The organism is Amycolatopsis sp. NPDC104819, from assembly GCF_055583145.1.
The window spans coordinates 443,404-498,331 of record NZ_JBVJON010000004.1 but is presented as its reverse complement, the minus strand read 5'-3'; the positions used below and the strand labels follow the sequence as shown (position 1 = coordinate 498,331).

58 protein-coding genes (1 of these 58 cut by a window edge) are annotated in these 54,928 nt (G+C 71.3%); 27 read left to right on the top strand and 31 right to left on the bottom strand.

Annotated elements, in window-relative coordinates:
- The 3 genes from ACZ63E_RS15235 to ACZ63E_RS15225 form a co-directional block, all read right to left on the bottom strand.
- A protein-coding gene (locus ACZ63E_RS15235; protein WP_465336516.1) for a CHAT domain-containing protein crosses the window boundary here: on the bottom strand, nt 1–950 show its start. The gene continues 1,666 nt to the left of window position 1, outside the view; only the first 950 of its 2,616 coding nucleotides appear in the window; its start codon is at nt 948–950; its stop codon lies off the left edge, out of view.
- A gap of 84 nt (nt 951–1,034) precedes the next feature.
- Nucleotides 1,035–1,193, bottom strand: a complete 159-nt coding sequence (locus ACZ63E_RS15230) for a hypothetical protein (protein WP_465336515.1) — start codon at nt 1,191–1,193, stop codon at nt 1,035–1,037.
- A 251-nt stretch (nt 1,194–1,444) separates the two neighbouring features.
- On the bottom strand, nt 1,445–2,584 hold the full coding sequence (locus ACZ63E_RS15225) for a serine hydrolase domain-containing protein (RefSeq protein WP_465336514.1): 1,140 nt from the start codon (nt 2,582–2,584) through the stop codon (nt 1,445–1,447).
- A 343-nt stretch (nt 2,585–2,927) separates the two neighbouring features.
- On the opposite strand from ACZ63E_RS15225, the gene ACZ63E_RS15220 reads away from it, so the two are divergent.
- From ACZ63E_RS15220 to ACZ63E_RS15205, 4 genes are all read left to right on the top strand, one after another.
- Nucleotides 2,928–3,350 (top strand): hypothetical protein, encoded by a 423-nt coding sequence (locus tag ACZ63E_RS15220; RefSeq protein WP_465336513.1) that lies wholly within the window; start codon nt 2,928–2,930, stop codon nt 3,348–3,350.
- A gap of 31 nt (nt 3,351–3,381) precedes the next feature.
- A complete protein-coding gene (locus tag ACZ63E_RS15215; RefSeq protein WP_465336512.1) occupies nt 3,382–3,744 on the top strand; it encodes a VOC family protein in 363 nt (120 codons plus the stop codon).
- A gap of 81 nt (nt 3,745–3,825) precedes the next feature.
- Entirely contained in the window at nt 3,826–5,493 is a 1,668-nt protein-coding gene (locus tag ACZ63E_RS15210) for a hypothetical protein (protein ID WP_465336511.1), read from the top strand.
- Between the two features lie 15 nt (nt 5,494–5,508).
- Complete coding sequence (locus ACZ63E_RS15205; protein WP_465336510.1) at nt 5,509–5,910, top strand: NUDIX domain-containing protein; 402 nt, start codon at nt 5,509–5,511, stop codon at nt 5,908–5,910.
- Nucleotides 5,911–6,242: 332 nt separating this feature from the next.
- On the opposite strand, the gene ACZ63E_RS15200 is transcribed toward ACZ63E_RS15205, so the two are convergent.
- Entirely contained in the window at nt 6,243–6,542 is a 300-nt protein-coding gene (locus tag ACZ63E_RS15200) for a YciI family protein (RefSeq protein ID WP_465336509.1), read from the bottom strand.
- A 211-nt stretch (nt 6,543–6,753) separates the two neighbouring features.
- Here ACZ63E_RS15200 and ACZ63E_RS15195 point away from each other — a divergent pair, with 211 nt between their 5' ends.
- The 5 genes from ACZ63E_RS15195 to ACZ63E_RS15175 are packed head-to-tail and all read left to right on the top strand — an operon-like array spanning nt 6,754 to nt 11,433.
- A complete protein-coding gene (locus ACZ63E_RS15195) occupies nt 6,754–7,662 on the top strand; it encodes a hypothetical protein (RefSeq protein ID WP_465336508.1) in 909 nt (302 codons plus the stop codon).
- A 21-nt stretch (nt 7,663–7,683) separates the two neighbouring features.
- Nucleotides 7,684–8,877 (top strand): pyridoxal phosphate-dependent aminotransferase, encoded by a 1,194-nt coding sequence (locus tag ACZ63E_RS15190; protein WP_465336507.1) that lies wholly within the window; start codon nt 7,684–7,686, stop codon nt 8,875–8,877.
- A gap of 11 nt (nt 8,878–8,888) precedes the next feature.
- On the top strand, nt 8,889–9,815 hold the full coding sequence (locus tag ACZ63E_RS15185; RefSeq protein WP_465336506.1) for a phosphotransferase enzyme family protein: 927 nt from the start codon (nt 8,889–8,891) through the stop codon (nt 9,813–9,815).
- Between the two features lie 28 nt (nt 9,816–9,843).
- Entirely contained in the window at nt 9,844–10,533 is a 690-nt protein-coding gene (locus ACZ63E_RS15180; RefSeq protein WP_465336505.1) for a TetR/AcrR family transcriptional regulator, read from the top strand.
- Nucleotides 10,534–10,590: 57 nt separating this feature from the next.
- On the top strand, nt 10,591–11,433 hold the full coding sequence (locus ACZ63E_RS15175) for a TIGR03620 family F420-dependent LLM class oxidoreductase (protein WP_465336504.1): 843 nt from the start codon (nt 10,591–10,593) through the stop codon (nt 11,431–11,433).
- On the opposite strand, the gene ACZ63E_RS15170 is transcribed toward ACZ63E_RS15175, so the two are convergent.
- Both ACZ63E_RS15170 and ACZ63E_RS15165 read right to left on the bottom strand, forming a co-directional pair.
- On the bottom strand, nt 11,434–12,162 hold the full coding sequence (locus ACZ63E_RS15170; protein ID WP_465336503.1) for a nitroreductase/quinone reductase family protein: 729 nt from the start codon (nt 12,160–12,162) through the stop codon (nt 11,434–11,436).
- 196 nt (nt 12,163–12,358) lie between these two features.
- Entirely contained in the window at nt 12,359–13,216 is an 858-nt protein-coding gene (locus ACZ63E_RS15165) for a hypothetical protein (RefSeq protein WP_465336502.1), read from the bottom strand.
- 82 nt (nt 13,217–13,298) lie between these two features.
- Here ACZ63E_RS15165 and ACZ63E_RS15160 point away from each other — a divergent pair, with 82 nt between their 5' ends.
- A complete protein-coding gene (locus tag ACZ63E_RS15160) occupies nt 13,299–14,822 on the top strand; it encodes an AMP-binding protein (RefSeq protein WP_465336501.1) in 1,524 nt (507 codons plus the stop codon).
- Here the strand turns inward: ACZ63E_RS15160 and ACZ63E_RS15155 are convergent.
- The 7 genes from ACZ63E_RS15155 to ACZ63E_RS15125 form a co-directional block, all read right to left on the bottom strand.
- Complete coding sequence (locus tag ACZ63E_RS15155; protein ID WP_465336500.1) at nt 14,810–15,682, bottom strand: epoxide hydrolase family protein; 873 nt, start codon at nt 15,680–15,682, stop codon at nt 14,810–14,812. The genes ACZ63E_RS15160 and ACZ63E_RS15155 overlap by 13 nt on opposite strands.
- 21 nt (nt 15,683–15,703) lie before the next feature.
- Nucleotides 15,704–16,249 (bottom strand): dihydrofolate reductase family protein, encoded by a 546-nt coding sequence (locus tag ACZ63E_RS15150; RefSeq protein WP_465336499.1) that lies wholly within the window; start codon nt 16,247–16,249, stop codon nt 15,704–15,706.
- A 51-nt stretch (nt 16,250–16,300) separates the two neighbouring features.
- On the bottom strand, nt 16,301–17,326 hold the full coding sequence (locus tag ACZ63E_RS15145) for an LLM class flavin-dependent oxidoreductase (protein ID WP_465336498.1): 1,026 nt from the start codon (nt 17,324–17,326) through the stop codon (nt 16,301–16,303).
- On the bottom strand, nt 17,323–17,814 hold the full coding sequence (locus tag ACZ63E_RS15140; protein ID WP_465303183.1) for an SRPBCC family protein: 492 nt from the start codon (nt 17,812–17,814) through the stop codon (nt 17,323–17,325). The genes ACZ63E_RS15145 and ACZ63E_RS15140 overlap by 4 nt, the downstream gene beginning before the upstream one ends.
- Before the next feature lie 68 nt (nt 17,815–17,882).
- Nucleotides 17,883–18,386 carry a winged helix-turn-helix transcriptional regulator gene (locus ACZ63E_RS15135; protein ID WP_465336496.1) on the bottom strand — a complete coding sequence of 168 codons (504 nt, stop codon included), beginning with the start codon at nt 18,384–18,386 and terminating at the stop codon, nt 17,883–17,885.
- Nucleotides 18,387–18,418: 32 nt separating this feature from the next.
- Complete coding sequence (locus tag ACZ63E_RS15130) at nt 18,419–18,994, bottom strand: GNAT family N-acetyltransferase (RefSeq protein WP_465336495.1); 576 nt, start codon at nt 18,992–18,994, stop codon at nt 18,419–18,421.
- A gap of 9 nt (nt 18,995–19,003) precedes the next feature.
- A complete protein-coding gene (locus tag ACZ63E_RS15125) occupies nt 19,004–19,393 on the bottom strand; it encodes a cupin domain-containing protein (RefSeq protein WP_465336494.1) in 390 nt (129 codons plus the stop codon).
- Nucleotides 19,394–19,436: 43 nt separating this feature from the next.
- Between ACZ63E_RS15125 and ACZ63E_RS15120 the strand changes: the two genes are divergently transcribed.
- Nucleotides 19,437–20,402: a helix-turn-helix domain-containing protein gene (locus ACZ63E_RS15120; RefSeq protein ID WP_465336493.1), complete on the top strand. Its 966-nt coding sequence runs from the start codon at nt 19,437–19,439 to the stop codon at nt 20,400–20,402.
- On the opposite strand, the gene ACZ63E_RS15115 is transcribed toward ACZ63E_RS15120, so the two are convergent.
- Nucleotides 20,372–20,992: a TetR/AcrR family transcriptional regulator gene (locus ACZ63E_RS15115; RefSeq protein ID WP_465336492.1), complete on the bottom strand. Its 621-nt coding sequence runs from the start codon at nt 20,990–20,992 to the stop codon at nt 20,372–20,374. The genes ACZ63E_RS15120 and ACZ63E_RS15115 overlap by 31 nt on opposite strands.
- 69 nt (nt 20,993–21,061) lie before the next feature.
- Between ACZ63E_RS15115 and ACZ63E_RS15110 the strand changes: the two genes are divergently transcribed.
- A complete protein-coding gene (locus ACZ63E_RS15110) occupies nt 21,062–21,526 on the top strand; it encodes a GNAT family N-acetyltransferase (protein WP_465336491.1) in 465 nt (154 codons plus the stop codon).
- A gap of 991 nt (nt 21,527–22,517) precedes the next feature.
- Here ACZ63E_RS15110 and ACZ63E_RS15105 read toward each other — a convergent pair.
- Nucleotides 22,518–25,643, bottom strand: coding sequence for a glycoside hydrolase family 31 protein (locus ACZ63E_RS15105; protein ID WP_465336490.1), 3,126 nt, complete (start codon nt 25,641–25,643; stop codon nt 22,518–22,520).
- Nucleotides 25,644–26,139: 496 nt separating this feature from the next.
- Here ACZ63E_RS15105 and ACZ63E_RS15100 point away from each other — a divergent pair, with 496 nt between their 5' ends.
- Nucleotides 26,140–26,475 carry a hypothetical protein gene (locus tag ACZ63E_RS15100; protein ID WP_465336489.1) on the top strand — a complete coding sequence of 112 codons (336 nt, stop codon included), beginning with the start codon at nt 26,140–26,142 and terminating at the stop codon, nt 26,473–26,475.
- A gap of 24 nt (nt 26,476–26,499) precedes the next feature.
- Here ACZ63E_RS15100 and ACZ63E_RS15095 read toward each other — a convergent pair whose 3' ends face one another.
- Nucleotides 26,500–27,990 (bottom strand): FGGY-family carbohydrate kinase, encoded by a 1,491-nt coding sequence (locus tag ACZ63E_RS15095; protein WP_465336488.1) that lies wholly within the window; start codon nt 27,988–27,990, stop codon nt 26,500–26,502.
- Nucleotides 27,991–28,085: 95 nt separating this feature from the next.
- Here ACZ63E_RS15095 and ACZ63E_RS15090 point away from each other — a divergent pair, with 95 nt between their 5' ends.
- From ACZ63E_RS15090 to ACZ63E_RS15055, 8 genes are all read left to right on the top strand, one after another.
- Entirely contained in the window at nt 28,086–29,081 is a 996-nt protein-coding gene (locus ACZ63E_RS15090) for a LacI family DNA-binding transcriptional regulator (RefSeq protein ID WP_465336487.1), read from the top strand.
- Between the two features lie 134 nt (nt 29,082–29,215).
- The gene (locus tag ACZ63E_RS15085) at nt 29,216–30,745 is read left to right on the top strand and encodes a sugar ABC transporter ATP-binding protein (protein WP_465336486.1); all 1,530 of its coding nucleotides are present in this window, start codon (nt 29,216–29,218) and stop codon (nt 30,743–30,745) included.
- Nucleotides 30,742–31,752 (top strand): ABC transporter permease, encoded by a 1,011-nt coding sequence (locus tag ACZ63E_RS15080; RefSeq protein WP_465336485.1) that lies wholly within the window; start codon nt 30,742–30,744, stop codon nt 31,750–31,752. The genes ACZ63E_RS15085 and ACZ63E_RS15080 overlap by 4 nt, the downstream gene beginning before the upstream one ends.
- Before the next feature lie 25 nt (nt 31,753–31,777).
- Nucleotides 31,778–32,770, top strand: coding sequence for a substrate-binding domain-containing protein (locus ACZ63E_RS15075; protein WP_465336484.1), 993 nt, complete (start codon nt 31,778–31,780; stop codon nt 32,768–32,770).
- 11 nt (nt 32,771–32,781) lie between these two features.
- Nucleotides 32,782–34,194 (top strand): L-fucose/L-arabinose isomerase family protein, encoded by a 1,413-nt coding sequence (locus tag ACZ63E_RS15070; RefSeq protein WP_465336483.1) that lies wholly within the window; start codon nt 32,782–32,784, stop codon nt 34,192–34,194.
- A 356-nt stretch (nt 34,195–34,550) separates the two neighbouring features.
- Complete coding sequence (locus tag ACZ63E_RS15065) at nt 34,551–35,102, top strand: MFS transporter (protein WP_465336482.1); 552 nt, start codon at nt 34,551–34,553, stop codon at nt 35,100–35,102.
- Nucleotides 35,103–35,209: 107 nt separating this feature from the next.
- Nucleotides 35,210–36,682 (top strand): alpha/beta hydrolase, encoded by a 1,473-nt coding sequence (locus ACZ63E_RS15060; RefSeq protein WP_465336481.1) that lies wholly within the window; start codon nt 35,210–35,212, stop codon nt 36,680–36,682.
- A gap of 106 nt (nt 36,683–36,788) precedes the next feature.
- On the top strand, nt 36,789–36,929 hold the full coding sequence (locus ACZ63E_RS15055; RefSeq protein WP_465336480.1) for a hypothetical protein: 141 nt from the start codon (nt 36,789–36,791) through the stop codon (nt 36,927–36,929).
- On the opposite strand, the gene ACZ63E_RS15050 is transcribed toward ACZ63E_RS15055, so the two are convergent.
- From ACZ63E_RS15050 to ACZ63E_RS15005, 10 genes are all read right to left on the bottom strand, one after another.
- Entirely contained in the window at nt 36,916–37,701 is a 786-nt protein-coding gene (locus ACZ63E_RS15050; RefSeq protein WP_465336479.1) for a DeoR/GlpR family DNA-binding transcription regulator, read from the bottom strand. The two genes, ACZ63E_RS15055 and ACZ63E_RS15050, sit on opposite strands and share 14 nt — an antisense overlap.
- A gap of 115 nt (nt 37,702–37,816) precedes the next feature.
- Nucleotides 37,817–39,655, bottom strand: a complete 1,839-nt coding sequence (locus tag ACZ63E_RS15045; RefSeq protein WP_465336478.1) for a DUF5107 domain-containing protein — start codon at nt 39,653–39,655, stop codon at nt 37,817–37,819.
- A complete protein-coding gene (locus ACZ63E_RS15040; protein WP_465336477.1) occupies nt 39,652–40,692 on the bottom strand; it encodes an ABC transporter ATP-binding protein in 1,041 nt (346 codons plus the stop codon). The genes ACZ63E_RS15045 and ACZ63E_RS15040 overlap by 4 nt, the downstream gene beginning before the upstream one ends.
- A 6-nt stretch (nt 40,693–40,698) precedes the next feature.
- Complete coding sequence (locus tag ACZ63E_RS15035; protein WP_465336476.1) at nt 40,699–41,571, bottom strand: carbohydrate ABC transporter permease; 873 nt, start codon at nt 41,569–41,571, stop codon at nt 40,699–40,701.
- A 16-nt stretch (nt 41,572–41,587) separates the two neighbouring features.
- Complete coding sequence (locus ACZ63E_RS15030; RefSeq protein WP_465336475.1) at nt 41,588–42,544, bottom strand: carbohydrate ABC transporter permease; 957 nt, start codon at nt 42,542–42,544, stop codon at nt 41,588–41,590.
- Complete coding sequence (locus tag ACZ63E_RS15025; protein ID WP_465336474.1) at nt 42,544–43,938, bottom strand: ABC transporter substrate-binding protein; 1,395 nt, start codon at nt 43,936–43,938, stop codon at nt 42,544–42,546. Before ACZ63E_RS15025 ends, ACZ63E_RS15030 begins: the two co-directional genes overlap by 1 nt.
- A 69-nt stretch (nt 43,939–44,007) precedes the next feature.
- The gene (locus tag ACZ63E_RS15020; protein WP_465336473.1) at nt 44,008–44,850 is read right to left on the bottom strand and encodes a class II fructose-bisphosphate aldolase; all 843 of its coding nucleotides are present in this window, start codon (nt 44,848–44,850) and stop codon (nt 44,008–44,010) included.
- Nucleotides 44,850–45,758 (bottom strand): 1-phosphofructokinase family hexose kinase, encoded by a 909-nt coding sequence (locus ACZ63E_RS15015; protein WP_465336472.1) that lies wholly within the window; start codon nt 45,756–45,758, stop codon nt 44,850–44,852. The genes ACZ63E_RS15020 and ACZ63E_RS15015 overlap by 1 nt, the downstream gene beginning before the upstream one ends.
- Nucleotides 45,755–46,636 (bottom strand): SIS domain-containing protein, encoded by an 882-nt coding sequence (locus tag ACZ63E_RS15010; protein ID WP_465336471.1) that lies wholly within the window; start codon nt 46,634–46,636, stop codon nt 45,755–45,757. Before ACZ63E_RS15010 ends, ACZ63E_RS15015 begins: the two co-directional genes overlap by 4 nt.
- 169 nt (nt 46,637–46,805) lie before the next feature.
- Nucleotides 46,806–47,054, bottom strand: coding sequence for a hypothetical protein (locus ACZ63E_RS15005; protein WP_465336470.1), 249 nt, complete (start codon nt 47,052–47,054; stop codon nt 46,806–46,808).
- Between the two features lie 64 nt (nt 47,055–47,118).
- Here ACZ63E_RS15005 and ACZ63E_RS15000 point away from each other — a divergent pair, with 64 nt between their 5' ends.
- Nucleotides 47,119–47,334, top strand: coding sequence for a GNAT family N-acetyltransferase (locus tag ACZ63E_RS15000; protein WP_465336469.1), 216 nt, complete (start codon nt 47,119–47,121; stop codon nt 47,332–47,334).
- 11 nt (nt 47,335–47,345) lie between these two features.
- Here the strand turns inward: ACZ63E_RS15000 and ACZ63E_RS14995 are convergent, their stop codons facing one another.
- Nucleotides 47,346–47,933 (bottom strand): hypothetical protein, encoded by a 588-nt coding sequence (locus tag ACZ63E_RS14995; RefSeq protein WP_465336468.1) that lies wholly within the window; start codon nt 47,931–47,933, stop codon nt 47,346–47,348.
- Nucleotides 47,934–48,034: 101 nt separating this feature from the next.
- A complete protein-coding gene (locus tag ACZ63E_RS14990) occupies nt 48,035–48,730 on the bottom strand; it encodes an SDR family oxidoreductase (protein WP_465336467.1) in 696 nt (231 codons plus the stop codon).
- Nucleotides 48,731–48,833: 103 nt separating this feature from the next.
- On the opposite strand from ACZ63E_RS14990, the gene ACZ63E_RS14985 reads away from it, so the two are divergent.
- The 3 genes from ACZ63E_RS14985 (at nt 48,834) to ACZ63E_RS14975 (ending at nt 51,357) form a co-directional block, all read left to right on the top strand.
- Complete coding sequence (locus tag ACZ63E_RS14985; protein ID WP_465336466.1) at nt 48,834–49,748, top strand: LysR family transcriptional regulator; 915 nt, start codon at nt 48,834–48,836, stop codon at nt 49,746–49,748.
- A 194-nt stretch (nt 49,749–49,942) separates the two neighbouring features.
- Nucleotides 49,943–51,091, top strand: a complete 1,149-nt coding sequence (locus tag ACZ63E_RS14980) for a lytic transglycosylase domain-containing protein (RefSeq protein ID WP_465336465.1) — start codon at nt 49,943–49,945, stop codon at nt 51,089–51,091.
- Between the two features lie 5 nt (nt 51,092–51,096).
- Nucleotides 51,097–51,357: a hypothetical protein gene (locus ACZ63E_RS14975; protein ID WP_465336464.1), complete on the top strand. Its 261-nt coding sequence runs from the start codon at nt 51,097–51,099 to the stop codon at nt 51,355–51,357.
- 29 nt (nt 51,358–51,386) lie between these two features.
- Here ACZ63E_RS14975 and ACZ63E_RS14970 read toward each other — a convergent pair whose 3' ends face one another.
- Entirely contained in the window at nt 51,387–52,163 is a 777-nt protein-coding gene (locus tag ACZ63E_RS14970; RefSeq protein WP_465336463.1) for a TetR/AcrR family transcriptional regulator, read from the bottom strand.
- A gap of 63 nt (nt 52,164–52,226) precedes the next feature.
- Here ACZ63E_RS14970 and ACZ63E_RS14965 point away from each other — a divergent pair, with 63 nt between their 5' ends.
- Nucleotides 52,227–52,640 (top strand): DnaJ family domain-containing protein, encoded by a 414-nt coding sequence (locus ACZ63E_RS14965; RefSeq protein WP_465336462.1) that lies wholly within the window; start codon nt 52,227–52,229, stop codon nt 52,638–52,640.
- On the opposite strand, the gene ACZ63E_RS14960 is transcribed toward ACZ63E_RS14965, so the two are convergent.
- Nucleotides 52,623–53,297, bottom strand: coding sequence for a YidC/Oxa1 family membrane protein insertase (locus ACZ63E_RS14960; RefSeq protein ID WP_465336461.1), 675 nt, complete (start codon nt 53,295–53,297; stop codon nt 52,623–52,625). The two genes, ACZ63E_RS14965 and ACZ63E_RS14960, sit on opposite strands and share 18 nt — an antisense overlap.
- Before the next feature lie 64 nt (nt 53,298–53,361).
- Nucleotides 53,362–53,634: a DUF6412 domain-containing protein gene (locus ACZ63E_RS14955; RefSeq protein ID WP_465336460.1), complete on the bottom strand. Its 273-nt coding sequence runs from the start codon at nt 53,632–53,634 to the stop codon at nt 53,362–53,364.
- 73 nt (nt 53,635–53,707) lie between these two features.
- Between ACZ63E_RS14955 and ACZ63E_RS14950 the strand changes: the two genes are divergently transcribed.
- Nucleotides 53,708–54,829 carry a metallophosphoesterase gene (locus ACZ63E_RS14950; protein ID WP_465336459.1) on the top strand — a complete coding sequence of 374 codons (1,122 nt, stop codon included), beginning with the start codon at nt 53,708–53,710 and terminating at the stop codon, nt 54,827–54,829.
- Nucleotides 54,830–54,928 lie beyond the last annotated feature (99 nt).

The window sequence follows — 54,928 nt, the reverse complement described above, 5'->3', positions numbered from 1 at the left end:
GCCGTGCACGTCAGGCAGCCGACCTTCGACATCCGGCGACGCGCCGAGTAAGCCATCTCCCGGGCGAGCTCGACGTCGTCGCCCATCAGAGCCGCCGAGGCACGGTATAGCTCGGCCAGGGCCAGCTCCCGGCTGATGCTCTGTTCCTCGACCATGACCGGCAGGATCTCGTCGAGGTGGGCGCCGGCCTCGTCCGCGAGCCCGGCCGCGAGCAGCGCCTCGGCCTGCGCGAGCCGCAGGGTCGGCGGGATCTCGAGGTCGAGCGCCCGGTAGCTGCGCTCGCACTCGTCGTAGAGCCGAAGCGCCTCGGGCACATCGCCCATCCGGAGCGCGAGCGTGCCCAACGTCCGGCGCGTGCTCGCCGCGTTGCCGCGCAGCTCGTACTTCTCGGCGAGCTCCAGCGACCGGGTCAGGTCGGCCTGGGCTTCGCGGACGTTGCCCAGCCGGATGTGGACCCAGCCCCGCGAGGCCAGGGTCATCGTGAACGCGCCCATCCGCGACTCGGGCTCGGGCCCGTTCGCCAGCCGGAACTCGTGGTGCTCGATGGCCCGGTCGAACGAGACGAGGCTTTCGTCGTTGCGCCCCACGCCCATCAGCCGCATGGCGTAGTTGTGGTTCAGGGACCCGTTGAGCTCGGCCCGCAGCACCGGGTCTTCCACCGCGTTGATCAGCAGCCGGACGTCGTCCAGGCCCGCGAGGCCCGCGGCGAGATCGTTCGAGATCTCCGAAGACACCGCCGTCAGCGTGCTGGCCAGCCGGATTCTGGTCACCAGCCAGTCGGTGCGGAACCCGGACGGCACCGGGTGCACCGAGTCCAGCAGGCTCATCCCGCGGCGCAGCAGGCGAAGACTCTGGTGGTACCGCGCGACACACGACGCGTCCGCGGCGTCCTTCTGCAGGGCGTGAACCCTCTCGATCACCTCGGAGGGGTTCAGGTCAATCACGGGCACCCACCTATGACAGCACAGGCTTCGGCAAAAAGAAGCCCGCCTACCGGTAGATCAGCAGGCGGGCTTGCCTCCACGAGGCGGAACTCAGGCCTTGACGTCCTGATAGCAGCCGTTCGCGCATTCCGTGTGGACCGGGTGGTCGACGTGGACCTTGCCGTCCGCGTCGGTCCACTGGACCACGGGCGTCGGTTCCGGCGTCGGCTCCGGGGTTCCTTCGGGCTTGGTGTCCGTGGGCGTCGACATGGTCGATCTCCTCTCCCCTGGGGATCTGCATGGGGACGCTCGCCGTGACGGTGAGTTCCCCTCGCGGGGCCCTCTCCCCGCGAACGGCCCAATAGTTCCACAACGGAGCAATGATCGGGAGGGTTTTCGCTACGGAAAGTCAGACCGACCGCCGTGAACAGGCCAAATGTCGACAGTGGAACGTCCTAACGGGTGAAGTCTGTAACGACGGTGTGCCTCGCTGTGCACCCCGCGCGGTGGCCAGGCGGGCGTCAGGCGCGCCTGGCCGTCACCGCCGCGTGGACGGCGGTCACCAGCCGGACGTTCTCCGGGGCCGCACCGCCGGGGAAGGCGAAGCGACGGCGGTTGTAGCCGTACGCGAGCCCCGAGCGCGGGTCGGCGAACGCCTGCGAGCCGGCCGCGCCGCTGTGGCCGAACGCGCCCTGGCCCAGGACCGGGTAGTCGTCCGACACGATCGCGAAGCCGAGCCCGAACGCGTTGTGGTTGCGGGTCGACAGGTCGTCGCCGATCGAGTGGATCTGCGCGAACTCCGCCGCGGTCTCGGGACGGAGCAGCCCGCCGAGCACCGCCGCGTACATCCCGGCCAGCCCGCGCGCCGACGCGACACCGCCGACCGACGCCGGGCTCAGCTGCCGGATCACCTTGATGTTCGGCAGGTCCCAGAGCTCCGGCGCCTTCGGGTGGTTGCGGTTGAAGGCGATGCCGCTGATGCTGTCCGCCCCGCTCGCGGCCGCCTCCAGCTCGGCCAGCTGCTCCGGTGTCGGCAGCATCGGCTGCGTGGTCAGGAACCGCGGCTCCAGCTCCTCCGGCAGCCCGAGGTGGAAGTCGAGCCCGAACGGCTTCCGGACGCGCTCCTCGTAGTGCTCCTGGATGCTGCGGCCGGTGACGCGCCGGACCACTTCGCCGGTCAGCGCGCCGATCACCAGCGCGTGGTAACCGAACGCCGTGCCCGGCCGCCAGTACGGCCGCTGCGGCGCGAGCCGCTCGGCGATCACCCGGTCGTCGGCAAGCTCTTCGGCCGTGAACCCGTGGTCGGCGCCGACCACGCCGGCGCGGTGCGCGAGCAGCTCCCGCAGCGTGATCCGCTCCTTGCCCGCCGCGCCGAACTCCGGCCAGTAGTGGCTGACCCGCTGGTCGAGCTCGAGCACCCCGTCCTGGACGAGCAGCGCGACCACGAGGTGCGCGGCGCCCTTGGTCGAGGAGAACACCCCGGTCAGCGAATCGGCGGTGATCTCGGGACCGGTCCACAGGTCGACAACGCGTTCACCGTCGACGTGCGCGACGAGCTGCGCGGCGTAGTCACCCCCTTCCTCGGCCGCAACGGCGGCGAACTCCGCGCGGACCGGCTCGAACCCGTCGGCGACGGTCCCCTGGATGTCCTCGGACGACATGGCGGCTCCCTCGGTGTGTGTGCGCCTGCGCCAAGGTGCAACCGAGGCCCGGCCGCCGTATTCCGGGTGCCGAGGGGTGGGCCTGCGGCGTAGCGATCCGCGCACGAACCAGGACGACGAGCGCGCCCCACAGCAGCGACACCAGCCGCCGTCGCGACGACGAGCCCAGCGACCATCAGGATCGTGGCGAGCCACGGGAATCCGGTGGCGCTGTCCTGCTCTTCGGCGAGCCGCGGCGCGCAGGTACGACGCGCCGACCGGGTAGCCGAGGCGGTTGTTCGCGCGCCGTCTCGACGAGCCCGGGGGCGGTAACGCGGGACCGTCCGGAGCTGATGTTCCCGGCATGGGGGCACCTGAGTTCGAAGCCGAAGCAGGAGAAACCATCCGGCCCGGCCGTGGCCTGGCGATCGCGTCGGTCGCGATCGGCGCGTCCGGCCTGACGCTGGCCGTCGCGACCTGGGCGGCCTGGCTGATCGTCCGGCCGCAGGTCGTTTCGGCCTGGGTGTATTCCTGGGTCTCGCAAGCGTTCTTGCTCGTGCTCGGCGCCCTCTGGTTCGCGCTGCTGCCGATCAGCGTGCTGGCACTCGTCTTCGGTGTCTACGCCGGCGCCCGCACCCGATCCGGCCCGGGCCGGATCGGCGCCGCGCTCGCCGTGATCACGGTGCTGCTCGCGCTGTCGGGCGCGGCCGTGTTCGCGACGACCTCGTGGCGACACGTCGGCCCACCGGTCGCGTACTTCGACAACCAGGGCGGGTTCCCCGGGTAGGGCGCCCTAGCAGGTGGGTAACCCTCGGATCATGAAGCTGACCTCCACCGTGCTCGGCACTCCGGAACCGCGTGCGCTCGCCGAGTTCTACTCGATCCTGCTCGGCTGGCCGATCAAGACCGACGAGCCGGAGTGGGTGACCCTGCGCCCGGACGACGGCGGCGCCGGGTTGTCGTTCCAGCTGGAGACCGGGCACGTCCCGCCGGTCTGGCCGCCGGCCGAGGGCGGCCAGCAGATGCAGCTGCACCTCGACATCGAAGTCGACGACCTCGCGGCGGCCACCGCCACCGCGACGGCCGCGGGCGCCACGGTCGCGGATTTTCAGCCGCAGGAGGACGTCCGGGTCTGCCTCGATCCGGCCGGGCATCCGTTTTGCCTCTGGAAGCGTGAATGAGGTGACGCCCCGCGTTCGATCGGTCACAGGATCCGCTATGTTCGACTGAGGTCCTGTTTCCGGCGAACGGAGTTGAGCCCTGTGGGGGTGCACCGGATCTGGCACCACGGACTGGTCCCCACCGAGGGGAAACGCCCCCTGGACGCGTTGCGCAGCAGGCTGATCACGCGCCAGCGGCAGCACGAGGACTACAGCGTCACCGATCTCGGCTCGTCCGACGACGGCGGCTCGCGCCGGTGCGACCTGAAGTTCGCGTGGACGGGCGGCGAAGGCCGCTACTCCGTTCAGGTACTGCTTTCGCTGTGCTATCACGCCGGAGAGGACCGGGTGGCGTGGTTGCTGGCCGCGGCGTGCACCCGGCCGTGGAGCGCCGGCCACGAAGCGCCGGCGCACCGGATCGGCCTGGAGGAGCTGGGCGCAGGCGGCAGTGACGAGATCCCGATCGAAACGCCGGTGCTCGCGATGCGGGGCTGGTCGAGCCAGGAGTGCGACCGGGTCGCCGATCTGCTGGGCGAGGCGCTGACGGCGTCGTGGCGGACGTCGGCGGTGCTGGTGCTCACCGAGCCGCCGACGGTGCCGGTCGACGGCTGGCCCGGTCTGGTCAACGTGTTCGACGTCGACGACCGCTTCCGCCGCACCCTGAACCGGCACCTGCCGCTCGGGTGCGCGGTGCCGCAGGGCGCGCGGCTGTACGTGCCGCCGTGCGACCAGCTCCCCGACTTCGTCGAGACTGCCAGCCCGGTGTCCGGCGAGGCCCTCCAAGGCGCGATCACGCGGCTCATCCAGACGCGGAGCCGGACGCCGCTGCCCGAGGAGTGGGCCGAGGTGCCGAGCGTCCGCTCCTGGTACGCAACGGATCCGTTCGCCTCGCCGGAGCGAGAGCCCGACGCCGAGCTGACGGAGAAGCTGGGCCGCGCCGAGCGCGAGCTGGCCGAGGCGCGGGGTGTGATCACGATCCTGCGCAAGAAGGCGAAGGCCGACGCCGAGGACCGGGACCGCCACGCCGGGGAGGTGAAGACACTTCGCCACCGCCTGGACGAGCTTTCCGCGGCCGAAGTCGCCTGCCTGCGGGAGCAGCTCGCGCAGCTTCAGGAGGAGCTGGACGACTACGCCCGGGCGTTCGAGGAGACGGAGGCCGAGCGCGACGAGCTGAGACGCGTCAACGGCCTGCTGGCGGGCCGCCTGGCCCGGCACCACGCCGCGGACGAGGTGACCGCGGCCGAGCGGCCGCCGGAAGAGTTCCCCAGCTTCGCCGAGCTGATCGGCGCCGCGACGGTGAAGCTCAAGCACCTCGCGATCACGGCCGAGCCGGCCCCGGCCGCGATCCTCGACCACCACCCGAAAGCTGCCGCCTGGCGCCGCAAGGCGTGGGACGCGCTCCGCACCCTCGACGCCTACGCCTGCGCGCGGACCTCGTTGCTCGGCTCGGGCCGCGACCCGGGGCCCGAGCTGTCGGACGTGCTCGCGTTCGCCCGGACCGGCCAGCCGGGTTCGCTGATCAGCGCCAACATCATCGCCCTGGCCGAGTCGGACACGGTGACCACGAACGAACGGCTGCGCCAGGCGCGCACGTTCCGCGTCGACCCCGAAACGAACCCGGCCGGCCGCGACTACTTCGGCGCGCACATCGCCCTGGAGCGCTTCAAGTCGCCGGCGCCCCGGCTGCACTTCCTCGACGACACCGACGGCACCGGCACGGTGTACGTCGGCTACCTGGGCGCCCACCTTCCGACGTCCAAGACCAACTGAGCGAGAATCACGCGCATGACGGAGCTCGCGCGGAAGGACCTGGCCTACTGCCGGATCGCTCGCGGTGACCGGGTGCTGTTCCTGCGCCGCCGCCCCGGGGTTTTCCTCGCGGGGCGGTGGGAGCTGCCGGGCGGCACGGCCGAGCCGGGCGAGCGCTTCGAGGCCACGGCGGAACGGGAAGCGGCGGAGGAGACCGGGCTGAAAGTGCGCGTCACGGAAGAACTGTGGCGTGATTCGTGGCCCGACGTCGCCGGGCGGGCGATGCGGGTGCACGCTTTTGTCTACGCCGCCGAAGAAGACGACACGAGCGACGTTGTGCTCAATCCGGAAGAGCACGACGACTTCGCCTGGCTGACGACGGCGGAGGCGCGGGAGCGGGAACTGCCACCGCATTTCCGGCGATGGCTCGGTCGGTAGACGTTTTCCGTTTCGCAGCGCCACTTCGGTGAGTCGATGGCGCTGCGGGAATCTTCGCGGTTCGGTCATGGCAACGACGCTACCCGAACACCTGTGCGACGGTAATCGCTGGATCGGGTGATGATCGACGGTGGCGGACGGCCGGATTTTTGTTGCCCCGCAACGGAAATCCGCGCCGGGACGCCCTGGGTACCCCCGATTTCCACACTAGCGGAGGCCACCGACAAAATCGGGAAAGCGGGTCGTCCGAGGCAGCATGAGACGAAGACAGGTCTTCTTCGCCGGCAGGTGGCGGGGCATCGTCGCCGGGCCACCCGACCGTGGCGGACTCCTCAGGAGGCGATGGCCTCGTTGATCGCCAGCAGCTCCTGCGCGGTGCGTGTGGCGGTGAACTCGATGACGTCGTACCGGGCGAGCCGCTGGACCACGAACGGGTCGCTGGCGAGGATCGCGTCGAGCGTGCCTCGCAGCACGGAGCGGGTCAGGATGACGTGGTCGGCCGCGCCGGTGCCCTTTCCGGAAACGAGGAAGACCCCTTTCGTGAATTGTTTGCGCACCCAGTCCGAATGGTCCGGGAGCGCGTAGTCGACTTCTGTTTCGGGTGCTGTGTAGGTCAGCAGTGCGATGTACATGATTCGATGGTAGGACTCCGGCGCCCGTGCCGCATCCGCCTGGCGAGTGGCCCCGGACACCACTTCACCCATAGTCCGGTCAAGAACCAATCAATTTCTTTACCAGCGCTTTTTCAATTCTTCTCCGCCGCCGTACGCCCGTCGTCGTACGGCGTGGTGTCGACGCCGGGACGACGCGGCCGGCGCCACACGAGGGCCACACTTCGGGGCCATGAACGCACTGACCCGGATCTGGCAGGACGGCAGGCGAACCGAGCGGATCGCCTACGTCGTCGGCGCGGCGCTGTTCCTCAGCGGCGTCGCGCACGCCGTCGTGCTCCTCGCGACCGGCGGCTCGTGGCTAGGCCCGCTGTCGATGCGCAAGGCCGTCACGTTCGGTCTCTCGTTCGGGCTGACGCTGGTGTCGGTCGCCTGGGCAACGTCGTTCCTCACCGTCCGCCTCCGGTGGCGCTCGACCCTGCTCGGCGCGTTCACCGCGGCGAGCGTCGCCGAGGTCGTGCTGGTCAGCATGCAGGCCTGGCGCGGTGTGCCCTCGCACTTCAACTTCGAGACGCCGTTCGACAACGTCGTTTCGATGACGCTCGCGGCGGGTGGCGGGGTGATCATCCTGACCGTCATCGGCTTCACGGCCGCCGCGCTGGTCGAGCCGGGTCCGGACGCGCCCAGCCTCCGCCTGGCGATCCGCGCCGGCTTGGTCGTCCTCCTGGTCGCGCTGGCCACCGGCGCCGTGATGATCGCCCGCGGCGTGGTGCTGGCCCGCGGCGGCGACCCGGAAGGCGCGTACACGACCGCCGGCTCGCTGAAGCCGCTCCACGCGGTCGCGATGCACGCGATCCTCGTGCTGCCCGCGCTGGCCTGGCTGCTGCGGTTCACCCGGTGGCCCGAGGCGCACCGGCTGCGTGTCGTCGTCATCGCCGTCGTCGCCGACGCCCTGCTCACCGCGGTCATCGGCGTCGAGTCCTTCGCCGGGGTCGGCCCGCTGGCCGCGCCGCTGCCGGTGCTGGCGTTGTCCGTGCTGGCGCTGGCCGTGCTCGCCGGCACCGGGGCCTACGCGCTGACCGGCATTGAACCGCCCGTCCGATTCGCACGTATCCCCGATGGGAAGGCAAGGGGCCGGTAAAGCGGCGGACGGAGATCACGCGTGCGGCACGGTATGACCACCCACGGCCTATTCCAGCAGAGCCAGGCCCACAGCCCGTCGTTCTTCTCCGTGGCGAGGGCGATGGGCCAGCACGCGGACGACCTCGCGGACTTCTGCATCCCCTGCAACCCGTACTTCCCCACCGACGCGATGTTCGGCGAGCTGGAGCGGAACCTCCGCACCATCCTCAAGTTCTACCCGAGCGACGCCGGCGCGATCACCGCGCAGCTGGCGCACGTGCTGCGGCTCAACCCGTCGACGATCTCCCTGGCCAACGGCTCCACCGAGCTGATCACCTGGATCGACCGGCTGCTCGTCGGCTCGAGCGTGGCGGTGCCGATCCCGACCTTCGGCCGGTGGACCGACCAGCCGCTCGAGACCGGCAAGCGCGTCGACATGTTCCTGTTGAAGGAGGCGAACAACTTCGAGCTGCGCGTCGACGAGTACATCGAGTTCATCAAGCGGCGCGGCTCGCGGGTCGCGGTGCTGTGCAACCCGAACAACCCCGACGGCGGGTACCTGCCGCGGCGCGAGGTGGTCCGGTTCATGGACGCCCTCGAGGACCTCGACCTGGTGGTGATCGACGAGTCGTTCATCGACTTCGTCGAGGTCGAGATGAACCCGTCGGTGGCCGCCGAAGCCGTCGTGCGGCCGAACGTCATCGTGCTGAAGAGCCTGGGCAAGAACTTCGGGCTGCACGGGATCCGGTTCGGCTACCAGGTGTCGAACCCGGCGCTGACCCGCAAGCTGTCGGCCGCGCTGCCGAAGTGGAACCTGAACTCGCTGGCCGAGACCGTGATCTTCATGCTCGCCGAACGCCGGGCGGAGTACGAGGAAAGCCTCAAGAAGCTCGCGCTCGACCGGTTCATGATGAACTCGCAGCTCTCGCAGTTCCAGGAGCTGACGGTGTACCCGTCGCAGGCGAACTTCCTGCTCGTCAAGCTGCCCGGCTCGGTCGACGGCGCCGAGCTGTGCGACTACCTGCTCGCCGAGCACCACCTGCTGGTGCGCCAGTGCGGCAACAAGATCGGTATGACCAGCCAGTTCATGCGTTTCGGGGTGCGGCCGGACACCGAGGTCGAGCGGCTGGTCGAGGGCCTGCGCGGGGTCGAGCGGCTCGGCGGCGGCCGGCACGCGACGCCGACGATCGAGCTGGTGTCGCACTCCCGCGAGCAAGAACGGTCGATCAGCTGAGCACGTGGGCCATGGCCGACTTCTCGGCGAACACCCGGCCGTTCGCCGACCTCGACCGCTCGGGCCGCACCCGCAGGCTGCGCCGGCTCGCCGAAGCCGCCTTGACCTCCTACGACGTCCCCGTGGCCCGGCTGACCCCGCTCGGGCGCGGGCTCAACACGACGTTCCGCGTCGACGGCGCGGACGGCGGCCGGTACGTCCTGCGGGTGCAGCGACCGGACGGGCCGGGTGTCGCGCAGGTGCGGTCCGAGATGGCCTGGCTGGCCGCGCTGTGCCGGGAGACCGACCTCGCGGTTCCGCGGCCGGTGCCGACGCGCGGGCGCGACCTGGTCACCGTCGTCGCCGACCCGGCGGTGCCGGAGCCGCGCACCTGCGTGCTCTGCCGCTGGGTCGACGGCCGGTTCGTCGACGAGCGCCTCGGCCCGCCGCAGCTGTACTCGCTGGGCGAGCTGACCGCGCGGCTGCAGCAGCACGGCGGGCGGATGAACGGCCTCGACCGCGGCCGGGTCGACGACCTCACCGAGTTCGGCCGCTCGCAGGTGAACGGCTTCTCCGACGTCGTGCTCGAGCGGGCGATCGCGCAGGCCGGCGGCGACGCGTCGGTCCGCGCCGCGGTGGAGCGGATCCGCGGGGTGCGCGCCGAGCTGGGCTTCGGCGACGACGTCTTCGGGCTGGTCCACGGCGGCCTGCACCAGGAGAACTACCTCTTCCACCGGGGCCGGGTGCGGGTGATCGGCTTCGACGGCTGCGGGTTCGGGCACTACGCCTACGACCTCGCCGTGACGATCGGCGAGCTGGCTCACCTGCCGCAGCGGGACAGCCTGCGCGAAGCGCTGCTGGACGGCTACCGGTCGGTCCGGCCGGGCGGCGCCACCACCGACCCGAAGGTCCTGGCCGCCTTCGTCGCGCTTCGCCGCTTCCAGCAGCGTCTCCGGTGACGTTATAGCGCGGCGCTACAATTGCTACATGGCCGGACGATCGAGTGACACGACGAGCACGCGTGACCGCCTGCTCCTGGCCGCCGGCCAGCTCCTGCACGAAGCCGATGGTGGCCCGGTTTCGACCCGGGCGATCTGCGAGCGCGCCGGCGTCCAGGCCCCCACGCTCTACCACCACTTCGGCAGCAAGCAGGGCCTGCTCGACGCCGTGGTGAACTACGGCTTCACCCAGTACGTCCAGGCGCCTTCGGCCGGCGGTGACCCGGTCGACCGGGTCCGCGCGGGCTGGGACCGGCACGTCGAGTATGGCCTGGAGCACCCCACGTTCTACGTGCTGCTCTACGGCCAGATCGAGCCGGGCGTGCCGTGCAACCTGACCTCGAGCGCCGAGGCGATGCTGCTGGAGCTGTTCACGCCGCTGGCGCGCGACGGGCAGCTGCGCGTCGAGGCGGCCGAGGCCGCGCGGCAGTTCGCGGCGGCCAACAGCGGCGTCACGCTGAGCCTGATCGCCCAGCCCGAAGGAAACCGCGACCTGGCGATGTCCACGCAGGTCAGGGAGGCCGTGCTCGCCGGGCTGCTCGCCGAGCCGCCGGCCGGGGACTCCTCCGTCGGCAGCCTGGCGGTCGCTTTGTCGACCGCGCTCGCGGACGACGTCGACGCGTTGACCCCGACCGAGCGCGGGATGCTGCGGGAGTGGCTGCACCGGCTGGCCGCCTGACATCCGCGCGCTACATTTGCTACATTGACGTCTATAGCCAATGTAGTGGAGGTAGACATGCAGCTCGGCACGTTCGGCGTCTTCCTGGCCCCGCACCGCGACGACGTGACCCGCAAGGCGCACGCGGTCGCGGCCGACCGGCTCGGGTACGGCACGGTCTGGTTCGGCACCGGCTCAGCCTCGATCGGCGACCTCGCGTTCGTCGAGGACGTGCTGGCCTCGACCGAGCGGATCACCGTGGCGACCGCGATCGTCAACATGTGGTCCGACGACCCGGAGCCCCTCGCCGAGTCCTACCACCGGCTGGCGGGCCGGTACGGAAAGCGCTTGCTGCTCGGCGTCGGTGTCGGGCACCCGGAGTCGGTCACCCGGTACCGCAGCCCGTACGACAAGATCGTCGACTACCTCGACCGGCTCGACGCGGCCGGTGTCCCGGTCGAAGCCCGCGTCCTCGCCGCGCTCGGCGACCGCGTCCTGAAACTGGCCGCCGAGCGCACCGCGGGCGCGCACCCGTACCTCGTTCCGGTGAGCCACACCCGGCACGCGCGGTCGGTCCTCGGCGCGGGAAAGCTGCTCGCGCCCGAGCAGAAGGTGGTCGTCGACGACGACCCGGTGGCCGCGCGCGCCATCGGCCGCCCGTTCGTCGAAACGCCGTACCTGAGCCTGAGCAACTACGTGAAGAACCTGCTGCGCCACGGGTACACGCCGGACGACGTCGCCGGCGCCGGCAGTGACCGGCTGATCGACGACCTCGTCCGGCACGGCACACCCGAGACGCTCGCGAAGGGGCTGCGGTCCCATGTGGACGCCGGCGCCGACCACGTCGCGGTCCAGGTGCTCGGCCCCTCACCTGACGCGGAGGCCGAGCACCACCGGATGCTCGCCGAGGTCCTGCTCTGATCAGCCGGGCGCCGGGGCCAGCGCGTTCAACGCGGTGACGATCGTGGCCTCCTCGTAGGCGAAGTGGGTGTCCAAAGCGGACGCCAGCCGGTCGAACTCCGCGCGCAGGCGGACCGGATCGGTCTCTTCGTCGACGAGCCGCCGGATCTCTTCCTGCAGCCGGGCGACACCGACGTGCTCCTCACCGAGCTTCGTCAACGCGGGCGCGAGCGCCGGGAACTGCCGGGCCAGCATGGGGAAGATCGCGGTGTCCTCGCCGGTGTGGTGCCGGGTGAGCGCGGAGCAGAAGCCGAGGCACCGCTGCTCGAAGTGCAGCGGGTCGCCGGAACCCAGCCGGCCACGCAGTTCCCGCAGCTCGGCGCGCAGCCAGTCGTGCACCTCGACGATCCAGTCCCCCATCCGCCGCACCCGCTCGAGCCGGTGCAGGACGAGCACCGGCAGCACGCGGGTGGTCCGCGCCTGGTAGTCCGCGAACCCCGGTTCCCGCGCGATGACCTCGGCGAACAGGCGGTCGCGGTCGGGCGCGAGCGCGGCCATCGCCTCGAACGACTCGTCGCCGGTGTCGACGGTCACCAGCGGGTTGTGGCGGATGTTGTGGTACCAGGCGGGATGCTTCGGGGCGCCCATCGCGGACGCGACGACGACGAGCTGGCCGTCGATGTCCAAGGATCCCAGGGGAACCCGGTGCGGCCGGCCCGTGCGGGCGCCGGTGGTGGTGAGCGTGATCAAACGTGGTCCTTTCCGATGTGGAGTGGCAGTGGAGCTCATCGGAGGCAGGAGAACGGCACGACGGAGGCACCCGTCTGCCCGGAAGGGAAACGACGTGGTTCACGAGAGACACCGACGTGTCGATCTCAAAGGGGGCTGAGTAGCCACTACCTCCGTGCGTAGGCCCATCCGGGGCGCATCCCCACGGTAGCACGGATCAGCGCGTGGCCTCCGCGGCTTTTCGCGCGTCTTCGGCGGCTTCGTCGGCTTGTTCGAACTTCTCCTTGGCTGTCTCGAACTCCGCCGTCGCGCGCTCGGCGCGTTCCTCGGCTTCTTCGAGACGCGTGCGCAGGTCGTCGACGCGGGCCTTGGCCTGCTCGGCCGCGCGCTCGGTGCGGACGAGGTCGCGTTCGGCCACCGCGCGCTCCTTGGCGAGCTCGGTGGCCTCCTTGCGCAGGCGCTCGCGTTCGGCGCGGACGCGTTCGCGCTCCTCGCGTTCCTCCCGCTCCCGGCGACGGTCCTTTTCGGCCTTCTCGGTCCGCTTCGGCTTCGCCGGCTCGGCCTTGTCGACCAGCTTCGCGGGACGCTTGCCACTCGTCGGCGGGGCGGTGGTGGCCTCGAGCGTGAACCACTGGTCGGCGTCCTGGTGCGCGACCGAAGTCAGCCGCCCGGCCAGGGCGAGCGCCGCGGTGCCCGGATCCGCCGCGACGGCCTCCAGGGTCGCCTCCACCTCACGCGAGACGGAGTCGCTCATCGACGGCAGGCCGTGCAGGATCCCCCGCACCAGCTCGCCGCGGCGCCGGGTCAGCGCCCGCAGGTCGTCGCCGGCCAGGCGGGAGTGGGCGTCACGCAGCTCGTCCCCGAGCTCGGCCAGCTCACGCAGCTCGTCCGGGTCTTCCCGGGCCAGGCCGTTGACGATCGCGGCGGCCGTGGTCGGCTTCCGCAGCTCCTTGATCTTCGCCGCGAGCTCGGCGTCCCCCTCGGCTTTCGCCGCCTTCGCCGCCGCGTTGCGCGCGCTGACGAACTCCGCGAGGTCACCCCCGTAGAGCTCGCCGGCCACCGTGTCGAAGTCCATCGGGTCCCAGCGAACCACATCGGACTGGTGCGAGCACCTGTGACGCGTCATCATCGGGACGGGGACGACGAAGGGATGAGGCGTGTTCTTCGATCTGGGTGTCCGGGACTTCCTCGACCGCGCGGAAACGGTGTACCCGGACCGCGTCGCGGTGGTCGACGAGCCGAACCAGCCCGCGCCGAGCTGGGGTTCGCTCACCTATCGCGAGGTCGCGAAGCGCGCGCGGGCGCAGGCGGCGAACCTCGACGCGCTGGGCGTGCCGGTCGGCGGCCGCGTCGCCATGGTGTCGCACAACGCCGCGCGGCTGCTCGTGTCGTTCTTCGGGGTGTCCGGCTGGGGCCGGATCCTGGTGCCGGTGAACTTCCGGCTCGCCCCGGCCGAGGTCAAGTACATCGTCGAGCACTCCGGCGCCGAGGTGCTGATCGTCGACCCCGAGCTGGAGCACCTGCTGGACACGGTCACGGCGAAGCACGTCTTCGTCCTCGGCCGCGACGACGACGCGATCTGGGGCGGCGAGGGTTCACCGCGGCCGTGGGCGGGCGACGAGTCGGCGACGGCGACCCTCAACTACACCTCGGGCACCACGGCGCGGCCGAAGGGCGTGCAGCTCACCCAGCGCAACATCTGGCTCAACGCGATGGTGTTCGGCCTGCACACGACGTTGACCGACAACGACGTCCTGCTGCACACGCTGCCGATGTTCCACTGCAACGGCTGGGGCATGCCGTACGCGGTGACCGGCCTCGGCGGGCGGCACATCGTGCTGCGGAAGGTCGACGGCACCGAGATCCTCCGGCGCATCGACGAGCACGGCGTGACGATCTTGTGCGCCGCCCCGGCGGTGGTCACCGCGGCCCTCGACGGCGCCGCGACCTGGGAGGGCGAGATCCCCGGCCGCGACCGCGTCCGGCTCGTCGTGGCCGGCGCCCCGCCGCCGACCCGCACGATCGAGCGGGTGCGGGCCGAGCTGGGCTGGGAGTTCATCCAGATCTACGGGCTCACCGAGACCTCGCCGCTGCTCACGGTCAACCGCATGCGCAGCGAGTGGGAAGATCTCGACCCGCACGAGCAGGCGAAGCTGCTCGGCCGCGCGGGGACGCCGGCGCTGGGTGTCCGGATCGGCATCGACACCGACGGCGAGGTGCTCGCGCAGTCGAACACCAACCTCGACGGCTACTGGGAGAACCCGGCGGAAACCGAGCGGGTGCAGGAAGGCAACTGGTTCCACACGGGCGACGGCGGGTCGTTCGAGGACGGCTACCTGACGATCGCCGACCGCAAGAAGGACGTGATCATCTCCGGCGGCGAGAACGTGTCGTCGATCGAGGTGGAGGACGCCCTGAGCTCGCACCCGGCGGTCCGCGAGGCCGCGGTGATCGGCATCCCGGACGAGAAGTGGGGCGAGCTGGTGACGGCGCTCGTGGTGACGTCGGCGGAAGTGACTTCGGACGAGCTGATCAAGCACTGCCGGGAGTACTTGGCCGGGTACAAGTGCCCGAAGCGGGTGGAGTTCCTCGAGGAGCTGCCCAGGACGGCGACGGGGAAGATCCAGAAGTTCAAGCTGCGGGAGCCGTTTTGGAAGGACCAGGGTCGTCAGGTGAACTGAGGTTCTTCTTCGACGCGGGTTCCGGAGTTGTGCTGTGGGGTGACGAGCCGCCGCTGAGTGCCGGGCTGCGGGCTTCGCTGGACAGCTTGGTCGCGCAGTACGACGAGTCGCTGAACTGGGACTACCCGCCGGACCCCGGGCCGTGGCGGGAGGCCCGGTGCGCGCGTTTCAACGCCGATGTCCGGGCGGTGCTGGCGCGGTTGCGGGCGGAGCTGGGGCCGGCTTGGGTGATCGAGGACGGCTTTGTCGAGCTGCACGAGGATCAGGAGCTGGACCGGTACCTCGCCGACCCGAAGGGCTTCAAACGGTCGTCTTCGTGACGACGAGGCTTCCGCCGGAAGACCGCAGCACCGAGTAACCGTCCTCCCAGCGCTGCGCCTGCTCCAACGCCGCCAGGGACGCTCGCTCGGCGGGTTCAGGTGGATGCCCGCCAGGTGGGCCGCGTCCTGCTGGGCCAGTGACGTCGTGATCGACGTCCCCCAGTCGCCGCCTTGGGCGCCGTAGCGGGCGTAGCCCAGGCGGGCCATCAGCGTCGCCCACGTCGCCGCGATGCGCTCGATGCCCCAGCCCGGCGACGCGGGTTTGTCGCTGAAGCCGTAGCCCGGCAGCGACGGGATCACCAGGTGGAACTCCTCGGCGAGCGGCTCGATCACCTTGCCGAACTCGAGGAATGAGCTCGGCCAGCCGTGCGTGAGCAGCAGCGGGAGGGCGTCCGGACGCGGCGACCGCACGTGCAGGTAGTGGATGCCCAGGCCGTCGATTTCCGTGCGGTACTGCGGAAACCGGTTCATCCGGGCTTCCACGGCACGCCAGTCGTAGCCGGAAGCCCAGTAGTCGCACAGGGAACGCAGGTAGGCCACCGGCGATCCGGAACGGCGTGCTCACGCGGGCGTGTAGGTCAGCTGGACGACGCCGTTGCCGAACGTCGAAGACTTCTTGAGCACCAGCGGAAACCCGGGCCCGTCAGTGGGGAACAGCCGTTTTCCCCGGCCCACGACGACCGGGTAGAGCAGCAGGTTCAGCTCGTCGACCAGCCCCTCGGTCAGCAGCCAGCGCACCGCGGTCGTGCTGCCGCTGGTCATGATGTCGCCGCCGGCGGACGCCTTCAGCGTCCGGACCGCCTCGGCCGGGTCACCGGTCAGCAGCGTCGAGTTCTTCCAGCCGACCTCGGACAAGGTCGACGAAAGCACGTATTTCCGGACGTTGTTCATGAACTCGGCGCCCTCGTCGTCCTCGGCGGTCCGCCCGGGCCACGCCTCGGCGAACCCTTCGTAGGTGACGCGGCCGAGCAGCATGGCGTCGGCGGCGGCCATCCCGCTGCCGACGGCCCGGCCGATCTCGTCGGTCCAGTACCGCAGCGACCACTGGTCCGGCGCCTCCACCACGCCGTCAAGCGAGATGAACAGGTTCGAAACAATCTTGCGCATGGGCCACTATAAACCGGCCACCGGCCCGGACCGTCCACTCGCGACGGTCACTCACAGGAGGTCGAGCGCGCGCCCCAAGGTCGTGAGGCGCGCTTCCAGCGTTTCGCCTGCCGGGTACAGCCGGACCGTGTCGATCCCCGTGTCGCGCCAAACGCGCAGCCGCTCGCGCACCATCTCCTCGGTGCCGATCAGCGTCGTGGCCAGCACCATCTCGTCGGTGACGAGCGCGGTCGCGCCGTCGCGGTCGCCGGCCTGCCAGCGTTCGCGGACCTCGGCGGCGACGTCCGCCCAGCCCTGGCGGCTGTAGGCGTTGTTGTAGAAGTTCGTGGTGGCCGAGCCCATCCCGCCGAGACTGAAGGCGAGCTCCTTCTTGCGGCCGCCGACCATCACGCGCAGCTCGTCTTCGTTGTCGGCGAAGGCGACTTCGGCGCCCTGGCAGACGTCGATGTCCTCACGCGTGCGCCCCGCCTTCGCGAGCCCGGCGTCGAGCGGCCCGAAGTACGCATCGGCGCCTTCGGGGACGAAGCTGGTGCCGAGCCAGCCGTCCGCGACCTCGCCGGTGAGCTCCAGCAGCTTCGGCGACAGCGTCGCGAGGTAGATCGGGATGTCCGGGTTCGGCGCCGTGGACAGCCGCATCGGGCGCGCCTCGCCGGGCAGCGGGATCTCGAACGTTTTGCCGGAGAACAAAACCTTCTCCCCGGCGAACGCCCGGCGGATGATCTCGACGGTTTCGCGCATGCGTGTCAACGGCTTCGCGAACGGGACGCCGTGCAGGCCTTCGATCACCTGCGGCCCGGACGGGCCCAGCCCCAGGGAAAACCGCCCGCCGGAGAGGTCGGCCAGCGTCAACGCGGCCTGCGCGATCGCGACCGGTGTGCGCGTGCCGAGCTGGATGATGCCGGAGCCGAGCCGGATCCGGTCGGTGCGGGCGGCGAGGTACCCGAGCGCGGACGGCGCGTCCGAGCCCCACGCCTCGGCGACCCAGCAGACGTCGAGGCCGAGCTTTTCCGCCTCCAGCACGAAGTCCAGCGTCGTGCGGGAGTCCTGCGAGAACTCGACCGTCGTCGCCGTCTTCACCGGCTCTCCACCCGCTCCTTGATCGCGGCGAGGTTGCCGGTCATCGCGGTTTCGAACTCCCGCAGGCGCACGAAGACGATCTTCTGTTCCTTCTCGGGCATCCGGTCGATGGCGAACGACAGCCCGGAGCGCCCGGGGCCCATCTGCATCCACTGCGAGAGCCGCGTGCCGCCGTTGTCGGCTTCGAGGGTGAACTTCCAGATCGCGCTCGGCTCGGCCGGGTCCGCGACGGCCCAGGCGAACACGCGCGGGGCTTCGCACTCGACGACGTACGACGTCGTCTCCCATTCGCCGAACGCGTCGTGCTTGCTCTTGCCGACGAAGGTGCGGCCGACCTCGCGCCATTCGACGGACTGCAGTTCGGCACTCAGGGACGGCATCACCGCGATGTCCGAGACGACCGGCCAGACCACCTCCGGCGCGGCGTCGATCCAGGTCGAGACCTCGGCCGTCGGCTTGTCCGCGTACCGCGCGCCGGTCCACTCCATCGTGGTCGCACCCCTCTCAGTGAGCCTCTGACCACGATAGTTGCGTAGATAGACCTAAGCTGTCAACGTCACTCCTGCCGCGCGAACCGAGCCTCGACGTCCGGGCGCAGCGCCAGCCGCGGCGGGAAGCCGGGGCCACGGCGCATCCGGGTGTCGTCCGGTGTCATCGGCTCACGGCACTCCGCGCAGACGATCTCGGCGTACGTGTCGTGTCCGCAGGCGGTGTGGTGCACGGTGATCGGCGGGCCGGCCTCGCCCGCCAGCCACTTGTCGCCCCAGCGGGTCATCGCGAGCAGCACCGGGTAGAAGTCGCGGCCCTTGTCGGTGAGCACGTAGTCGTAGCGCACCGGCTCGGTCTGGTAGGCGACCTTCTCCAGCAGCCCTTCTTCGACCAGCCGCTTCAGCCGGTCGGCGAGGGTGTTGCGCGCGATCCCGAGCGCCTCCTGGAACTCGTCGAAGCGGCGTACGCCGTAGAAGGCGTCTCGCAGGACCAGCGGAGTCCACCAGTCGCCCAGGAGGTCCATGGTGCGCGCGATCGAGCACGGCCACTGCGCGAACGAGGTCCGTTTCATGCGGCCGAGAGTACCCCGTTTTCCAGGAGGACTCAGCAGGTCAGCCGCATGACGACCCGCCGCGCGGTCGGACGGCTCACCTCCGTGAACCCCGCGGCGGCGAAGACGCCGGTGGTGCCGACGAACAGCTCACCGGGCCAGGCGACCGGCTGCCCGGGCTCGACGACGATCGGGTAGCCCTCGACCGCGCGGGCGCCCCGCTCGCGGGCGAAGTCCCCGGCGGCCTTCGCCAACGTGGCGCTCACCCCGCGCCGCCGGAACCCCTTGCGGGTGACAAAACACGTCACGGCCCAGACGCCGTCGTCCTGCTTGTCCTCGTCCCGGCCGTCCCAGACGACGCGGCTGCCGAGCAGCCGCCGGTAAGCGGTGCGCGGCTCGACCGCGCACCAGCCGGCGGGCTCGCCGTCGAGGAAGGCGACGAGTCCGGTCGCGTGGCCGGCCGTCTGCTCGCGGAGACGCTCGGCGCGCTCCTCGGCCGTCCCCGACTTCCACTGCGCGGGGGTGTCCTTGAAGTACTGGCAGCGGCAGCGGGCCGGGTCGCCGCGGTCGCCGAAGATCGCCTGCAGGTCCGCCCAGGACGCCTGGTCGACCGGTACGACAGTCAGCATCCTCCGACGCTAGACCAGGTGGCCGGTGGTCACGTCGACGTGGTCCGGCACCTCGTCGTGCTCGTCGCCGACCGAGAGCGTCCCGGCCGGTTCCACCAGGAGCACACTCGCGCCCGCCTTCGACGACGGCTTGTGGAACGTGCCCTTCGGCACCACGAACACGTGGCCGCGGGCCAGCGTCACGACCCGCTCGTCCGGGTCGCGCAGGCCGATCTCGATCTCGCCGTCGAGGACCAGGAAGAACTCGTCGGTGTCCTCGTGGACGTGCCAGACGTGCTCGCCGTCGAACCGCGCGAGCCGGATGTCGTAGTCGTTGACGCGGGTGACGATCCGCGGGCTCCACGCGGCGTCGAAGCTCGCGAGGACTTCGTTCAGGTCGATCGGGTTCATGCTCCCCATCGTCGACCTGGCGTTCCGGTCGCGGGAGTGCTAGGAATCGCACATGCCGCAAGAATTCTCGCACCGGGTCGTGGCGATCGTGACGGCGGAGTCGAACCCGTTCGAGCTGGGGGTCGCGACCGAGCTGTTCGGGCTGCGGCGGCCTGAGCTGGATCGGCCCTGGTACGACTTCACGCTCTGCGCGGCGACCCCGGACGTGCGGATGAACCTCGGCATGTTCACCCTCACCGGGGTCGCCGGGCTCGAGGCCGCCGACACGGCGGACACGCTGATCGCGCCGGCCCGGCCGGACACCGGCGTGCCCACGGACCCGGCGATCATCGCGGCGATCCGCCGCGCGGCCTCCCGGGGCGCCCGGCTCGTCAGCTTCTGCACGGGCGCGTTCGCGTTGGCCGAGGCCGGCGTGCTGGACGGCCGGCGCGCGACCACGCACTGGCAGTGGGCCGCCGAGTTCGCCGCGCGCTTCCCGGCGGTGCGCTGGGAGCCGGACGTCCTGTTCGTCGACGAGGGTGACGTCCTCACCGCGGCCGGCAGCGCGGCGTCGCTCGACCTCGGCCTGCACCTCATCCAGCGCGACCACGGCGCCGAGGTGGTCAACGCCGTCAGCCGCCGGCTGGTGTTCACCGGCCACCGCGACGGCGGGCAGCAGCAGTTCATCGCGCGCCCGGTGCCGGCGGTGCCGGACACGTCGCTCGCACCGGTGCTGGCGTGGGCGCTGGGCCGGCTGGACGAGCCGCTGACGGTCGCCGACCTGGCGGCCCGCGCCGCGACCAGCCCGGCGACGCTGCACCGGAAGTTCCGCGCGGAGCTGGGCACCACACCGCTGGCGTGGCTGACCACGGAACGCGTCACGCTGGCCTGCCGCCTGATCGAGCGCGGCGAGCTCCGGCTGGACCGGGTGGCATCGGCCAGCGGCTTCGGCACGGCGGCGAACCTGCGGCAGCAGCTGAGAAGGCACACGGGGTTGAGCCCGAGCGCCTACCGCCGCCGCTTCGGCCCGGCGGCCTGAGATCCGCTGACGACGACCTCGGCCAAAGCCGTGGTCAGCGCGTCCCGTTGCACCGCCACCGAGTAGGCAGCCGGGTCGGCCGCGGCCAGTACGTTGAGTCCCTCGACCAGTCCCACCAAGCTCTTCGTCGTCAGCTCGAGCCGCTCATCCGTCCACTCGGGACGGCAGAGCGCCACCAGCCGCCGGACGCGGGCCAGGAACGAGTGGTTCGCCGCTCGGTGGCGCTCGGCCAGGTCGTCGTCGGCCAGGGCCGCCGCCAGGAAGCCCACCCAGACTCGGGACTCCTCGTAATGACCGTGCAGCTGATCCACCGCGCAGCCGAGGACCACCGTCAGCGCCTCGGCGGGGTCGGTGGCCGCGGCTTCCGCGGCGTCGGCGCGGGCGGCGGTGCGGTCGTAGAGCAGGTCACGCGCGTGCAGCAGCAGCGCCTTCTTCGTCGGGAACGCGTGCAGCACCAGACCCGTCGTGCAGCCGGCGCGCTCGGCGACCGCGCGCAGCGTCAGCCCCGGCAGGCCGTGCTCCGCGAGCACCTGCCACACCGCGTTCGACAGCAGCTCCCGCTGCGCCCCCACGTCACGCTGTCTCGGCACAAAACCTCCTTCCCCGGAAGCGTAACAGGTGCTACGGTAACGCTTGTTACGAAACGGGGGTACCACCTGATGCTCGACTGCACGTTCGCGATCACCTCGGTGAGCTGGGACGATCCCGACGCCGTCCGCCTGCGCGAAGCCCAGCGCACCGAACTGGACGCGCGCTACGGCACCGACAACCACGAGCCCGGCGCGCCCCCGACCGCCGACACCGTCGCAGTCTTCCTCGTCGCGCGTGACGCCGACGGGGTCGCCCTCGGCTGCGGCGGGCTCCGGCCGCTCGGCCCGGGGTCGGGCGAGGTCAAGCGGATGTACGTCGAGCCGGCGGCCCGCGGCACCGGCGTCGCGACCGCGTTGCTGCGCGCCCTCGAGGACCACGCGCGCGACCTCGGCATCAAGCGGCTGCTGCTGGAAACCGGCGCCGGACAGCCGGACGCGATCCGCTTCTACCAGCGCGAAGGCTACGAGCCGATCGACGCCTACGGTCCGTACATCGGCGAAGCGATCTCACTCTGTTTCGCCCGCGACTTGTAGCTATCGGATTTCCGATGGCAGGCCAAGGCTGAGCTATTGGTGACCGGAGGCGCACCGGGCCTACCGTCGAGGGCACGGCGATCTGGGGTTCTTTTCGCCGTTCCCTCACGAACCGGAGTTTTCCCTTGCGTCTCAAGCAGATCGGCGTTGTGCTGGCCGCGGCCGCCCTCGCCCTGACGGCCACGCCCGCCCAGGCGGCGTCGAGGATCGTGCCCCTCGCCGCCGGGCAGCAGCCCGAGAACATCACCCTGGAGCCGGACGGCTCCGCCGACCTCACCTTCGCCTACACCGGCGAAATCGGCCGGGTCACCCCCGACGGCCGCGTCCGCATCATCGCCCGGATCCCCGTGCCGGACGACGGCGACGTCCCGGTCGTCCACAAGAGACTGTTCCTCGGCGGCATCGTGCGGGCGCCCGGCGGCGACCTGTACGTCGCCGTCTCGACCGGCACCCCGGCCACCGGGCTCTACCGGGTCCGGCCCGGATCGGCGCCGGTCCGGGTCGCCGCCCTGCCGCCGGCCGGCTTCCAGAACGGCGTCGCCCGCGACCCCGCCACCGGTGACCTCCTGGTCGCCGACTCCTTCGGTGCGACGGTCTGGCGGGTCACACCGCGGGGGCGGGTCACCGCCTTCACCACCGGCGAGCTGCTCGCCCCGGTGGGCGGGTTCGGCGCCAACGGGATCAAGGTCCACGACGGCGCGGTCTGGGTGTCCAACCTGGACCGCGGCACTCTGGTCCGGTTCCCGCTGGGCGGCGGGCCCGGCCGGGTCGTGGCCTTCGGGCTCGGGCCGGTCGACGACTTCGCGTTCCACGGCGGCACCGTGGTCGCCGCGATCAACCAGGAGAACCGCGTGGTCACGATCGGCCGCGACGGCGTCCGGACCATCCTGTCCACTTCGGACGGACTCGCCAACCCGACCGCGGTCGCCGTCCGTGACGACACGCTGTACGTCACGGACGGCGCCTACTTCGGCGGGTCGCCGAACCTCCTTCAGGCGACGCTCGCGGCGAACACGTGCAGTGCCGAGTTCGCCGGCAACGTCACCGCGACGACCTCCTTGCCCGCGGTCAGCGGCACGGAGTTCGCGAACACGCGGTACGGCGTGGTCGGGTAGGCCGGGCCGGCCTGGGTGTTCTTGCCCAGGACGGTCGCGACGGTCGTCGCGCCGTACTGAGCGGGGTCGGCGCAGCACCAGTTCGGCAGGCCGAGGTCCGCCTGGCTGGTGCTGCCGTCGGCGTACTGGACGACAACGGCGCCCTTCGCCGTCCCGGTGCCGGTGCCGGCCAGCACGAGCTTCGAGCCGGTCCCGCGCACGGCCACCGTCTGCCCGGCGGCGACGACGTTGTCCGGCTTGCCGTCCCCGGCCGCGGGCCAGGTCAGCCGGGCCCCGGCGGCGGTGAACTCGGCCCCCGGCTTCAGCCCCTGTTCGGCGAGTCCCTCGGCGCGGAAGCTGCTGCCGCCGCCGTCGAGGTTCCCGGCCGCGACGTGAGCCGCGTCGGTGACCCCGACGTTCCCGTACGCCGCGGCCAAGGAGGCATACGGGACGGTGACCGTCGAGGAGTCGGCGGTCTGGTGCGTGCCGAGCCGGGCTTGGTACGTCGCCGTGGCCGTGACCTGGTAGTCCGCGGGCTTCAGCCCGGCGTCCGGGGTCAGCGTCACCGGCGCCTGCACCGTCTGACCGGGCCACACCAGCTTCGGCACGGCGGGGGCGTTCACGTGGAATCCGTTGCCCTGCACCGAGATCTTCACATCCCGCACCGGCAACGGCGTGCCGTTGGTGAAGCTCACCGTTCCCGCGGTGGCCTGACCCGGCGCGGCCAGCGACGGCAGGGTCAGGGTCGCCGTGCCGTTGTTGTCCTCGGGGAAGAACCCGCCGACCGCGCTCGCCCCGAAGAGCCGCACGTCCTGCCGGTCACCCGCGCCGACCTGGCCGGTCTTGACCCGCACCACGCCCTGCGCGGCCGTGTCGTACCACCAGCCCGACGCCGCCTTGTCCAGCTCGGCCTTGCTGCCGTACTGCCGCAGGATCCCGGTTCCCGCCTGGACGACGGCGGGCTTCACTCCCGTGTGGACGGACAGCTGGTAGTTCCGCGCCGCGGGCTTCCCCGGGTACGTGCCGGTGCTCGCGCCGATCCCGACGGTCACCGTGCCCGGCCCGGACTTCGGCGCGTCGACGGTGAACGTCTGGTTCGCCTGCTCACCACGCTGGTAGCCACGGGTGACGCCGTCGTCCTCGGTGAGGGTGAAGCTGCCCTTGCCCTGCGGGTAGACGTCCAGGTCCAAAAGGGACTTGTCCCGCGTCTGCCAGGAGGTCGTGCCCTCGGCCCACATCGGCACGACGGCCCCGGCGCGGACGAACAGCGGGAGCGTGTCGAGCGGCGCGTCGTAACCGTCCACTGTGGTCGGCCCGGTGTAGGTCTTCCCGCTCCAGTAGTCCACCCAGGTGCCCTTGGGCAGGTAGATCCCGTTGCGCACGTCGGACTTCTCGTAGACGGGCGCGACCAGGAAGTCCGTCCCGGACAGGAACTCGTACTTCGCCTTGTCGGTCCAGACGTTCGGGTCGTCCTGGTACTCCAGGGCCAGCGGCCGCACTTGGCCGACGCCGGTCCGGTGCGCCTGCGCCGAATAGCTGTAGGTGTAGGGCAGCAGCCGCTCCTTGAGCAGCAGGTACTTGCGGTTGATCGAGGTGTACGGCTCACCCTGGCGCCACGGCTGCTTGTCCGACGACGCCCAGCCGTCCATCGTCATCGCCGTCGGCAGGAAGGCCTTCCACTGCAGGTCGCGGACGTAGGTCTGCGGGCTGCCGCCGAAGATGCCGTCGATGTCGCCGGTGTTGTAGGCGATGCCGGACGTCGTCGCGCCGGCGTACGTCGGGATCTGCCACTTGATGTAGTCGTACGAGCCGGACTGGTCACCGCTCCACAGCACGCCGCAGCGCTGGGCGCCGGCCCAGCTCACCGGCTGCCAGACGAACCCGCGCGCGTCGCTGTTGTCCTCGATGCCCTTGTACGCGGTGTCGCACGCGTCGAGCGCGAACTGGTAGCCGGGGCCGACCCAGGCGACGTCCAGCTTGCGGACCCGCACACCCGCCTTGACCTCGTCGGACTGGTTCGGGACGCCGTCCTCGGTCCAGAGCCCGAGCTGCATGCTGTTCTTCCGGAGGCCCTCGCCGGTCTGCTGCAGGTTCTCGTACCCGCAGCCGTAACCGTCGTTGACCAGCATCCAGCCGTTCGGCATGCCGTTCTCGGTGTACCCGTCGGCGACCTTCACCGCGTCGAGCGTGTGCCGCTCCCCGCGATTTGCATTATGCAGATAGCAGTCCGAATCTCCGGTTTCCAGCCCGTAGATCGGCGGCAGGAACGGTTTCCCGACCAGGTCGGTGTACCCGGAGACGACGTCCTTCAGACTCGCGCCGACGACGTAGGTCGCGTCGAAGCGGCGTTCGTCGTGAGTGGTCTCGACCGGGCTGGTGAACGAGTAGCTGCCCGGCGCGAAGGTGTTGCGCAAAACGCCGTAACCAGCGGTGGAGGCGTAGAACGGCTGCGAGTTCGGCGCGCCGCCGTCGTTCCAGTTGTCGTCGGCGAAGATCTTGATCGTCTGGTCGCGGTGGCTGAACCGGCCGTTCTGCTCACCCCCGCCGACGAACTGCTCGGTCGCGGTCCTGGCCAGGCTCTGCGTGGTCGTGGTGCCGGTCCAGGACAGCGGCGCGGACTCCGCCCAGAGCTGCTTGTGGTCCGCGCCGTCGTAGAGGGCGAACTTCAGCGGGTGCTTGTAGGCCCGCAGGGTCGCCTTGGGGGTCGAAATGGCCCAGTAGGAGCCCTTGTCCACGCGTTTCGGCGTGGCCGGGGGCGTGGTCTTCGGCCGGACGATCTTGTCCCCGGCCGGGTCGGTGAAGGTTCCGTCGGGGGCGAGCCAGACCCGGACGGCGCCGTCGGCGGGGAAGCTCACGCGCACGGCGGCGGCTCCCGACTCCAGCGTCACCGTCGGGCCGTCCGCGGAGATCCCGGTCAGGTCGCCGAGCCGGCCGGACGGCGCCGCGGCCTGGGCGACGGCGGGCGACAGCCCGAGCACGGCAACAGCGGCCAGACAGCCGAGCGACTGCGCAACTCTGCTCATTAGAGACACCTTTCGCGCATGAACACGCATGACGGGCTCTGTATAGCGCAGGTTTTGCGCACTGTCACCCGCCGAACCGGTTCAGAAGCCCCGGCTCCCGACTTCCGTCGGGGCTCACGCTGCGCGCCCGTTCGATCACCGAAACCGTCCACTGTGCACACTCCGGGAATTTCCGCTAGCGTTCCCTGTTTCCGTTCCGGACATTTCCCCGTTCTATTCCGGCAACTGTTCAGGTGAACAACACGCTCGGTGGGCACGTGCATCCGCACGCGATCCCTGCACACGTCATCCGCACCTCCGCCGCCGGGCAAACGGTTGCTGGGAAAGGTAAGCCGCTGTATGTTGGCGGCGTCCCAGGCGCTCCACCATCGGTCGCCGGGGTTCGCGCTGCTCGGCGGAAGCGGGGAGGTGACTGTCCGAGATAGCGCTTTCCGGTGGTTGGGTCGCCACCGGAGTGCAGGAGGGAAGCAGTGCTTTGGTGTTCCGGGGAACAGCCGTGGCCGACCGGGTGAACGAGCCGTACCTGGTCGGCCAGGAAGCCATCGCGGGTGAGCTCCAACGCGGCAAGTGGTGCGTCTACCTGCACGAATGGCTCGGTGACGACCACGACCTCGCCACGTGGCAGGCCCAGGTGGCCGCCCACGCCGCGCGGGCGGGCGTCGAGGTGTGCTTCGTCGAGATCCCCCGCAAGGACATGACGCTGGTGGCCAACGTGCGGGCGTTGCCGAGCTTCGAGCAGGTCACGGAGTCGGTGGCGGCCCTGGAGCACTACCGGAGCCGAACGGCGGGCCGCCGGAAGCGGAGTCCGGCCAGGCGCCGGTCGGCCGACTGACACCGGGGCGAGCGCCCGGTCCGCTCAGGGTGCCGACGCGTGGTGCTGCGCCGCCAGGAAATGCGACGTCTCCTTCGTCGCTTCGTACAGCGCCCGGTAGTGCCGGTAGAACTCGTCGTACCGCTTGCCGGCCGCCGGATCCGGCGTCACCGTCGTCGCGATCGGGTTGCCGCGCGCCGGATCGACCGCCACGCCCGTCGCCTCCGCCGCCAGCAGCGCGTCACCGAGGCAGGCGCCGATCGTCTCGGCCGGGATCTGCTGCGGCAGCCCCGTCACGTCCGACACGATCTGCGTCCACAGGCCGCCCTTCGTCCCTCCGCCGACCGCCACCAGCCGCCGCGCGGCGCCGCCCGCCGAAGCCATCGCCTCCAGGTTGTGCCGGACACCGTAAGCGATGCCCTCGAGCGCCGCGCGGTAGACCTCGGGGCGCCCGTGTGCGGTGGTCAGCCCGGCGAGCACACCCCGCGCGTCCGGGTCGAACAGCGGCGTCCGCTCCCCCGCGAAGTACGGCAGCAGCAGGAGTCCCCGGCTGCCCGCCGGCACCGACGCCGCCTCGGCGACCAGGTCCTCGTAGGACGCGCCGGTCAGCGTGCGCAGCCAGTCGGTGACCGCACCGGACGTCGCCATGCCGGCCGCGAGCGTGAAACTGCCCGGGACGACTCCGCGTGTCCCCCACAGGCCGGGGTGCGGCCGCGGCTCGGTGACCACTTCGACCAGGAACATCGTGGTCCCGTACATGATCATGACGTCGCCCGGCTCGCGGACGCCGACACTCGCGGCCTCGGCCCACGCGTCGACCGTCCCGGCGGTGACCGGCAACCCCTGGGGCAGCCCGGTCCGCGCAGCGGCGGCCGCGGTGACCCCACCCGCGACCTCCGTCGGCCACAGCAGCTCGGGCAGCGGCAGCCCGGGCGCGACCCGCTCGGCCCAGTCCTTCGCCCACTCGCCGGCGACGAGGTCGTAGAGCGGGGTGCACTGGCTCGCCGAGTGGTGGTCCAGGACATACCGGCCGGTCAGCCGGTGCACCAGGAACGAGCTCGCCATCAGGAGCTTCTCCGTGCGCGCGTAGACGTCCGGCTCGTGCCGGGCCAGCCAGCGCACCTTCGGCCCGACCGCCTGGCTGGTCAGCGGTGAACCCCCGCGCGCCAGGATCTCGGCCGCGCCGAACTCCTCGGTCAGCTCCGCGATCTCGGCGCCCGCGCGCGTGTCGACGCCGTAGAGGATGGCCGGGCGCAGCGGCTCGCCCGAGGCGGACGCCGGGAGCAGGCACGGCCCGATGCCGCTGATCCCGAGCCCGGCGAGCGGCCGGCCGGCGGCGGCGCGCAGCAGGTCCGCGACGATCCCGGTGAAGTCGGCCCACCAGACCGTTTCGGCATCGTGCTCGAACCAGCCGGGCCGCGGGGTCGAGACGGTGTGCTCACGAACCGACCGGGCGAGGACCGCGCCACCGGGGTCCACCAGCACACCCTTGGAGCTGGCCGTGCCGATGTCCACGCCGAGCAGCAGTCCTGTCATCCGCCCCTCCACGGACTCACCCTGCGGGAAATCGATTACCACCACGCTATGGTGTGCCGGGGGCACTGTCAACGACCGAGAGAACGAGGACGCGGGTGGCGACGATCTCCGACGTGGCGGCGCTGGCCGGGGTCTCGACCGCGACCGTGTCGAGGGCGCTCAACGGCAAGTCCACTGTGGACCCGGCGCTGGCCGAACGGGTGGCCAGGGCGGTGGCCGAGCTCGGCTACACGCCGAACGGCCTCGCGCGCAGCCTGCGCCGCCGGGAAACCGCGGTGCTGGCCCTGATCATCTCCGACGTCGAAAACCCGTTCTTCACGGCGATCGCGCGCGGGGTCGAGGACACCGCGCAGGCCGCGGGGTTCTCGGTGATGCTCTGCAACTCCGACGAGAACACGGCCAAGGAGCGCCGGTACGTCGAGGTCGCGGCGCAGGAGCGGCTCGCGGGCGTGATCATGTCGCCGACCACCGGCGACAGCGACGTCCGGCCGTTGACCGCGCACCGCACCCCGATCGTGACGGTCGACCGGCGGCTCGGCTCGGCCGACTGCGACGCCGTTCTCGTCGACTCCCGCGCCGCCGCCCGGGAAGCCGTGCGGCACCTGGTTTCCCAGGGGTACGACCGCATCGGCTGCATCGCCGGCCCGCAGGGCATCACGACGGCCGACGAGCGGCTCGACGGTTACCGCGACGGACTCCGCGACGCGGGCCGGAAATACTCGGCAAAACTGGTGCGCCGCTGCGAATTCCGCGAGTCCGGCGGGCACGAGGCCGCCACGCAGCTGCTGGCGAAACCCGAGCCGCCGGACGCGCTCCTGGTGTCCAGCAGCACGATGTCCGTCGGTGTGCTGCAGGCGATGGCCGAGCTGGGCCTGCGCTCGGGCCGTGACGTCGGCATCGTGTCGTTCGACGACGCGCCGTGGGCGACGCTGATCTCGCCGGCGCTGACGGTGGTCGCCCAGCCCGCCCACGCGATGGGCCAGCTCGCGGCGCGCCTGCTGCTGGACCGCATCGGGGACGGCGGCACGCGCCCGGCGTCGACGACGACGATGGCGGCCCAGCTCGTGATCCGCGGCAGCTCCACCCGATGAGAGCCCGAGCTTTCACGTGAAAGCTCGGGGTTTCCGCCCTGGAGACCGCCCGAAGTGACGCTTGACACACCCCGGCTCCACCCCTAGCGTCGAGTAATCGATTACTCCCAGCTTCCGCCGACGCGAGGGGGGTCATGGAAGAGCCGGGCACCCCGCTGGTCGAGCTGACCGGTGTCAGCAAGGCGTACGGCGGCACGCTCGCCTGCGACCACGTCGACTTCACCGTGCGCCGCGGAGAGGTGCACGCGCTGCTCGGGGAAAACGGCGCCGGCAAGTCGACGCTGATGCGGATCCTCTCCGGCGACGTGACCGGGCACCGCGGCACCATCACCGTCGACGGTGAGCCGGTCGTCTTCGGCGGACCCGCCGACGCGCAACGCCGCGGGATCGTGATGATCCCGCAGGAGCTCGACCTCGTGCCCGGGCTTTCGGTGGCCGCCAACGTCTTCCTCGGCCGCGAGCCGCGCACCCGCGCCGGCACGCTCGCGCGGCAGCGGATGCACCGCGAGACGCGCGAACTGCTGGCCCGCATCGGGATCACGCTCGACCCGAGACGCGCCGTCGGCGAGCTGCGCACCGGCGAGCAGCAGCTCGTCGCCATCACCAAGGCGCTCGCGCTCGACGCCCGCGTGCTGGTCATGGACGAGCCGACGTCCGCGCTCACCGGCGCCGAGGTCGAGCGGATGTTCGAGGTGATCACCGAGCTGCGGGACGCGGGCGCCGGCATCGTCTACATCTCCCACCGGCTCGAGGAGATCGGGCGGATCGCCGACCGGGCCACCGTGCTGCGCAACGGCCGGGTCGCCGCCGGGTTCGCCGCGCGCGACCTGACCGTCGGGCAGGTCACCGAGGCGATGATCGGCCGGCCCGTCCAGGCGCTCTTCCGCCTCAAACACGGCGAAACCGGGGACGAGCTGCTCCGCCTCGACGACTTCGCGCTGCGCCCGCGGCGGCACCGGCCCGGCCGCCGGGAACCCGCGGGGATCTCGCTCACCGTCCGCGCCGGAGAGATCGTCGGGCTCGGCGGGTTGCTCGGCTCGGGGCGCACCGAGCTGCTGGAGACGCTCTTCGGCGCCGGGACACCCGGGCGGTGGCATGGGCGGATCTTCCTGCGGGGGAAGGAAATTCGGCCGCGTAACCCCCGCCACGCCGTCAAGCTCGGGCTCGCGCTGGTGCCGGAAGACCGCCGGATCGGCGGGCTGGCGCTGGACCATTCCGTCCGCGCGAACGCCGTGTTGTCCATTGTGGACCGGCTCGCGACGGCCGGTGTGGTGACCCGGCGGCGTGAGAACACCACCGTCGCGAAGATCCTCGGCGAGCTGAAGGTGAAGGGTGCGCTCGCCGCCGCGGTCGGCACCCTTTCCGGCGGCAACCAGCAGAAGGTCGTGCTCGGCCGGGCGTTGCTCACCGAACCGGCGCTGCTGCTGCTCGACGAGCCGACCCGCGGGGTCGACGTCGGCGCTAAGGCGGAGATCTACCAGCTGCTGGCCGCCGCGGCCGCCCGCGGCATCGGGGTTCTGCTCGCGTCGTCCGAGCCCGCGGAGCTGGTCGGGCTGTGCGACCGGGTCGTCGTCCTGCAGGACGGCCGCACCGGCCGCGAGCTCGACACGCACGACGCCGGCGAGGCCGAGCTGCTCGCCGCGGCGATGGGGGAAACACGATGACCACCACGGAGTTCATCCCGACCCGGCGTGCCGCCGTCGTGGACACGCTGTTCCGCTTCCAGAGCCTGTTCGGCCTCGCGCTGGTGCTGGTCGCGGCGGTCGTGTTCTCGCCGTCGCACGACGGTGACCTGCTCTTCCTCGACAGCGAGAACCTGTTCAACGTCGTGCGCGCGATCTCGGAGATCGGCATCATCGCCGTCGGCATGACGTTCGTGATCCTGGTCGGCGGGATCGACCTGTCGGTCGGGGCCGTGCTCGGGCTCGCCGCCGTCGGCTCGGCCGTGCTGCTCGTCGAAAACGGCTTCGGGGTGCTGCCCGCCGTGCTCCTCGTGCTCGCCGCGGGCCTGCTCTTCGGCCTGCTGCAAGGGGTCGCGTCGGCGGTGTTCGGCATCCAGGCGTTCATCGTCACCCTCGCCGGGTTGCAGGTCGCCCGCGGGCTCGCGCGGATCTGGTCCGGCGGCCAAGGGGTCCAGATCTCCTACGGCGACGGCCCCGGCGAAGCGCCGGTCGCGTTCTCCCTGCTCGGCGAACGCACGTTCAACGGCCTGGTGCCGGTCCCGGCGGTGATCTTCGCCATGGTCGCCGTCGCCGCGATCGTGTTCCTGCGCACCAGCGCGTTCGCCCGCTACGTCTACGCGATCGGCGGCAACGAGAAGGCCGCGCGGCTCTCGGGCATCGCCGTCACCCGGGTCAAGGTGCTGGTCTACGGCCTGAGCGGGCTGCTCGCCGCGCTGGCCGGGATCATCCACGCCGGCCAGCTCAACCAGGGCAGCCCCAACGACGGCAGCGGGTACGAGCTCGACGCCATCGCCGCGGTCGTGATCGGCGGCACCGCGCTCTCGGGCGGGCGCGGCTCGGTGTCGGGCACCGTCGCCGGCGCGCTGCTGCTGGGCGTGCTCAACAACATCCTGGCGCTCAACAGCGTCGACCCCAACGTCCAGCTCCTGATCAAGGGCCTGGTCATCGTGGTCGCCGCGGGCCTGCAGCGGCTGCGGCCCACACCGTGAACCGCCGAAGAGGGGAAGAAGAGAAATGTCCGGCAAGCACTTCGTGATACCCGCGCTCGTCCTCGTCCTGACCGCGGGGGCCTGCGGCACGACGCACGAGAACTCGGGGCAGGGGACGTCGACACCCGCGGCCGCCTGCAAGGGGGCGGGCGGCAAGTTCACCATCGGGATCAGCCAGGCCAACGTCGGCGAGCCCTACCGCAAGCAGATGGACGACGACATCGCGAAAGCCGCCAAGGCGGTTCCGCAGTTCACGGTGAACTTCGCGGACGCCCAGCAGGACAACGCCAAGCAGGTCGCCGACGTCGAGAACTTCCTGACCCAGCGGATCGACCTGCTGGTCATCAGCCCGAACGAGGCCACGCCGCTGACCGCCGTCGTCAAGAAGGCCTACGACAAGGGCATCCCGGTGCTGGTGCTCGACCGGAAGGTCGACGGGGACGCGTACACGCAGTTCATCGGCGCGGACAACGTCGACATCGGCCGGCAGGCCGGGCAGTACCTGGCGGACAAGGTGCTGCCGCAGGGCGGGAAGATCGCCGAGATCCGCGGGCTCGCCGGGTCGACGCCGGCCAAGGAGCGGCAGGACGGCTTCGCGAAGGGCATCGAGGGGCGCGGCATCGACATCGTGACCACTGTGGACGGTGACCGGCTGCGCGAGAAGGGCCAGCAGCAGGCGGACGCGATCTTCAAGGCCCATCCGGAGATCCAGGCCGTCTACGCCCAGAACGACCCGATGGCCGAAGGCGCCTACCTCGCCGCGAAGGCCGCGGGCCTGGACCGGAAGGTGAAGTTCCTCGGCATCGACGGCCTGCCGATCCCGTCCGGCGGCATCAAGGCGGTCGAGGCCGGACGGCTCGCGGCGACGTTCGTCTACCCGACCGGCGGGCGCGAGGCCGTGGCGTCCGCGAAGAGCATCCTCGTCGACTGCGCCAAGCCGGAGAAGACAGTGATGCTGCAGACGCAGCTCGTCACCCAGGCGAACGCCGCCGAGGTGTACACGAAGGCCAACCGCTGAAGGGATCCGCCATGGCACGCATCGGCGTCGTCAACCTCTCCGACGGCCGCGACTACGTCCACAATGGAATCTCGGACTTCATCCGGGACACCGAGGACCGGCTGGTCGCGGCCCTCACCGAAGCGGGCCACGACGTCGTCCGGGCTTCGGCGCCGGTGTCGGACAGCAGGCTGGCCACCTCGGTCGCCCGGGAGATCGAGGCGGCCGGGGTGGACCTGACGGTGCTGCACTACTGCGTCTGGGCGTTCCCGCACTTCACGATGCTGGCCGCCGGCGCGCTGAGCGGACCACTGGTGCTGGTGGCCAACGTCGATCCGGTGCAGCCCGGGATGGTCGGGATGCTCGCCGCGGGCGGCGCGCTCGACCAGATCGGGCGGGCGCACACGCGGCTCTGGGGTGACCCGTCGGACGGCGAGCTGATCGCGGCGGTCGGCGTCCGGGCCCGCGCGGCGGGGGCCGTGGCGAAGCTGCGCGGCAGCACGTTCGGCCGGATCGGCGGCCGCCCGATGGGGATGAACACCGCGGTCGCCAACACCGACCAGTGGCAGCGGCAGTTCGGGATCGACGTCGAGGAGATCGACCAGTGGGAGATCGTCCGGCGCGCGGAGGCCGCCGACCCGGCGGAGAAGCGGAAGGCGCGTGAGTGGCTGGAGCAGCACGCGACCGTCCGCTACGACGGCGTCAAGCTGACGCCGGAGCTGCTGGAACGGCAGGTGGGCTCGTACGTCGCGATGCGGTCGCTGATCGACGAGTGGCACCTGGACTTCACCGGCATCAAGGGCCAGCCCGAGCTGACGCAGCACTTCGCGACGATGGACGTCGCCGAGGCGTTCCTCAACGACCCGTACGACTGGAACGGGCCCAAGGAGACGCACGTGTGCGCGACCGAGGCCGACATGGACGGCGCGCTCACGATGCAGCTGATGAAGCACCTGTCGGGGACGCCGGTGCTGTTCGCCGACGTCCGGCACTACCACGCTGCCCGGGACATCTGGGACCTGTGCAACTCGGGCCAGCACGCAACGTGGTTCGCCGCCCGCAGCGACGACCCGGCCGAGAACCTGGCCCGCGTGACGCTCCACCCGGAGGTGTTCTTCTTCCCGGCGGGTGGAGCGTCGGTGCACCACATCGCCGCGCCGGGACGGATGACGCTTGCCAGGCTGACGCGGCTGGACGGGCGGTACCGGCTGCAGCTGATGTTGGGCGAGTTCGAAAACTACGACAAGGAAACGACTTCCGCGCTCGAGGCGCAGTCCACTCCGGAATGGCCGCACGCGTTCGCCCGGCTCGACGCACCGGCGTCGACGTTTCTCTCGCGGTTCGGGGCGAACCACATCCACGCGGTTCCGGGTGACCACCGGGCCGAGCTGCGCGCGGTGTGTGAGCTGCTGGGGATCACCCTGGACGAGTTCACCCGCGGCTGAGGGGGCTGTCGGTGTCTGCGGTCGGCGGGGAAACCGGGGGGCCGCTCAGGCCGAGTTGACGCTGCGGGCTTGGTGGGCCGGCCGATTCCACGATCGCGCGAGCGCATCAGCCCGCGCCGACCGATCAGGCCGGACGGTGATCGGGCCGGCCGCCTTCGCGCTGGCGCTGAGGAGCCGATCCGGCCAAAAGCAGGCCGACCCTCACGCGGCACAGAACCCTTCATGAGAAGTCATTCGGCCGTGGCTGTGGTCGGATTGGCGCCTGTCGGCACAGTACGTGCCGCGCGGCGACCGGGAACAGCCGCCGCCGGTGGACTGGCCGGGCCTGGTCATGGTCGCTCGGCCTGCCGCTGCTGGTGTACGCGCTGACCGAGCTCAACGGCGGGTTCGCGGCCGCCGGCGCCGCGCTGCTCGTGCTGTTCACGTGGTGGTCGTTGCGCGCCCGGCACCCCGTGCTGCAGCTGCGGCCGGCCGCCCGGCCGGTGATGGGCTCGGCGCCGGCGGCGGTCCTGCTGGCCGGCGCCGGGATGTTCGGCGCGGTCCTGCTGCTGCCGCTGTGGTTCCAGGTCCGGCTCGGCGCCGGGCCGGCCGAAGCCGGGGTGCTGCTCGTCGTCCGCGGCGCGGGACTCGGGCTGTCGATCATCCCCGCGTCGACGGCGGCGTACGCCTCGGTCTCCGCCGGCGAGCTCGGGCACGCGACCGCGCTGGTGAACATCGTGCTGCGCCTGGGTGGCGCGGTCGGCTGCGCGGCGTGCGTGATCGTTTTGTCCCGCGGCCTCACCGTGGACGCGGCGACCGGCTTCGGCTGGGCTTTCGGGGTGCTCGGCGCGCTCTGCGTGCTCGGCACGGCGGCCGCGGCGTGGCTCCGCCGCGCGGAGCGATCCTCCACAGTGGACACCACGGCCTGATCCACCAGGGAACCTGGCGCGATCACCGGATTGGTGATTACCTGGAGCCGAGCAAACACTGTCGGTAAGGGGAAGGGCTGGCAATGTCGGGGGTATCAAGGCGGCTGGTGACGGCCGCGGCGGCGACGGCCGTACTGGGGAGCATCGTGACGGCGGCGCCGGCTTCGGCCGCGGCAGGCGTCGACTGGAAACCGTGCGCGGACGCGCCCGGCGTCGACTGCGGCACGGTCACCGTGCCGCTCGACTGGGCCCATCCGGACCAGGGCACCACGTCCATCGCGCTCGCGCGGCGCAAGGCGACCGACCCGGCCGCCCGCATCGGGTCGGTGCTGATGGACCCGGGCGGCCCCGGCGGCCCGGGTGCGGGCCAGGTCAAGGAGGGCTGGACACTCTCGCCCGAGGTCACCAAGCGGTTCGACACCGTCGGCTTCGACCCGCGCGGCGTCGGCGACAGCACCCAGATCAAGTGCGGGCTCGACGAAGTGATCGCCGACCACCCGCAAGTGCCGCGCAACCAGGCCGAGTTCGAGCAGCTCGCGGAATACAACCGCAAGCTGGGCGAAAGCTGCAACCGGCTCAGCGGGCCGCTGGGGCAGCTGGCCGACACCAAGAGCGTCGCGCGTGACATGGACGCGATCCGCGTCGCGCTCGGTGAGAAGAAGCTGACCTACTACGGCGTTTCGTACGGCACGCTGATGGGCCAGCAGTACGCCGAGCTGTTCCCGGACAAGGTCCGCGCGCTCGTGCTCGACAGCAACATGGACCACTCGCAGCACACGGCGTGGGAGTTCCTGAACAGCGAAACGCAGTCGGTGCAGGCGGAGTTCGGCCAGTTCGCGGCCTGGTGCGACCGGACACCGACCTGCGCGCTGCACGGCCGGGACGTCTCGAAGCTCACGCGTGCGTTGCAGGACAAGGCCGCGCGCGGGGAGCTGAAGGACCCGACGAGCGGTGAGCCGATCACGCCGCTGTCGCTCGCCTCGATGTTCCAGGGCGCGTTCTACGGGCCTTCCTGGGACGCGCTGGCCACGCGGCTCAAGTCGCTCGCGGACGGCACCAAGCCGGCCGCGTCGGCCCAGCTCAAGGAAGACGTCCCGGTCAACACGGTGTTCCAGAGCGTCTTCTGCGACGACTGGCGGCTGCCGGTGCACAACTTCGCCGAGCTCGAGGCCTACCGCCGGACAGCCGCGGCCCTCGCGCCGGACGTGAAGGTCAACTCCCTCGGCTGGCAGGCCGTCACCGGCTGCATCGGCTGGCCGAACAAGGCGAGCAACCCGCAGCACCCGCTGCAGGTGCACGGCGCGCCGCCGCTGCTGATGGTGAGCAGCAGGCACGACCCGGCGACACCGTACGCGTGGTCGCAGGCCGCCGCCCGCCAGAGCGGCAGCACGCTGCTCACCTACGACGGCTGGGGCCACGGCGCGTACTTCAAGAACAGCCCGTGCGTGACCAAGGCGACCGACGACTACCTGATCACCGGCAAGCTCCCGGCCAAGGGCACACACTGCGCGGCCGTCGAGCCGGGCAGCGCCGAAGCCCGGATCGCCGGGCCGAAACCGCCGTCGACGATCGGCTTCTGAGGTTTCCACCGCGGGCCGGGACCGAGCACAACCGGTTCCGGCCCGCGAAGGGAGCCGGACATGGCTTGCCGAGCCGACTACGCGGTGCGGTATCTGCGCGAGCGACATGTTCCTCTGCCAGAACACCACACCGCACCACTGCACCGGCCCGTTCCGCTTGGCGTCCCTGCGCACGGGCGGCGACCCGTGCGCCGCCGGCCTGCTGGTCAAGCTGCCGTTGGGCGGCTGCGACGTCAGACGGCGTTGACCTCGACACCCGCCGCTTCGAAGGCGCGCAACGCCTCCGGGTCGGCGTCGGTGTCCGTGACCAGCGCGTGCACCTGGATCGTCTCGCAGATCCGGGCGAACGCACGGCGGCCCAGCTTGGAGCCGTCCGCGACGGCGACCACCCGCTCGGCGCGTTCCACCATCAGCCGGTTGATGCTGGCCTCACCCTCGTGGTGGGCGAACGCGCCGGCCTCCGGGTCGAACGCGTCGACCCCGAGAAACAGCAGATCGACGGTCAGCTCGCTGAGCACCCGCGTCGCCAGCGGCCCGCTCAGCTCGAACGACTGCGGCCGCGCGACCCCGCCGGTGACGACGATCTTGACGTTCGGCCGCACCGCGAGCTCGTGGGCGATGTTCAGCGCGTTGGTCACCACGGTGATCCCCGGGCCGTCGCCCCGCGTGGCCAGGTCCGACCGCATCGCGAGCGCCCGCGCGACGCCCGCGGTCGTCGTGCCGCCGTTCAAACCGACGACCATGCCCTTCGCCGCGAACGCGGCCGCCGCGGCGCTGATCCGCTGCTTCTCCGGCACGTGCCGGGCCGTCTTGTAGCGCAGCGGCAGGTCGTAGGCGAGGTCGTTCGCGACCGCGCCGCCGCGGGTGCGCGTGAGCAGCTGCTGTTCGGCCAGGTGGTCCAGGTCGCGCCGGATCGTGGCCGCGGAGACGTCCAGCTCCGCGGCCACGTCCTCGACGTCGATCTTTTCCCGCTGCCCCAGCATGTCCAGCAGGGTGCTCAACCGTTCGTGCCGGGCCATCGGCGGTACTCCCTAGCTTGCTCTCGGCGGCCCAGCGCGCATGACGTTGCACTGTTGGCCACCGTTTCGAGCAGTATGCTGCATCACCGGTGTCCGCCGCACGCGGCACGCCGGTTCACGTCATCCGGAAGTCGTACCGCGCCGGCAGCGGATCATCCGACACCGCCGCCCACACGTCCGACAACGACGTCTCGCCCTCCCGGACGTTCGCCACCTCGAATCCCTCCTCGAACACCGCACGCGCCCCGGCACGATCGCCCAGCGCGAGCCGGGTCCGGGCCGTCAGCAAGGCCACTCGCCCGTCAACCGGCAACCCGGCCAGCAACGAAGCCGCCGCCGAAGGCTCTTCCGCCGCCAGCTGAGCCGACACCGCCTCCAGCACCAACGGACGCACCGACGGCGCCAGCGCACAAGCCCGCAGATACAACCGAGCCGACTCCGGCGGATCCTGTGACACCGCCGCCAAACACCGCAACGCCCACGGGTTCTCGGCCGCCAGCAAGGACGAATCCCACGCCGCGACCGCCTCCGCGCGACGCCCGGCCGCCCAGCGGGCGACACCCCGGTGGTACCACGTCAGCCAGTTGTCCGCCGTGTGCTCCAGCAAGTCCGCCCAATACCGGTTGACCAAAGTCGGCGGCGGCCGCAGAAGCGGGTCCTCAGAGGGGGAAAGGCCGTCCAGCAGCGAAAGCCAAGGCTCCTGCGACGCCCCCAGCGAAGACGGCGGGAACGGTGTTCCCGGCAAGCACATCGGCGTCCGGCGAGCCTCCAGCGCACCCCAGCCCGAGCCCGAAAACAGCAGCGGACCCGGCTCGGAGTCGAGAATCGACCGCAACGCCGAATGGTGATCCGCCAACGACGGCAGACCGGACTCGATCGCCGACGTCGCCGCCGCCCAGTCCGTCCCGTGGACGACCGCCGGGTCGGCCGAGACCGGGCCGTACGCCTCCAGCCAGTCCCACGACTCGCCCGCCGGTAGGCGCAGGTGCTCCAGCTGCGTGCGGGCCAGGCCCGCCTGGATCTCCAGGTAGCCGCCCGCGCCCGGCGCCAGCCACTCCTGCCAGCGGCGGCCGCCCCGCGACTCGCCCCAGACGAACAACTTCCGGCCCCGCAGCCGCGACGTCGAGAGCTGCACCAGGCCGTGCCCGGACGCCGAGACCGCCGCGATCCACGGCGACGAGCACTCGAAGAAGTAGTCCGCCGCCGCCGGGGAACGGGCCGGGTACGTCAGCTCGGGAGTGACGTCCACCAGGTCCAGCCGGCCCGAATACCCGTAGTGCCAGGCCTGCGAAGCCGGCGCCAGCACCCGCGTGTCCGGCGTCTGCGGCACGGCGATGTTCGACCACCAGTACGCCGGGACGTCGTGCGGGTGCGGGTTGCGCAGGCGGACGCCCACCAGCAGGTGCTCCGAACCGTCCGGCAGCCAGAAGTCCAGCTGGAACGGCAGGTCCCGCGTGCGCTCCCACTCCCACAGCCGCAGCACCGGGGAGCCGTCCGGGCCCTCGACCGCGGCCGCGAACATCGGCGCGCACGTCAGCGTCGTGTGGCCCGTGCTGCCCAGGTTCCATTCGACGCCGCCGGCGAACCACGCGTCACGCAGGGCCAGGTTGGCCGGCTGGAACACCGGGTTGCGGTACAGCAGCTCACGGCCGTGGTGGACCAGCGAGTACAGCCGGCCGCCCAGGGACGGGAGCACGGTCGCGCGCACGTGATCGTTCTCCAGCACCAACGCCGGAACGGACGTCGGGGTGCGGTCACGCGTGTAGCCGTCCTGAAGGAGACAGGGCAGCACGGTGTCCAGCCGTCCGTAACCGATCCCCTGCGCCAGGTCCGGCGGTAGTTCGTCCACATTGGACACCGAGGACACCGGCGGCGCGGCCAGCGGGGGCAGCGGGTTCTCGGGCCCGAGGGAAGCCGCCGGCAGCTCCACCGACGTGCGGTACAGGCGCGTCACGGCAGCCGGTCACCGGTGGCCGCGTCGAACAAGTGGACCGCGTCCGGCTGCGGGGCCAGCTTGATCGGCTCCCCGCGCTGCCACGGCGACATGCCCGGCGTGCGCACGGTCAGCACCTGCGAGTCCGTCCGGCAGTAGAGGTACTGGTCGCTGCCCAGCTCCTCCACCACCTCGACCACCGCGTCGACACCGGAGCCGATCGTCCAGCCCTCCGGGCGCACCCCGACCACCAGGCCCGGGCCGGTCAGCGCCGACCGCTGGGCCGGCGTGAGCGGGACCGACCACGGGCCGTCCACTGTGGTCTCCAGGAGGTTCATCGCCGGGGAGCCGATGAACCCCGCCACGAACACGTTCACCGGCCGCGCGAACAGACCGATCGGCGTGTCGACCTGCTGCAGGATCCCGTCCTTGAGGACCGCCACCCGGTCGCCCATCGTCATCGCCTCGACCTGGTCGTGCGTGACGTACAACGTCGTGACACCCAGCCGGCGCTGCAGCGACGCGATCTGCGTGCGGGTCTGCACCCGCAGCTTGGCGTCCAGGTTGGACAGTGGTTCGTCCATCAGGAACACACTCGGCTCACGCACGATCGCCCGGCCCATCGCGACGCGCTGGCGTTGCCCACCCGAAAGCCGAGCGGGCTTCCGGTCCAGGTACTCGGTCAGGTCCAGCAGCGCCGCGGCTTCGGCGACCCGCTTGCGCCGCTCGTCCACGGGCACCCGGGCCAGCTTCAGGTGGAACCCGATGTTCTCCCCGACCGTCATGTGCGGGTACAGCGCGTAGTTCTGGAACACCATCGCGATGTCGCGGTCCTTGGGCGGCAACGCGGTGACGTCGCGCGGTCCGATGTGGATCGCCCCGTCGTCGACGCCCTCGAGCCCGGCGAGCATCCGCAGCGTGGTCGACTTGCCGCAGCCGGAGGGGCCGACCAGCACGAGGAACTCGCCGTCGGCCACCGAAAGGTCGAGGCCGTCGACCGCCGGGCGGTCGACTCCGGCGTAGAAGCGGGTTGTGTCGGTGAAGGTCACCGTGGCCATCAGGTCCTACTTTCCGGCGCCGAGGGTCAGGCCGGTGATGATCCGGCGGGCGAGCACGAGGTACAGCACGAGCATCGGGAGCACCACGATCGCCACGCCGGCGATCAGGCCGCCGTACTCCGACTGGTAGCTCGCCGCGCCGTAGAAGGTGAACAGCGCGCGGGACAGCGTGAAGTGCGCCTGGTCCTTGAGGAACACGATCGCCAGCAGCGTCTCGTTCCACAGGCCGATCGCGTTCAGCGTCAACGCCGTGATCAGGCCGCCGCGCGCGAGCGGCAGCATCACCGAGAAGAACGTCCGGGTCGGCGACGCGCCGTCCAGGGCCGCCGCTTCCTCCAGCTCGTCCGGCAGAGACCGGAAGAACCCCGTCAGCAGGAACACCGTGAACGGGATCGACAACGCGACGTACAGCAGGAACAGCCCGTACTCGTTGTCGAGGTGGACGCGGCTCAGCACCACGAACAGCGGGATGATCACCGTCTGGAACGGCACGCCCATCCCGATCGCGACGACGTTGGTCATCGGCCCGGAGCCGCGCACCCCGAGCCGGGTCAGGGCGTACGCGCAGGGCGCGGACACGGCGACCGTGGCCACCGTCGCGAGCCCGACCAGCACCACCGTCGTCAGCACGGCGTCGCCGAACCCGGCGTTGTTCCACGCGTAGACGAAGTTGCGGAACGGCTTGCCGAGGTGGAACCACTGGTACGGCAGCGCGAACGGCTTGGTGAAGATCTCCACCGGCGTCTTGAACGCGGCCGTGACCAGCCAGTACAGCACCAACACGTTGCCGGCGGTGAACGCCCAGACGATCACCGAACCCAGCAGGCGCAACGGGCTCAGGCGGCGTGACCCCGGCGCCGGCCGCGGCTTGCGCGGCACGCGGCGGACGCGGACTTCAGAACTGGATAGCGTCACGACGCATCAACCGCCTCAGGAGCACGACGAGCACGGACACCAGCACGATCATCGCCACCGCGCAGGCACAGGCGGCCCCGAAGTCCGGGGTCCCGTTCGAGCCGAAGGTCCGGTCGAACACGTAGATACCGAGCGTCCAGGCCTGGTTCGGCGGCGCGTACGTGCCCGGCCCGGCCAGCACGAACACCAGCTCGAAGATCTTCAGCGCGTTGATCGTCCACAGCACACCGGCGACGCCGACGACGTCCCACGTCATCGGCAGCGTGATGTTGCGGAACTTCTGCCACGGCGACGCGCCGCCCAGCTCGGCGTCCTCGTAGAGGTACGGCGGGATGCGGTCGACCGCGGCCATCAGGATGGTGATGTAGAAGCCCGAGCTGGCCCAGATCAGCGACGCCGTCACCACACCGGTCACATTGGACGGTGCCAGGAACTTCGCGGCGTCCGCGCCGACGTGCTCCAGCACATAGTTCGCCAGCCCCTGCTTGCCCGGCTGGTACTTGAACACGAACCCGAGGAACATCCCGAGCGCGACCGGCGCGACGATGTTCGGGAAGAACAGGATCGCGCGGACGACCTTGCCGCCGCGCATGTCCCGCAGCACCATGGTGAACAGGAACGCCAGTGCGAACGTGCCGATGCCGCCGAGGAAGACGTACACCAGCGTGTTGCGGAAGGCGTACTGGAACGAGTCGCTCGCCCACATCTGCGTGTAGTTCGTGACGCCGTTGGGCTTCGGGGTGTCCCCCGCGCCGGCCCAGCTGGTGAAGCTCAGCACCACGGTCGCGAGCGTCGGCAGCACCAGGAAAGCCAGGTACAGCACCAACGCCGGCGCGGCGAACGGCCAGAACAGCCGCTTCTTGCGGCGCAGGTGCGCACCGCCGGCGTCGCGGGTCTCCGAAACCCGCGACGCCGGCGCTGACGTGAGTGTGGCCATCAGCTCTGGTTCTTCCAGAACTCGGCGCCCTTCGCGGCCAGCTGGTCCACGAACTGCTGCGGGCTCAGCTGACCCTTGAGCAGCGCGGTGTCGGCCGGGTCGAAGACGTCGGTCTGCCACTTGCCGCCGGCGATGCCGTCGATCCCGTCGTACTGCAGGACGTGCTCCTTCTTCGGGTCGTCCATCGCGGCCTTGACCTGCTTGAGGTCGTCCGGCACGGCGAGGTCGGCGCGCGGCACGAGGTTGTCGGCCACCGCCGGGATGCCCGAGAGGATGTCCTTGTTGAGGAAGTAGGCGATGAACGCCTTGGCCGCCTCGGCGTGCTTGGCCTTCTTGGTCACGGCGAAGCCGATCGACATCTGCTCGACGGTGTCGTGCGTGGCGCCGGCGGGCATCGGGAACTGGAACGAGCCGTAGTTGATCTTCGTCCCGGCGCCCTGCTTGTCCAGGTACTCGCGCGTCTCGCTCGGCGCCCAGGTGCCGACGTAGAGGTAGCGCGAGTCGCCGTCGGCCCAGCGCTGCTGCACCTGCGGGAACTTCGCCGCGTCCCAGCCGTCGATGAAGTACTTCGGCAGCTTCGCGGTTTCGGTGGCGGCCTTGAGGAAGCCCGGGTCGGTCTTCCACGCCTGCCCGGTCTTGTCCGAGGCCGCCTTGTTCAGCCCGCCCGAGCCGACGTAGCGCTCGGCGAGCTGGGTGAAGAAGTACATGTTGTAGAACGGGATGTCGCCGTCCTGGCTGATCGCCGCCTTGCCGTCGGCCTTCGCCTTGTCGAACAGCGCGACGAGGTCGTCCATCGACTTCGGCTGCTGCACGTCGCCGGCGGTGTCCTTGTTGAACCACCAGGCGCTGGACTGGACGGTGTAGGGGACCATGAAGTTGTGGCCCTCGCGGTCCTTGTTCTGCGGGAAGTCGTACGAGCTCGCCGACAGCACGTCCTTCACGGTCTTGTCACCCTCGCCGACCTTCATCGCGAAGACGTCGTCGACGCTCTGTGTGCCGCCCGGCGTCGCGATGGCCGCGCCGACCTTGCTGACGTCCTGGTCGAACAGGTCCGGCACGGCGTCGGTGTTGAGCGCGGGCACCAGGTTCTGCGTGTAGGCCTTGCGGCCCAGCCACTGCACGTTCACCTTGACGCCGGTCTTGTCCTGGAAGCACTTGAACGCCTTCTGGAGGACCTTGCCCTGCGGCTCGTCGGCCGTCCACATCGCCCAGTACGTGAACTCCTTGTCCGAAGCCGGTTTCACCGCCGCTTCCGGACACGGCGCGTTGAGGTACTGCTCCACCCCGGGCAGCGCGTTCTCGCCGGTCCCGCTGCCCGTGTCAGCACCCCCGCCACAGCCCGCCAGGAGGAGCGAGGCCCCCGCCGCACACGCCAAGACCTTGCTTCGTCGCATCCGCCACCACCAGGATCGAGATCGAATATTGCGCTCGTTCTGCGCGTTAGTGCGCAGTTTTGTTCGCTTTCACGCATCTGTCAACATGAGGACGCCTAACAATCGGCGCACTTCAACGGCTACCGCGTCCCGGCCCGCGCCCAGGTACTTCCGCGGGTCGACCCGTTCCGGGTGGGCGCGCCAGTCTCCCGCGGCGGCCGCGGTGAACACCTTGTTGAGCTGGGTGGCGATGTTGACCTTCGTCATGCCCGCCCGCACGGCTTCGGCGAGACCCTCGTCGGGCACCCCGGACGAGCCGTGCAGCACCAGCGGCACCGGCACCTCCGCGCGCAGCCGGGCGATCAGGTCGAAGTCCAAAGTGGCGTCCCGGGTCAGCATCGCATGCGAGCTGCCGACGGCGACGGCGAGCGCGTCGACCCCGGTGGCCGCGACGAACTCCGCGGCCTCGGCCGGGTCCGTGCGGGCGCCCGGCGCGTGCACCCCGTCCTTGCCGCCGACCTCACCGAGCTCGGCCTCCACCCAGACGCCGTGGTCGTGGCAGAACGCGGCGACCTCACGGGTCTCGCGGACGTTGTCGGCGTAGTCCAGTTTGGACGCGTCGAACATGACCGACCCGAACCCGAGTGCGACGGCTTCGCGCACGAGGTCGCGACACTCGGCGTGGTCGAGGTGCACGGCGACCCGCGCTTCCGCCGCCCGCGCGGCGGCCAGCGCCGCGCCGCCGATCGGCGCCAGCGCGCCGTGGTACCGCACGGCGTTCTGGCTGAGCTGCACGATCACCGGCGCGTCCGCCAGCGCCGCGCCTTCGACGATCGCGGTGATGTGCTCGAGCTGGATCGCGTTGAACGCGCCACAGCCCCGCCCGGCCGCCGCGGCGGCCGCGACGATCTCCCCGGTGCCCACCAGAGGCATCACAACTCCTGTTCCGGCCGGGCGCGCACGGCGACCAGCCCCCGTTCCCGGTGGTAGTGCTCGAGGTCGACGTCCCCCGCGAGCGGCCCGAGCACGGCCGCGCCGGAGAGCGCGACGGCCCGGCGGAGGATCTCCGGCCACGGCTCGCGGTGGCTGAGCCCGAGCGCGAGCGCCGCGACCACGGCGTCCCCCGCGCCGGTGCTGTTGCCGGCGAGCACAGTGGACGGCGTCGCGTGCCAGGTGCCCGACGCCGTGACCGCGAGCAGGCCGTCGGCGCCGAGCGAGACGACGACGGCTCCCGCACCCCGGCGGCGCAGCTCCCGGGCCGCCGCGACCGGGTCGCTCAGGCCGGTGACCTCGCGCAGCTCGTCGGCGTTCGGCTTGACGACGGACGGCCGGCCCGCCAGCCCGGCCAGCAGCGCGGCGCCGGAGGTGTCCAAGATGGACGGCCGGTCGCCGAGCAGCCGGGCGAAGCCGTCCGGCGGTGCGCCCGGGGGCAGGCTGCCGGAGCAGACCAGCACGTCCGGGACGCGGCGGCGGACCCGCTCGGCCAGCAGCGCCCACTCCGCCGCGCTCAGCTCCGGGCCCGGCTCGTTGAGCAGGGTGACCGAACCGTCCACGGCGGACAGGACGGTCGTCGTGCGGCGCGTCTCCCCGGCGATCGGCACCAGCTCCGCGGCCAGCCCGGCGGCGCCGAGGTCCGCCGCGAGCTCGGCCCCGGTGGCCCCGCCGGCGGTGGCGATCGCGCGGACGTCGGCGCCCAGCGTGTGCAGCACGCGGGCGACGTTGACCCCCTTGCCACCCGCCCGGCGCCGGACGTCGCGCGCCCGGTGCACGGTGTCCGGCACCAGGCTGTCCACTGTGTACGTGACGTCGAGCGCCGCGTTCGGCGTCACGGTGACGATCATGCGAGGACGACGGATCTCGTGAGGCTGCGCGGGTTGTCCGGGTCCAGGCCCTTGCGGCGCGCGATCGCGCCGGCCACGAGCTGGGCCCGGACGAGGTCGGCGAGCGGGTCGAGGCCGCTCTGGACGAACGTGCCGCCCGCGCGGCGGACGTCGTCGGCGAGCCCGTCCGGCGCGCTGCCGAACATCCAGGTCACCCGACCCGGCTCGCTGATGCTGATCGGGCCGTGCCGGTAGTCCCACGCCGGGTAGGACTCCGTCCACAGCAGACACGCCTCGCGGAACTTGAGCGCGGCCTCGTTCGCGATCCCGACCGACCAGCCGGTGCCGAGGAAGCTGAACTGCCCGGCGCCGACCAGCGACTCCGGCAGCGGCTCGGCCAGCACCTGCTCGGCCTGCGCGACGACCTCGGTCAGGTCCTCGCCCAGGTGCGCGCGCAGCATCGCCAGCGCCGTCGTGGCGAACCGGGTCTGCACCACGGACCGTTCGTCCACGGCGGACAGGTCGACGACGGTGTCGGCGGCGCCCTCGATCTCGGCGGGCACCCCGGTGATGGCCGTGGTCCGGGTGCGGCCGCGCAGCTTCGCGAGCAGCGTGTGCACCTCGGTCGTCGTCCCCGAGCGGCTGAGCGCGAGGACGTGGTCGTAGGCGCGCCCCACCGGGAACTCCGACGCCGCGAAGGCGTCGGTCTCGCCGAGCCCGGCGGTTTCGCGCAGCACCGCGTACGCCTGGCCGACGAACCACGACGTGCCGCAGCCGACGATCGCCACCCGGGCGCCCGGCGCGGGCAGCAGGCCGGCGTTCGCCTCGGCGAACGCGCCCGCCTCACGCCAGCAGCCGGGCTGGCTGGCGATCTCCGCAGCCATGAAGGTCCCGCTCATGAACTCCCCATCCGTGCCGGTTGTGCGCAACAGCTGTCACGGTAGGTGCAGTTTTGTGCGTCGTCAATCGTCGTATCGAGCAACTTTGCACAGAGTGGGCGCGCACACGCGCAGTCGCGGGCACAAAAAAGGCCACCCTCGACGAGGGTGGCCTACGGGAGGAGACGAGCTACCGGGGCTTGCGCCGCCAGAGCCCGGTCACGACGGCCAGCGCGCGGGAGCGCGTCGACGCGGCGGGGACCGCGGCCGGCTCGGGTCCGACCCGGCGGCGCATGCGGTAGGCGAGTTCGAGGACTTCGAGGTCTTCGGGCCGACGTCTGCCGTGGACGTCCGGCCGGAGCATCAGCTCCCCCACCGTGACGGGCCTGCCACTGGCACGGTGCGCCGTGCTCGCCATCAACAACCTCCGCTGCTTCACGACCGGACCTGATGGCTGGTGATTCTATGAATCGGATTCGGGTTCGTCACCTTACTCACCAGTTGTGTCCGGTGTGTTCACCGAACCGGCCAACCGCCGGGCCCGCGGGCGCGGCGTCGGCTGGGCCCTGATCGAAGCCGTTGCCGACTGGGCGCGGGAGCAGGGCTGCGTGCGCGTCTACTGGCACACGCAGACGTCGAACTCGACCGCCCGCCGGCTGTACGACCAGGTCGCGCTCGACAAGGGCTTCATGCAGCACCAGATCCCGCTCGGCCCCTGAGGTCCGCGAAGTCAACACCGATGCCGGCCGTGGTGGTCGCCGTGGTGGCGCTGCTGCTGGTGGGGCCGGCCGGACGACCACGCCGGGACGTCCGGGATCGCGTGCCGCACCGGAGCCGCCTGCTTCGGCGGCTGCTGCTTCGGTTTTGCCTTCCCGACGATCTTGACCGCTTTCGCGAGCTTTCCGCGATGGGCGGGCACGGATCCGGAATTCGATTCCTGAACCACTGCGGCCGGAACTATTTCGTGCTGCTCCACCGGCGGTGCCACGGATTCCGGAGTCGGCCTGGCGGGCGGCACTGTCACTTCGCCAGGAAAAGGAACCAGCGGGACGGCCACGGGTTCCAGTCCGACCGGCGGCCAGACCGCGCCGGCACTCCGCTGCGTCGGCATCGACATCGCCGTGGCGACCCCGCCGGTCAGCGCCAGCGCGCCGGCCACCACGGAGAACACCCGCAGCCGCGCCAGCGAACGCATGACCTGCGGCTTTTCCCGGTGCCGCGCCTGCGCGCCCCGCAGCCGGTCACGGTCCTCCGCCGCGGACCGGTTCAGCAGCTCGGCGACCGTGACCGCGTCGCCGCGCGAAACCCTGCGTGCCATCAAACCCTCCACCCTGGGCCGACCGGACGACGGCGGTGCGTCCGGTCGGCCGATCATAGGAATGGTTCAGGCTCCTGTAAAGGCTCGTTCACCCTGCGTTCCTAAGCAAGCCGCGCGCCGCCGTCCACGTGCAGGACCGTGCCCGTGACGAACGGGTTGGCCAGCGCCTGCAGGGTCGCCGCCGCGACGTCCGCGGGCCCGCCCACCCGGCGTGCCGGGTTCGTCTCCGCGGTCCGGCGGAACAGCTCGGCCTTCCCTTCCCCGAGGCGGTCCCACGCGCCGGAGTCGACGATGCCGGGCGAGATCGCGGTGACCCGGACCGGCGCGAGCTCGACCGCGAGCGCTTCCGCGAGGAACGCCACGGCGCCGTTCGTGGTGACCATGACGGCGCGTTCGCGGGCCGGGCGCCAGGCGGCGAACCCGGAGAAGAGCGCCATGGCCCCGTTTTCCCGGAACCGCGGGCCGAAGTGCTTCGCCAGCATCAGCGGGCCGATCACCTTGGCGTCGAAAGACCGCGTGACCGCGTCGCGGTCCAGCGTCGTGAGCGGCCCGTTCGCCGGCGCCGAGGCCAGCGAGACCAGGTAGTCGAGTTCACCCACTTCTTCGGCAAGCGCTTTCAGCGACGATTCCTCGCCGAGATCCGCGAATGCGGCGCGCATTCCGGGCTCGCGCACACCCCCCGGATTCCGCCCGGCCAAGACGACTTCGGCGCCCGCCGCCAGGGCGTCCGCCGCGATCCGGCGGCCGATGCCCGAACTCCCGCCGACCACCACCAGCCGCTTTCCTTCGAACGACATTTCCGTGCTCCTTTCGTCTCGCACCCCGGTTCCAGCGCGCGGCGGCCCCGGAACAATCCCGTCGCGATCCGAATGTTTTCGATGGCTACGATAGAATTTGCTGATGCCTACGTTGCGCGCGCTCGAGTGCCTGGTCGCGGTGCTGGACGCGGGATCGATCACCGAGGCGGCCGCGCGGCTGCACCTTTCGCAGCCCGCGCTGTCCCACCAGATCGGCGCGCTCGAACGGGAACTGGGCGCGCCGGTGCTGGAACGGCTGCCCCGCGGGGTGCGGCCGACCGCGGTGGGCCGGGCCGTGGTCGACGACGCGCGCGCCGCGCTGGCCGCCGCCGACCGCCTGGTACGGACCGGCCGCGCGGTGGCCGGTGGGGGCGGCGGCACCCTGCGGATCGCGTGCGCGGAGACGATGACCGCCGGGCTGCTCGCGCCGGTGCTGCGGGCCTGGCACCGGCGCCGCCCGGACGTCGTGATCACGCTGACCGAGACCACGAGCGCGGACGCGCTGGTCAGCGCCCTGGAGGCGGGGGAAGCGGACGTCGCCGTCGGACCGCGGCCGAGCCGCTGGAGCGGGCCGGCCGACGTGGTGGGGCGCGAAGAGATCGTCGTCGCGCTGGCCGCCGACCACCCGCTCGCGACGCGGACCGCGCTGACGATGGCGGAGCTGGCCGAGCAGCCGGTGGTGCACTACCACCCGGACAACGGTCTCGGCGGCTGGCTGGACGAAGAAGCGGCGCGGCGCGGAAGCGTGCTCGGTGCGGTGATGCGGACGAAGCAGGCGGGGACGGCAGCTCAGCTCGCGGCGGCCGGGCTCGGCGTGGCCCTGGTCCCGACGACGGCCCTGACCCGCACCTTCGCCGGCGCGCTCCGGCGGCTGAAGCCGGCGTTGCACCGCGAAGTCGTCACGTTCACCGCGACTCCGTCGGATTCGCTCGTCCGGCGGTTTTCTTCGGACGTCACGCACCGTGGGATCACCGTGCCCGGTGTCCTGCTGGACAAACTCTCCTCAGGCACGCGTTAAGTCTTGGTGAATGTGACAGATTCCCGACGAAGGTTTTGTGCCATCCGGACGAACTTCTCTTGGACGCACCGATTTTGCTGTGCCATTCGCCAAAGTTTGGTTCCATCGGATAGCTTGCTCCTACCGGCCAGTACCGGTGGGTGGGGCCGATCGGGTGAGGCGATCAGCGGAGATCGAGGGAAGCGGGGACGTCCATGCCGAAGCACCGGCCACGTCGCAGGAGCTCGCGTACGGTCCGCCGGGCCGCCGCCGCGCTCGCCGGTGGCGCGCTCGTCGTGCTGCCCACGCTGACCACGGGCCTGCCCGTGCCGGTCGTGATCGCCGACGCCGGCACCAAGCTGCCCGACCAGGCGGCTCCGCTGCAGCAGCCGAACATCGTGATGCCGCCGATCGCCGTCGACGGCAGCCTGCCCCAGCCGCCGCTGCCGACCCCGCTGGTCGTGCCGGGCGGGCGCGCCGGCTCGGCGGGCATCTCCGGACCGGTCGGCATCCCGGCGAGCATGCTCAAGGCGTACCAGAACGCCGCCGCGATCCTCGCCAAGGAACAGCCGAACTGCCACCTCGACTGGGCGTTGATCGCCAGCATCGGCCGGATCGAGTCGAACCACGCGCGCGGCGGGTACGTCAACGCCAACGGCGACACCCTGGAGCCGATCCTCGGCCCGGTGCTCAACGGCGCCGGCGCGTTCGCCGCGATCGCGGACACCGACGGCGGCAAGTACGACGGCGACCCGGTGTGGGACCGCGCGGTCGGCCCGACGCAGTTCATCCCGTCGACGTGGCGCGGGTACGCCTCCGACGGCAACGGCGACGGCGTGTCGAACCCGAACAACATCTACGACGAAGCGCTGGCGACCGCGCGTTACCTGTGCTCGGGCGGCCTCGACCTCTCGACCGACGCCGGGCAGCGCATCGCCGTGCGCCGCTACAACAACTCCCAGTCCTATGTGGACACCGTGCTGGCGTGGGCCGCGGCCTACCGCGGCGGGGTGGCCCAGCTCCCCGACAGCGAGGTGCCCATCGGCGCGCCCGCCGCCCCGGACGCCGCCGCCGCGGGCGCCCCGGTCGGCGTCCCCGCCCCGCCGGCGCCGCCGGTGACCGCGCAGCCGCCGGGCTCGCTGCCCGGCACGTCGACCCCGCCGACCAGCAGCAGCCCGACGTCGAGCACGCCGACGTCGACCAAACCGACGTCCACGAACCCGACCACGCCGACGACGCCCACCACGCCGCCGCCCGCGACCAGCACGACGACCACCCCGCCGCCGAGCACCACCGCCACCACGCCGGCGGACTCGGCGAGCACGCCGACCGAAACCAGCACGACGACGAGCCCGGCGGGGTGAGCCCGGTGGAGCCGTTCCTCGTGCACATCCGCTGCGACACCGACGGTTACACCCACGCCGTCACCGAGGACGAGTTCGCGGCAGGCCGGCACGACGGACGGTTCCGCGCGGTGTGCGGCCACGTGGTGCTGGCCGCCCCGATGATCGAGGCGCCCGGCCGGTTCGACCCGGTCTGCCGCGATGTTCTGCGCGGCGACACGACGCTGCCGGAGCCGGCGGTGCCCCGGCAGGAGCGGCGCCGGTCGAGGTGGCGCGTCCGCCGCTAACGTCGTGAGTGGTAATTCGGGTTAGAACCCTAATCGTCACTCACGAGGGCTTCGATGCCGTCCAGCATGCGGTTCAGGCCGAACTCGTACGCCGACTCGCCCTGGGTCTTCGCGCTCTCGTCGAACCCGCCGCCGAGCCAGATCCGGTTCATCGACGGGTGCGCGTCGACCACGAAGTAGTTCTCCCAGAACGAAGACCGCTGGTGCCACCAGGACTCGGTCGACTGCCCGGTGCTGCGCTCCAGCCGGGTGTTCTCCGCGCCGAGCGCGGCGTTCGCGTCGACGTACGTGCCGATCCCGTTGGCCGCCGCCACCGCCTGCCGCGGTGACAGGCCCAGTTCGTCCATGATGGACAGCAGGTACTCCTGCCCGGCCAGCTGACCCGGGCCCAAAGGCGGCCGGACGCGCGAAACCTCGCACAGCCACGAGTGGTTCCGGTACGCCTCGCGGGTCCGCCGGGCGTACAGCGCCACCTGCTCGCGCCAGTCCCGCGGCCGCGGCTCGCCCGGGCCGGGCAGCCGCCGCTCGACGAGCACGTCGTCGACCATCAGGTCCACCAGCTCGGCCTTGCCGGGCACGTAGGTGTAGAGCGTCATCGTGCCCGCGCCGAGCTCCTTGGCGACCCGGTGCATCGACGCGGCGGCCAGCCCGTCGGCGTCCGCGACCGTGATCGCGGCGGCGACGATCCGCTCGATCGTCAGCGTCGGACGGCGGCCCCGGGTCGGTTCGGCCGCGCCGCCCCGGGCGCGCCAGAGCAGCGCGAGCGTCCGGTCGACGTCGTCGGCGCCAGTGCGTTCGGCGGTCATGCGTTCCCCTCGCTCCTCCGCCCGGGAGACTACCCTGGGAAGCGGACGAGGGGGTGTGAGGAGATGACCCGACGCAAGCCGCCCAAGGTGTCCTTCCGCTGGTGGGTGGACCGCCAGATCGGCGAAGCCCACGACCGCGGCGAGTTCGACGACCTGCCCGGCGCCGGCAAGCCGCTGCCGAGGCCCACCGGCAACGACGCCGCCACCGACTGGGTGCTCCGGCAGGTCCGCGCCGGCGGCCACGACACGAAGGCGTTGCTGCCGCCGGCGCTCGCGCTCAAGCGCGAAGTGCAGGACCTGCCCGAAAAGCTCGCCGGGCAGCGGACCGAACGGGATGTGCGGGAGCTCGTCGAAGACCTCAACACGCGGATCCGCCAGGCCTACCTCAACCACCACACCGGCCCGCCGCTCACCGTGGCGTTCGTGGACGTCGAGGAAGCCGTCGAGAACTGGCGACGCCTACGAGCCGCGTCGTAACAACGCCCGCTCGGCCGCGCTCCACGCGGTGGTGGTGAGCAGGTAGATCCCGGCGGCCTGCGGCACGACCAGCGTCGCCAGCACGGTGCCGTAGGGCAGCAGCCGGAGAAGCTTCCCGCCGGGCACCTCGGCGGTGGTGTCGCGGTGCCGGTCCTGCCAGCGCACCGAGAACCACGCGACCATTGCGAGCCCGGCCGCGATGACGAACACGAGCGGGCTGCCGGCCAGACCGTGCGCGCCCAGCGGCGTCCCGAACAGCGTCGCGCCGAGCAGCGAGTTGGGCTCGCCGCCGATCGTCGCCGTGGTGAAGAGCCGGTACATGATCGTGAAGAACGGCAGCTGCAGCAGCATCGGCAGGCAGCCGACGAACAGCGACGTCCCGGACTCCTGCTGCAGTTTGGTCATTTCCGCGGCCAGCCGTTCGCGGTCTTTCCCGTGCTTCTCCTGGAGTGCCCGGATTTCGGGCATCAGGACGGCCCGGGCGCGTTCGCCGCGGGCCGCCGACCGGGCGAGCGGGTGCAGCAGCAGCCGCACGCCGAGGGTGAACAGGACGATGGCCAGCGCGGTGGACAGCGGGCCGGTGAACGCCGTGGCCGCGAGCAGCCAGTGGATCAGGTGGTACGCGCCGGAAACGGGCACGTCGAGAAAGCCGAACATGGGCAGCACTCCGCACGAGTGGAAGGAACGGGGGTACGCGGAATGGCTGCGTCGAAGAGGGTTCTCACGCAGCCGTGCTGCGGAACCCGGGTGCTCGTGGCCTGCTTCGCCCGGCTCTGCCGGGATCGCGGAGCCGGATCGACTCGGCGCGCCGGGCCCGGCGGCGCAGGGCGGTGGCGCGGCTGCGCACCGGCGCCGACCAGAGGGCGAGCTCACTGCGGTGGGTGCTGCCGACCAGCAGCACGACCAGGAGGCTCGCGGCGGCGAGGGAGGCGAAGGCGACCAGCGCGGTCGGGCTGGTCGCGACGGGGAACGCCAGCTCCAGCAACGTGTTCACGGCAGCCGTCCCCCTTCCCTCCGCTCCAGGGTAGCCGAAGTGCTAACAGCCCGATGGGCTGTAACCTGGTTCGATGAGAGGCCAACTAGTCGTCGTGCCGATCCTGGCGCTGCTCCTGCTCTTCGGCGTGCCGTGGTGGACGCTCGTCCTCGCGCCGGACTGGGGCACCGCCGGCACGATCGCCGGCTCCGTGGTGCTGGCCGCGGGCTTGGTCACGATGCCGGTCGCGATGGTCTTCGGGCACGGGAAGCGCCAGCGTGACGGCGGCGCCCGGCTCGGCGACTCCCTGCTGGCCGTGATCTGGGTGCTGTTCAGCTGGTCGATCCTGAGCCTGGTGCTGCGGGTCGCGCTGCTGGGCGTCGACGACCCGGCGCGGTCGCGGATCGTCGCGGGCGCGACCCTGCTGGTCGCGGCCGGCCTGCTCGTGCACGGGAACCGCGTCGCGATGCGGGTGCCGCCGGTGAAGGCGACCGACGTGGTCGTCCCGCGGCTCGGCCCGGGCCTCGACGGCCTGCGCGTCGCGGTGCTGACGGACACGCACTTCGGCCCGATCGACCGGACGAAGTGGTCGGAGAAGGTCGTCGCCGCGGTGAACGCCCTGGACGCGGACGTCGTCTGCCACGCCGGCGACCTCGCCGACGGCGCGGTGGCCAAGCGCCGCAAGCAGGTCGACCCGCTGGGCGGCGTCCAGGCCGCGCTCGGGCGGTTCTACATCACCGGCAACCACGAGTACTTCGGCGAGGCGCAGGCCTGGCTCGACCACATGGCCGGCCTCGGCTGGGACACGCTGCACAACCGCTCGACGCTCCTCGAGCGCGGCGGCGACCGGATCCTGTTCGCCGGCATCGACGACCCGACGGGCACGTCGTCCGGCCTGCCCGGCCACGGCCCCGACCTCGAGCGCGCCCTGGCCGACCGCCCGGCCGACGTCCCGGTGGTGCTCCTGGCCCACCAGCCCAAGCAGGTGACGCAAGCCCGCGAGGCGGCGGTCGACCTGCAGATCTCCGGCCACACGCACGGCGGCCAGATCTGGCCGTTCCACCTGCTGGTGCGGCTCGACCAGCCGACGCTGTCCGGCCTGACCCGCCACGGCCCGACCCAGCTGTACAACAGCCGGGGCACCGGGTTCTGGGGGCCGCCGTTCCGGATCTTCGCGCCCAGCGAGATCACGCTCCTCACCCTGCGCGCGGCCTGACCCGAGCGCCCCAGTGTGGCCTTCGGTGCGTTGAACGCACCCAAGGCCACACTGGGGGGGCCGCTCTCTTTCCACAAACTTTTTTTTTTTTTGAGTTTT

What these genes read in the sequence shown, in the direction of transcription:
- ACZ63E_RS15230 (WP_465336515.1), bottom strand. Translation starts at nt 1,193, where the DNA reads ATGTCGACGCCCACGGACACCAAGCCCGAAGGAACCCCGGAGCCGACG.
- ACZ63E_RS15225 (WP_465336514.1), bottom strand. Translation starts at nt 2,584, where the DNA reads ATGTCGTCCGAGGACATCCAGGGGACCGTCGCCGACGGGTTCGAGCCG.
- ACZ63E_RS15220 (WP_465336513.1), top strand. Translation starts at nt 2,928, where the DNA reads ATGGGGGCACCTGAGTTCGAAGCCGAAGCAGGAGAAACCATCCGGCCC.
- ACZ63E_RS15215 (WP_465336512.1), top strand. Translation starts at nt 3,382, where the DNA reads ATGAAGCTGACCTCCACCGTGCTCGGCACTCCGGAACCGCGTGCGCTC.
- ACZ63E_RS15205 (WP_465336510.1), top strand. Translation starts at nt 5,509, where the DNA reads ATGACGGAGCTCGCGCGGAAGGACCTGGCCTACTGCCGGATCGCTCGC.
- ACZ63E_RS15200 (WP_465336509.1), bottom strand. Translation starts at nt 6,542, where the DNA reads ATGTACATCGCACTGCTGACCTACACAGCACCCGAAACAGAAGTCGAC.
- ACZ63E_RS15195 (WP_465336508.1), top strand. Translation starts at nt 6,754, where the DNA reads ATGAACGCACTGACCCGGATCTGGCAGGACGGCAGGCGAACCGAGCGG.
- ACZ63E_RS15185 (WP_465336506.1), top strand. Translation starts at nt 8,889, where the DNA reads ATGGCCGACTTCTCGGCGAACACCCGGCCGTTCGCCGACCTCGACCGC.
- ACZ63E_RS15180 (WP_465336505.1), top strand. Translation starts at nt 9,844, where the DNA reads ATGGCCGGACGATCGAGTGACACGACGAGCACGCGTGACCGCCTGCTC.
- ACZ63E_RS15175 (WP_465336504.1), top strand. Translation starts at nt 10,591, where the DNA reads ATGCAGCTCGGCACGTTCGGCGTCTTCCTGGCCCCGCACCGCGACGAC.
- ACZ63E_RS15165 (WP_465336502.1), bottom strand. Translation starts at nt 13,216, where the DNA reads ATGGACTTCGACACGGTGGCCGGCGAGCTCTACGGGGGTGACCTCGCG.
- ACZ63E_RS15150 (WP_465336499.1), bottom strand. Translation starts at nt 16,249, where the DNA reads ATGCGCAAGATTGTTTCGAACCTGTTCATCTCGCTTGACGGCGTGGTG.
- ACZ63E_RS15140 (WP_465303183.1), bottom strand. Translation starts at nt 17,814, where the DNA reads ATGGAGTGGACCGGCGCGCGGTACGCGGACAAGCCGACGGCCGAGGTC.
- ACZ63E_RS15135 (WP_465336496.1), bottom strand. Translation starts at nt 18,386, where the DNA reads ATGAAACGGACCTCGTTCGCGCAGTGGCCGTGCTCGATCGCGCGCACC.
- ACZ63E_RS15130 (WP_465336495.1), bottom strand. Translation starts at nt 18,994, where the DNA reads ATGCTGACTGTCGTACCGGTCGACCAGGCGTCCTGGGCGGACCTGCAG.
- ACZ63E_RS15125 (WP_465336494.1), bottom strand. Translation starts at nt 19,393, where the DNA reads ATGGGGAGCATGAACCCGATCGACCTGAACGAAGTCCTCGCGAGCTTC.
- ACZ63E_RS15120 (WP_465336493.1), top strand. Translation starts at nt 19,437, where the DNA reads ATGCCGCAAGAATTCTCGCACCGGGTCGTGGCGATCGTGACGGCGGAG.
- ACZ63E_RS15110 (WP_465336491.1), top strand. Translation starts at nt 21,062, where the DNA reads ATGCTCGACTGCACGTTCGCGATCACCTCGGTGAGCTGGGACGATCCC.
- ACZ63E_RS15105 (WP_465336490.1), bottom strand. Translation starts at nt 25,643, where the DNA reads ATGAGCAGAGTTGCGCAGTCGCTCGGCTGTCTGGCCGCTGTTGCCGTG.
- ACZ63E_RS15095 (WP_465336488.1), bottom strand. Translation starts at nt 27,990, where the DNA reads ATGACAGGACTGCTGCTCGGCGTGGACATCGGCACGGCCAGCTCCAAG.
- ACZ63E_RS15085 (WP_465336486.1), top strand. Translation starts at nt 29,216, where the DNA reads ATGGAAGAGCCGGGCACCCCGCTGGTCGAGCTGACCGGTGTCAGCAAG.
- ACZ63E_RS15080 (WP_465336485.1), top strand. Translation starts at nt 30,742, where the DNA reads ATGACCACCACGGAGTTCATCCCGACCCGGCGTGCCGCCGTCGTGGAC.
- ACZ63E_RS15075 (WP_465336484.1), top strand. Translation starts at nt 31,778, where the DNA reads ATGTCCGGCAAGCACTTCGTGATACCCGCGCTCGTCCTCGTCCTGACC.
- ACZ63E_RS15070 (WP_465336483.1), top strand. Translation starts at nt 32,782, where the DNA reads ATGGCACGCATCGGCGTCGTCAACCTCTCCGACGGCCGCGACTACGTC.
- ACZ63E_RS15055 (WP_465336480.1), top strand. Translation starts at nt 36,789, where the DNA reads ATGTTCCTCTGCCAGAACACCACACCGCACCACTGCACCGGCCCGTTC.
- ACZ63E_RS15050 (WP_465336479.1), bottom strand. Translation starts at nt 37,701, where the DNA reads ATGGCCCGGCACGAACGGTTGAGCACCCTGCTGGACATGCTGGGGCAG.
- ACZ63E_RS15040 (WP_465336477.1), bottom strand. Translation starts at nt 40,692, where the DNA reads ATGGCCACGGTGACCTTCACCGACACAACCCGCTTCTACGCCGGAGTC.
- ACZ63E_RS15030 (WP_465336475.1), bottom strand. Translation starts at nt 42,544, where the DNA reads ATGGCCACACTCACGTCAGCGCCGGCGTCGCGGGTTTCGGAGACCCGC.
- ACZ63E_RS15025 (WP_465336474.1), bottom strand. Translation starts at nt 43,938, where the DNA reads ATGCGACGAAGCAAGGTCTTGGCGTGTGCGGCGGGGGCCTCGCTCCTC.
- ACZ63E_RS15020 (WP_465336473.1), bottom strand. Translation starts at nt 44,850, where the DNA reads ATGCCTCTGGTGGGCACCGGGGAGATCGTCGCGGCCGCCGCGGCGGCC.
- ACZ63E_RS15015 (WP_465336472.1), bottom strand. Translation starts at nt 45,758, where the DNA reads ATGATCGTCACCGTGACGCCGAACGCGGCGCTCGACGTCACGTACACA.
- ACZ63E_RS15010 (WP_465336471.1), bottom strand. Translation starts at nt 46,636, where the DNA reads ATGAGCGGGACCTTCATGGCTGCGGAGATCGCCAGCCAGCCCGGCTGC.
- ACZ63E_RS14995 (WP_465336468.1), bottom strand. Translation starts at nt 47,933, where the DNA reads ATGGCACGCAGGGTTTCGCGCGGCGACGCGGTCACGGTCGCCGAGCTG.
- ACZ63E_RS14990 (WP_465336467.1), bottom strand. Translation starts at nt 48,730, where the DNA reads ATGTCGTTCGAAGGAAAGCGGCTGGTGGTGGTCGGCGGGAGTTCGGGC.
- ACZ63E_RS14985 (WP_465336466.1), top strand. Translation starts at nt 48,834, where the DNA reads ATGCCTACGTTGCGCGCGCTCGAGTGCCTGGTCGCGGTGCTGGACGCG.
- ACZ63E_RS14980 (WP_465336465.1), top strand. Translation starts at nt 49,943, where the DNA reads ATGCCGAAGCACCGGCCACGTCGCAGGAGCTCGCGTACGGTCCGCCGG.
- ACZ63E_RS14970 (WP_465336463.1), bottom strand. Translation starts at nt 52,163, where the DNA reads ATGACCGCCGAACGCACTGGCGCCGACGACGTCGACCGGACGCTCGCG.
- ACZ63E_RS14965 (WP_465336462.1), top strand. Translation starts at nt 52,227, where the DNA reads ATGACCCGACGCAAGCCGCCCAAGGTGTCCTTCCGCTGGTGGGTGGAC.
- ACZ63E_RS14960 (WP_465336461.1), bottom strand. Translation starts at nt 53,297, where the DNA reads ATGTTCGGCTTTCTCGACGTGCCCGTTTCCGGCGCGTACCACCTGATC.
- ACZ63E_RS14950 (WP_465336459.1), top strand. Translation starts at nt 53,708, where the DNA reads ATGAGAGGCCAACTAGTCGTCGTGCCGATCCTGGCGCTGCTCCTGCTC.